Below are 55,250 nucleotides of genomic sequence, written 5' to 3'. Positions count from 1 at the left end.
CGGACTATGTGCTGCCGATGGAAGAGGCCGAGCCGGGCGGTCGCGAGGCGATCTATCCCTTGAGCGAAGGCATGACGTCACGCCGGATGGGGCAGCTAACCGCGCAGGCGGTCGAGCGCGCGCCGGATCTGCCCGAGTGGATCGAGCCGGGCCTGCTGGCGAAACATGGCTGGCCCGGCTGGCGCGAGGCGCTGGCGCGGGTCCATGCCGATCCCGCCGATACGGTGGCGCGGACGCGGCTCGCCTATGACGAGCTGTTCGCCAACCAGCTCGCGCTGATGCTGGTGCGGCAATCGTCGCGCGGGCGGCGGGGGCGGGCGCTGGCGGGCGATGGACGGCTGCGCGATATGCTGCGGCTGCCGTACCAGTTGACGGGCGCTCAGGCGCGGACGGTGCGCGAGATCGAGGGCGATCTCGAGCAGGCGCAACCGATGCTGCGGCTGTTGCAGGGCGATGTCGGCGCGGGCAAGACTTTGGTGGCGGCGCTGGCGATGCTGGTCGCAGTCGAGGCGGGGGCGCAGGCCGCGCTGCTCGCGCCGACCGAAATCCTCGCGCGGCAGCATTACGAGTCGCTGCGGAAACTGTTCGCGGGCCTGCCGGTCGAGATCGCGGTGCTGACCGGGCGCGACAAGGGGCGACCGCGCGAGGCGACCTTGATGGGGCTGGCCGACGGCTCGATCAACATCCTGATCGGAACGCACGCGATCTTTCAGGAGGCGGTGGCCTACAAGGATCTCGGGCTGGTGGTGGTCGATGAGCAGCACCGCTTCGGCGTCGCGCAGCGGATGATGCTGCAGGCCAAGGCGCAGACTGCGCCGCACCTGCTGGCGATGACCGCGACACCGATCCCGCGCACGCTGACGCTCGCCAATTACGGCGAGATGGATGTCAGCCGGCTCGACGAGATGCCGCCGGGCCGCCAGCCGATCGAGACGCGCGTGATCTCGCAGGACCGGCTGAGCGATGTGGTCGATGCGCTGGGGCGGCATCTGTCGGATGGGGGGCAGGCCTATTGGGTGTGCCCGCTGGTGGAGGAGAGCGCCAAGAGCGACCTTGCCGCCGCCGAGGATCGTGCGGCGACGCTGCAGGCGCGGTTCGGGGAGCGGATCGGGCTCGTTCACGGTCGCATGAAGGGGCCGGAGAAGGACGCGGTGATGGCCGCCTTCTCCTCGGGCGCGCTGAGCGTGCTGGTGGCGACGACCGTGATCGAGGTCGGCGTCGATGTGCCCAACGCGACGCTGATCGTGATCGAACATGCCGACCGTTTCGGGCTCGCGCAGCTCCACCAGTTGCGCGGGCGGGTGGGGCGAGGGACGGGGAAATCGAACTGCCTGCTGGTGCGTTCGGGGGCGCTCGGCGAGACGGCGCGGGCGCGGCTGGCGCTGATGCGCGAGACCAATGACGGCTTCCGCATCGCCGAGGAGGATCTCAAGCTGCGCGGCTCGGGCGAGTTGCTCGGCACGCGGCAATCGGGGGAGGAGGGCTTCCGGCTGGTCGATCCCGAAATGCTCGGGGAGCTGCTGCCGGTGGCGCATGACGATGCGCGGCTGCTGATCGATCGCGACGGCGGGCTCGACGGGCCGCGCGGGACGGCGGCGCGGCTCGCGCTCTATCTGTTCGAGCGCGACGCGGGGGTGGCGCTGCTGCGGTCGGGGTAAACCCACCAGATCCGTTCGCCCTGAGCGAAGTCGAAGCCTGTCCTGAGCGGCTGGCTTTGCCAGCCAGCCGAAGGGGGCGTATTTTGGGGCACGTGCTTCGACTTCGCTCAGCACGAACGGTGAGAGGGATCAGCCCCGGATCAGCGCGGCGAGCATTTCGTAATAGACCGGCAGCGCGATCACTTCGGTGAACTCGACGCCGATGCGGCCGCCGAGCGACCAGCGGACTTCGGCCTCGACATTGCCGGCGGCGGGCAGGGCGATGCGCAGGCGGTCGCCCTCGACCAGCTCGGCCTCGCAGCGCGCCATCAGGCCCTTGGCGGAGGTGTTGACGATCAGCACCGGAAAGGCGCGGCCCTGCGCGTCCGACGCGCGCGAGCGATAATGGACGGCGTCGCGCTCGACTTCGCGAAGATCGACCTTAAGGCGTTGAGCGTAGCGCATATTTTTCGTCCGTTATATTCTCGACCGTGTTCGAAAACTACGCCCGAGGCATGAACCACGACGAAACAGACATGCTTAACGCAGTCTTGCGCACTAGTAGATTGGTCTAACCGCCAGCAGATTCCGGGACCAGAATCCCGTGATGCTTCTTGCCCGCCGCGATCCGCACGCCTTCCGCGCCGACGGTGATGACGAGGCCTTCGTCGCTTACCTTGTCGGCACCCACGCGGGCGCCGCCGCCCTTGATGAGACGCTTCGCCTCACCTTTGGAGGCGACCAGGCCGAGGCCGACCAAAGCGTCGAGGATGTTGATCGACCCGGTGACGGCGAGCGTCGGCAGCGCGTCTCCAGCGGCACCTTCCTCGAAGGTTTTGCGCGCGGTCTCGGCGGCGTCGCGTGCGGAGTCCTCGCCCCGGCACAAAGCGGTCGCGGCGTTGGCGAGGGCGACCTTGGCGGCGTTGATCTCCGCGCCTTCCAGCGCCTCGAGCCGCGCGATCTCGTCGAGCGGCAGATCGGTGAACAGGCGCAGGAAGCGGCCGACGTCGCGGTCGTCGGTGTTGCGCCAGAACTGCCAGTAATCATACGCGGGCAGCGCATCCTCGTTGAGCCAGATCGCGCCCGACATGGTCTTGCCCATCTTGCCGCCGTCCGCCGTGGTGATCAGCGGGGTGGTGAGGCCGAACACGCTTTCGCCCGCGACGCGGCGGGTGAGCTCGATGCCGTTGACGATGTTGCCCCACTGGTCCGATCCGCCCATCTGCAGGCGGCAGTCGAAGCGGCGCGACAGCTCCAGGAAGTCGTAGCCCTGCAGGATCATGTAGTTGAATTCGAGGAACGACAGCGACTGTTCGCGATCGAGCCGGAGCTTCACGGAATCGAAGCTGAGCATGCGGTTGACCGAGAAATGCTGGCCGATCTCGCGCAGGAAGGGGATGTACTCCAGCTTGTCGAGCCACTCGGCATTGTCGACCATGATCGCGTCCGACGGCCCGTCGCCGAAGGTCAGGAAGCGTTCGAACACGCGCTTGATCGAGGCGATGTTGTCCGCGATCACTTCGTCCGTCAGCAGCTTGCGTGCCTCGTCCTTGAACGAGGGGTCGCCGATCTTGCCGGTGCCGCCGCCCATCAGGACGATCGGCTTGTGGCCGGTCTGCTGCATCCGGCGCAGCATCATGATCTGCACGAGGCTGCCGACGTGGAGCGACGGCGCGGTCGGATCGAAGCCGATATAGCCGGGCACGACCTGCTTCGCCGCAAGCGCATCGAGCGCGGCGGCATCGGTAAGCTGGTGGATATAGCCGCGCGAGGCGAGCAGCGTGAGCAGGTCGGACGTGTGTTCGGTCATGGTGGCGCGGCGCTTAGCATGGCGCGCCGGGGTGGCAAAGGTGACGAAACGCCTTCCTCAGCGCGGCAATTGCCCCAGCGGATCGACGGGCGTGCGGCCTTTGCGCAGTTCGAAATGCACCTCGGGCTGCGTCGCGAGGCCGGTTTCGCCGGACAGCGCGATGGTCTGGCCGCGCTTCACCGCCTGCCCGCGCTGGACGAGCAACTGGCTGGCGTGGCCGTAGACGCTGTTCCAATTGTCGCCGTGCTTGAGGATGACGACGCCGCCGAGGTTCGGCACTTCGCTGCCGACATAGGCGACGGTGCCGTCGGCGGCGGCGAGGATCGGCGTGTTCTTCGGCACGGCGATCTTGATGCCGTTGTATTTCTCGCCGCTGGCATTGCCGGGGCCGAAATGCGCGACGACGCGGCCCTGCACCGGCCATTCGAAGCCGCCGCGCAGCCGTGACGGTGCGGTGATCGCCGCCGTCGAGGGCAAAGCGCGGCGCGGCGTGGTGAAGGCGGGCGTGGTGCGCTGATTGGTCGCGAGCGCGGGTTCGCCGCCGGTCAGGATGTCGTCGATATCGAGGCGGAAAGCGGCGGCGCGCTCGGCGGCGGTGCGCGGCGTGGCGGGCGTCGAGGCGTCGCCGGGGATCAGCACGCGCATGCCGACGCGCAGGGTATAGGGCTCGACGAGGTCGTTCGCATCGACGATCCGGTGCCAGTCGATACCGTAGGCGCGGGCGATGGCGATGCCGGTCTGGCCGGCGCGGACGAGGTGATAGCGGCCGGCGGGAATGGTCAGGCGCTGGCCGGGGCGGATCGTGAAGGGCGGCGGCAGATCGTTGGCGCGCGCGATCGCTTCCGATCCCGCGCCGGTGCGCTCCGCGACCTGGCGCAGCATGTCGCCTGCACGAACGGTGTAGCTGGTCGCATCGACGCTCTGCGCATCGGGCGTGACGGGCTGCGCGCGCCAGGCGGGCGGCGGCGCGGGCAGCGCGGAGACGCCGTCGTCATAGCGCGGGCGCTCGTACTGGTCGTCGGCCGGATCGCGGTAATCGCGGCGGTCGTCGGCGCGATCCTGCTGCGGATACTCGTCGCGCCGATCGTACCGGGGATCGTAGCGCGGATCGTCGCGGCGGTCGGCCTGAGGACGATCATATTGGGGATTGTAATAGGGGTCCGGCCGGTCGGTCTGCGGGATACATCCCCCCAGCGCGCCCGCCACGAGGATCAGCAACACGCGATATACTCCGCAACTGGCCTGCCATGGTCTCATGGCAGCCCTGCTAGACGCGGTCAGGCAAATTTTTCGTTAAGCATAACCAGCGAGGCGTAATGCGTCAGGTCGAGATGGAGCGGCGTGACGGTGACATAGCCCTGCTCGATCGCCTCGAGGTCGGTCGCTTCCATCGGCGTATGCGGGATGCGGCCGAGGTTGAGCCAGTAATAATCGAAGCCGCGCGGATCCTTGCGCTTGTCGAGCTTCACGCGGCCGTAGTCGCGCAGGCCTTGTGCGACGACGCGGACGCCCTTCACATCATCGGGCGCGACCGGCGGGAAGTTGACGTTGACGAGCGTGCGGTGACCGAGCGGCGCGTCGAGCAGGGGGCGCAGAACCCGCTCTCCCCAGACTTCGGCGGCGGCGAAGCTGACGTCGGCACCCAGGCCGGTCGTTTCGTAGCGCTGGCTGAGCGCGATCGAGCGGATGCCGGCCTGCGCGCCCTCCATCGCGGCGGCAACGGTGCCCGAATAGCTGACGTCCTCGCCGAGATTTGCGCCGCGATTGACGCCGGAGAGGATGAGGTCGGGCTTGGCATCCTTCATGATCTCACCGAGCGCGAACATCACCGCGTCGGTTGGCGTGCCGGTGACGGCCCAGCGCTTCTCTCCGAAATTGCGCAGGCGGACGGGCTCGGTAAGGGTCAGCGAGCGGCCCTTGCCCGATTGTTCCTCGATCGGCGCGACGATGGTGATGTCGTCCGAGATGGTGCGCGCGATGCGTTCGAGTACGGCGAGGCCGGGGGCGTGGATGCCGTCGTCGTTGGAGAGGAGAATGCGCATTACCTGAACCCCGTTCGCCCTGAGCCTGTCGAAGCCTGTCCTGAGCGGCTGGCTTTGCCAGCCAGCCGAAGGGGGCTGCCCTTCTTGGCACGAAGAAAGGGCAGGGCTTCGACAAGCTCAGCCCGAACGGAATTTGGAAGGATGCGCATTTTCTAATCCTCCCTCGCGCAGCGGGGGAGGGGGACCGCCGCAGGCGGTGGAGGGGGCGTTTCCGCAAGCGCTGCGCTCGCGGCCCGGCCCCCTCCGTCATGCTGCGCACGCCACCTCCCCCGCTGCGCGAGGGAGGATAGAAAGGCGTTCATGCGCGCGGCTCCAGCCGGTTGAGGCCCTTGAGGTAGGGTTGCAGCACCTCGGGCACGGCGACCGATCCGTCCTCCTGCTGGTAATTCTCCAGCACCGCGACGAGCGTCCGCCCGACCGCGAGGCCGGAGCCGTTGAGCGTGTGGACGAACTTCGTGCCCTTCTCTTCCGCAGGGCGGTAGCGCGCGTTCATGCGGCGCGCCTGGAAATCGGTGCAGGTCGAGCAGCTCGAAATCTCGCGGTAGCGGTCCTGCCCCGGCAGCCACACTTCGAGATCGTAGGTGCGCGCGGCGGAGAAACCCATGTCGCCGGTGCAGAGCTTCATGCGGCGGAACGGCAGGCCGAGCGCGGTGAGGATGCCCTCGGCGCAGGCGGTCATGCGCTCGTGTTCGTCGTCGGACTTCTCGGGCGCGACGATCGAGACCATTTCGACCTTGTCGAACTGGTGCTGGCGGATCAGCCCGCGCGTGTCGCGCCCGGCCGCGCCGGCTTCCGAGCGGAAGCAGGGGGTGAGCGCGGTGAAGCGCAGCGGCAGCTCGCCTTCGTTCAGGATCTTGTTCGCGACGATGTTGGTCAGGCTCACCTCTGCGGTGGGGATCAGCCAGTGATCCTCGCCGACCTTGAACAGATCCTCGGCGAACTTGGGCATCTGGCCGGTGCCGAAGAGGGCGTCGTATTTGACGAGGACGGGCGGAGCGACTTCCTCATAGCCGTGCTCGCCGCTGAGCATGTCGAGCATGAACTGGCCGAGCGCGCGGGAGAGCTTCGCGGCGGCCCCGCGCAGCAGCGTGAAGCGCGAGCCGGAGAGCGCGACGCCCGCGTCGAAATCGAGGCCGAGCGCGGGGCCGATCGCGTCATGCTCCTTCACCGCGAAGGCGAAGCTGGGCGGCGTACCGTGCGTGGCGACCAGCACGTTCTCGTCCTCGTCCTTGCCCTGCGGCACGTCGGCGAGGGGGGCGTTGGGAAGCGCGGAGAGCTTGCGGTTGAGCTTGTCGGCGATCGCTTTCTCCTCGGCCTCGATCTCGGGCAGGCGCTCCTTGATGGCGGCGACCTCCTTCATCAGATCGCCCGGATCGTCGCGACGCGATTTCACCGCACCGATCTCCTTCGAGGCCTCGTTGCGGCGGGCCTGTGCGACCTGCGCCTCGGTCATCAGCGCGCGGCGCTTCTCGTCGAGCGCGATCAGCCCGCCCGCCACCGGCGCGAGGCCACGCCGGGCCAGCGCTGCGTCGAATGCTTTCGGGTCTTCGCGGATGAGACGGATATCGTGCATGGCCGGGCTATGGCGGCGAGGGCGGGCGGGCGCAACCCGCCGTACCGCCCGCGCGTTCACCCTCTCCACGATATTGGAGAGAGATCATGCACATCCCCCATGACGCAGCCGTGCTGGTGCTGGACGGGCGCAAGCTGCTGTTGCTGCGCAACGAGGGCGACGACGTCTATCCCAACCTGGTCGTGGAACACGCGCGCGAACATGCCGACGAGCCCGACCGCGAGATCAAGACCGGGCCGGCGGGGCGCTCACCTGGCGGGCCGGGGCCGGGCGGGTCGGCCGTCGGCGAGACCGATTTCCACCGCCAGAACGAGGAGCGCTTCGCCGCGGATGCCGGATTGCTGCTGAAGGAGAAGGCGCTGTCGAACGATTTTGAGTCGCTGATCGTCGTCGCGCCGCCGCGCACGCTCGGCGTGTTGCGGACGCACTACCATTCGGAGGTGAAAGCGCGGTTGAAGGGCGAGATCGACAAGGATCTGACCGATCATCCGATCCCGGACATCGAGAAGGCGATCAAGGCGGCCTGAAACGCGCGTCACCCGATCCCGTCACCCCAGCGAAAGCTGGGGTCTCGCGGTGATAGCGCGCGCGCTGGCCCCATGAGACCCCAGCGTTCGCTGGGGTGACGATGGGCGCTCAGGGGGGCGCTCAGGCCTCTGCTTCGACCGACTTCTTGGCGAAGCGCTTGCGGCCGACCAGCGCGGCTGCGGCGGCACCGAACAGCAGCACCATCGGCGGCGCGGGGACCGGCGCAGGTGGGCCGCCCGGACCACCCGGAGGACCACCGGGGCCGCCCGGATGGCCGGGATGACCAGGATGGCCGCTGGAGCTTGGGAAACCGTGGCTGCTCGACGCATAGCTGCTCGAGCCGCTCGACGCGCTCGACGTGGACGTGCTGCCCGAGGCCGAAGAGGTGACGTTGCCGCTCGACGACGAGGAGGTCGACGAGGATACGTTGCCGCTCGAGCTCGACGAGGTCGAGGACGCCGAGGAGACGTTGCCGCTCGACGAGGATGAGACGTTGCCGCTCGACGACGAGGACACGTTGCCGCTCGACCCGCCCGAGGCCGACGAGACGTTGCCGCTCGAACCGCCCGAGGAAGAGGTGCTGGAGACGTTCGCGCCGCCGGTCGAGGTGGAGGAGCCGCCGCTTGCCGACGACGTGGACGACCCGCCCGATCCGCCACTGGCCGACGAGGTCGATCCGCCGCTCGACGACGAGGTCGAGGAGATGACGATGCCGCCGCTGCCCGAGCTGCCGCCGCCGCCGAACGAGCCGCCGAAGAAGCCGCCGCCACCGCCGAAACCGCCGCCGAAGCCGCCACCGCCGCCGATCACGGCGAGACCGCCGCCACCGCCGCCGCCGCTATAGGGCTGCGCGTCGGGAAGCGGCATCGGGATCGGCGCGCCCTGGCTCGTCATTGTGACGACGGCGGGCGGGCAGGACGCGACCGTCTTGGTCACGACTCGGCGAACCTTGCCGCCGCTTGCCACCGCCGTGCGGCGGACGACTCGCTTGGTCGCTTTCTGAACATACGCCGGCTTGGGGTGCGACACCTCGGCGACGTGGACTGCTCCACCGCCGACGATCGCGCCGCCACACGTGCAGGCACACAATTTTGCCAAGGCCATCCGCACCGACATGATCTAACTCTTTCGTTGCCATCATCCCGAGGGAATCCGGGCCATGAATACTTCAGCGGTGAGCCGCTACTTGCCTAAAGAAGCCAACAAAAAGTTAAGTTCAATAGTCTTAACCAAACATTCGGACCTATTCTGTTGACGTGAAGCAACTTTGCCGAGCGGGATATGGTTAACGTATCGTCATGATACGGTTTCGCGCGTGTTCAGATTTCAGTGAAGTTGTTGTTAACCATATTTGCCGGCGGGCCCCTCCATCCGTGAGCGAGGGCGTCGCGTGGCGGGTTGCTTGTGGTGGGCGAAGCGCATGGCTATAGGCGCGCTCATAGAGGGGCTCGGCCCGGATGGATTTGGGCCCTGTAGCGCGTGGCCCGAGGGGCGTTCGGGCAGTGATTGGATGGCGACGGTCTTGATTAGGCTAGATGAACCCGCGAGTTTCGAACCGCCTGCGGCGGGTGGTGAAGGTGGAGACGGATATCGGCCCAGCGCCGAAGAACCCTTCATGAATCCACGCCAGCAGGCGTATTTCCGCGACAAGCTGCAGAACTGGAAGGACGCGATCCTGAAGGAGTCGGCAGGCACGCTGTCGCAGCTCCAGATCGATTCGCTGCGCGAGGCGGACCTGACCGACCGCGCATCGAGCGAGACCGACTGGTCGATCGAGCTGCGCACGCGCGACCGGCAACGCAAGCTGATCTCCAAGATCGACGCGGCGCTGCGGCGGATCGAGGAAGGCGAGTACGGCTATTGCGAAGTGACCGGCGAGCCGATCTCGCTCGGCCGCCTCGAAGCGCGCCCGATCGCGACGATGACGGTCGAGGCGCAGGAGCGCCACGAACGCCACGAGAAAATCTCGCGCGAGGACTGATTTAAGCCGCGCGGCTCCGCGTGTTTTAAAGAGTTCGACACGTTTTCGGTCTAGGTCCGATCCCGACACGCAAGCGTAGCGACGGAAGTGATGGACCAGATTTCGAACGGACCCAACGAAGGCACCGACGCCGAGGGCTATGGCCCCGAGCGGATGAAGCCGCGCGACAGCCTGTTCCTGATGTCGATCCTCAACGTCATCGGATCGACGCGCGAGACGGCGCTGCCGGTGCGCGTGCGCAACCTTGCGCCAGGCGGGCTGATGGCGGAATATCCGCGCGGTCTGGACGAAGGCACGGCGGTGGAATTCGATCTGCGCGGTGTGGGCTGGGTCAACGGCACGGTGGCCTGGTCGAGCGAGGGGCGGATCGGCGTGTCGTTCGAGCGGCCGATCGATCCGCTGGCGGCGCGCAAGCCGGTGGGCGGCGCCAAGTCGAAATAAGCCTGTATCGGGCTGGGCCCGGACGGCAGAACCGCCCGAGCCGCTCCGGCGATCAGACGATCGTCATTTCTTCCTTTACCCGGAGCTTTTGCTTCTTGAGCGCGGCCAACATCGCGCTATCAGGCAGGGGTCGTTGCGACTCGGCGCTGATCTTTCGTTCGAGGACTGCATGCTTGGCCTCAAGGGCCTCGAAATGCGCGGTCTGCATGAAAGCGTTCCTCCTTCGTTCGGTGGCAGGGGAACGAAGTACATCACGATCCGGGTTAATTGTCTGCCCCTGATTCGCCGCAATTCGACACGTTGAGGCAAATCGTGCGACGACCCGTTTTGGGGTCTCGCCCGAACCGCTCTATTTGCTAAGTCTGGGCCGGGAATCGGGGGACGGATGGACGGCACTGTCATCGGCAAGCGGCTCGAGACGCTCAGGATCGAACATCGCGACCTCGACACCGCGATCGGCGCGCTGATCGATGGCGGCTCGGCCGATCAGCTTCAGCTCGCCCGCTTCAAGAAACGCAAATTGCGGCTCCGCGACGAGATCGCAATGCTCGAGGATCAGATGATCCCCGATATAATCGCGTGATGTTTGAGGGAGATGCGGGCCCCCGGCCCGGAGTGGGCGTAGCGGATTGGGACGCTGCTCCGCGACAGCCCCTATACCGCAGCGGAACCGATTGTGTCACCACATCGTCATGAGGGGAATGACGACCGACTCGCGAATCCATGATCGCCTGATCGACGTGCTGTACGTCGATGCGATGGTGCTCGCGGACGAAGCGCGCAGCTATTTCGACGAGGGCGGGAAGAGCGACCGCGAGGGCCTCGATCCGCTCGCGCGCGTGTCGTTCAGTTGCGAATCGTTGAAGGTGACGACGCGACTGATGCACGTCATCGCCTGGCTGCTGACGCAGCGGGCCGTGGGCGTCGGCGAGATGGCGCCGCGCGACGCGCTCGATCCCTCACGCCGGCTCGGCCCCGCGCCGGTCAGCGAGCCGGCTGCGGTGGCGGCGCTGCCGGGGCGGGCGCAGGCGCTGATCGCGTCGAGCGCGGAACTGTACCGCCGTGTCGGCCTGCTCGACGAGGCGCAGGTCGGGGAGCTTGTCGTCGAAAGTCCGGTGCGATCGATGCAGGACCGGCTGGCGCTCGCCTTCTAGTCGATCCGCTTCAGGTCGCGCGCGAAACTCTTCGCTCTTTCCACATAGCCGTCGGCCGACACGCGGAGCTTGGCGATCTCGGCGTCGCTGAGCGCGCGGGCCACCCTGGCGGGGCTGCCGAGGATCAGGCTGCCGGGCGGGAAGCTCTTGCCCTCGGTGACCAGCGCGCCCGCGCCCACCAGAGAATCCGCGCCGATCTTCGCCCGATTGAGGATGGTCGCGCCCATACCGACCAGCACCCGGTCGGCGATCGTGCAGCCGTGGAGGATGGCGTGGTGGCCGATCGTGCAGTCCGCGCCGACGGTGCAGGGCACGCCGGGATCGGAGTGCAGCATCGCCCCCTCCTGCACATTGCTACGGTCGCCGACCCGGATCGCGGTGTTGTCGGCGCGGATGACCACGCCGAACCATATGCTGGCATCCTCACCGATGTGGACGTCGCCGATCACATCGGCGCTCGGCGCGACCCAGGCGGTCGCGGCGAGCGCGGGCTGCGCATCGGCGGTGGCGTAGAGGGGCATATACATCTCCCGTTCGCCCCGAGCTTGTCGAAAGGGCTGACCTTCTTCGCTTAGAGAGAAGTGCAGTGCTTCGACAAGCTCAGCACGAACGGAAGAAAATCACTCCTTCAGGCAGGCCACCACCGCGGTGATCGCCACGCTCGTATCCGCCACATCGCGGACCTTGATCGAATCGATCCCCGCCGCGCGCACCGGATCGTCATTGCCGCCGGGATAGATGGCGTCGCCCATGAACAGGATGTTCTCGAAAGCGATACCGGCATGTTCGCACAGGCGGCGCATGCCATACGCCTTGTCGATGCCCGCGCGGGTGATGTCGACCGAGGTCGCGCCGCCGATGTTGACCGAGTGATCGGGGATCATCGTCTTGAGGATGCCCTGCAGCTTGCGACGCTTTTCCTGCTTGGGATCCCAATGTTCCTTGGCCTCGAGCGGCGCCTGCTGACCGAGTGCCGAGAGGGTGATCTGGCTGCCGCGATCCTCAATACGCTCGCCCCAGGTCTGCTCGCCGCCGAAGCCGGCCTCGTCCCAGGCCTTGTTGAGCGCGGTCAGGATCTGGTCGCGCTCCTCGGGCGTGAAGGCGTCGTTGTAGATCGCGTTCCATTTGCCGTCCTGAAAGCGGAACAGCTTGGTGCCTGTCGTCGGCATGATGAACAGCCGTTCGAGCTTCGCGTCGGGCTGCATCCGGCCCACAACCTGCTTTTCGAACTGCGGCCAGTCGCCGCCGGAGATCACCGCGACGCTGGCGACGTCGAGCAGGCGCTTGAGCAGCAGGCTCATCTCGTCGCCGATCGCCTGTTTGCTCTCCGCGAGCGTACCGTCGAGATCGAACGCAATCATAGTCTTCATGAAATCTGCTCCCCGCTGGCGAGCCTGTCCTCGCCGATACGCTGCTCAAAGGAAAGGGGCCCAAAGAAAAGGGCGCTCCACACCGGGAACGCCCTTTTCCACCCCTGTTGCCCGGACGAAGCCGGGCAAAGGCGCTTACTTCTTCGCGTCGACCGCCTTCTGGACGTTGTCGGCCTTGGCCTCGCCCGCATCGCGGACGTTGTCGGCGAGGTCGTGCGCATTGTCGGCGGCATTCTCGAGCACGTCGGACGCGGTGGCGTTCGAGGTGTTGTCCGCTGCGGCGTCCAGATTGTCAGCGCCGGCGTCGATATTGTCGGCCATGGCGTCGGAATTGTTGATGACGGCCGAAGCTTCCGGGCCCTTGCCGCAGGCTGCGAGCGACATCAGGCCGGCGCCGACGAGAACCAGAGCGATCTTCTTCATGCGGGTACTCCCTAAGCATGTTCTTTACCGCAACCGGCAACATCTGCCGGCGCGAGCGAGGTTTAACCAGCGCGGAGGCGTAACGTCCAAAAATCGATCCGTATCCCTGCGCGGAAAAATCAGCGATTTCAGGGCCACGTTTCAAGGCTTGGCGGGAACCGGCCCGATCTCCTCGGGAGCATCCGCCACGGTGGCGAGCATCGCCGTCCAGGCCGCAACGTTCTGGCGAAGCTGCTCGGGGTCGATACGGTCGAGCGTGTCCTCGGGCGTGTGGTGCCAGTCGAAATAGCGCAGCGCCGACTGGTGGAGATCGATCCCCGCGACGCCGAGCGCGAGCGTCGGGCCGACGTCGGTGCCGCCGTGGACGTCCTCCCGCCCGCGCACCACGCCGATCGGCGCGAGCGCGACCGCGATCCGGTCGCCGACCGCCTTGGCGCTCTCCGGGAAGTTCGTGCTGACCTTCCAGACGTTGTCCGCGCCGGAATCCGATTCCGCCGCGAGCGCATGGCGTTCGTCGGCATGCGCCTTGGCATAGGCGATGCCGCCCCAGCCGCCGGTCTCCTCGTCGCCGAACCACACGACGCGGATCGTGCGGCGGTGCCGCCCCGCATCCATAAGCCGCTTCGCCGCCGCCGTGGTGATGGCGATGCCCGCGCCGTCGTCGATCGCGCCGGTGCCGAGATCCCAGCTGTCGAGATGCCCGCCGATGGTGATGATGCCCGCCTTGGGATCGGTGCCCGGCACCTCCGCCACGACATTGCCCGAGGTGCGCGTGCCGACGAATTTCGGCGTCAGCGTGAGGTGCAGCGTGACGGTTTTGCCGCGCTTCACGATCCGCTCGAGATTTTCGGCATCGGCGACGGAGAGTGCGGCGGCGGGGATGGGGGCCACGCCGGGTTCGAAATTGGTGCCGCCCGCGTGCGGCCCGCGCCCGCGATCGGTGCCGATTGAACGGATGACGATCGCAGCCGCTCCCTTCTTCGCCGCGAGGTTCGGCCCGAGGAACCGCGCGATGCCGTTGGAGCCATAGCCTGACCCATCCTGCGTCGCCTGCATCGCGTTGGAGACGAAGGCGATCTTGCCCTTCAGGCTGCCCTCGGGCGCGAGCATCAGGTCGTTGACCGTCTCGAAATACACGATCGGCGCGGTGAGGCCCTCGGCCGGGGTCGCGCCCGAATTTCCGAGCGCGGTGAGGCGCAATGGCTGGGGGAAGGGCGATACCACCTCGGCGGTCTCGACGCCGCGTTCCCAGATGTTGTTGAGGTCGTACGGCTCGATGCGGACGTTCTTGAAGCCGAGCTTTTTGAGTTTGGCCACCGCCCATTCGCGTGCGCGGCCTTCGGCCTCCGATCCGTCGGGGCGCGGGCCGATCTCGGTGGTGATGCCCTCGACGATGTCCCACGCCACATCGTCCTTCAGCGCTGCATCGCGCAGCGCCGCGACCTTGGGATCGGGCGCGACCGGCGCGGGCATGGCGCGCCGCGCATTGGCGGTGTTGCCGGTCTGCGCCTGTGCGGCGGTGGAGAAGGTGAGGGCGGTTGCTGCGAGCAGCGCGGGGAGGATTTTGCTCATGGCGCGCAGGCGTAATGATGCGTGGCAGGTTTGCCAATCGCCGACCCGCTCGCTACATGCGCGATCGCAAATTCCCCGCATTCAGACAGACCGGAGCACGACCCGACATGGCCGCTCAATACGCCTTTGTCACGAAGGACATGACCAAGACCTTCCCCGGCGCCCCCAAGCCGGTGCTGGCGAACATCAACCTGCAATTCTATCAGGGCGCGAAGATCGGCATCGTCGGGCCAAACGGCGCCGGCAAATCGACGCTGATGAAGATCATGGCGGGCGTCGACAAGGATTACACGGGTGAGGCGTGGGCCGGCGAGAACATCACCGTCGGCTATCTCGAGCAGGAGCCCGAGCTCGACCCGACCAAGACCGTGCTGGAGAACGTCAAGGACGGCGCGCGCGAGACCGCCGATCTGGTCGATCGCTTCAACGCGATCTCGGCGGAAATGGGCGATCCCAAGGACGACACCGATTTCGACAAGCTGATGGAAGAGATGGGCGAGCTTCAGGCCAAGATCGACGCGGTCGACGGCTGGAGCCTCGACAGCCAGCTCGAACTGGCGATGGAGGCGCTGCGCTGCCCGCCGTCGGATTCGCCCGTCACCAGCCTGTCGGGCGGTGAGAAGCGCCGCGTGGCGCTCACCCGCCTGCTGATCCAGAAGCCGTCGATCCTGCTGCTCGACGAACCGACCAACCACCTCGATGCCGAAAGCGTCGAATGGCTTGAGAACCACCTCAAGGAATATGCCGGTGCGGTGCTTATGATCACCCACGATCGCTATTTCCTCGACAATGTCGTCGGCTGGATCCTGGAGATCGATCGCGGCAAGTATTTCCCGTACGAGGGCAATTACTCGACCTACCTCGAGAAGAAATCCAAGCGCCTCGAACAGGAGGAGCGCGAGGAATCGAGCCGCCAGACCGCGATCAAGAACGAGCTCGAATGGATCCGGCAGGGTGCCAAGGCGCGCCAGACCAAGTCCAAGGCGCGCATCGCCAAGTTCGACCAGCTCGTCGAGCAGCAGTCGAACCGCAAGCCGACCGGCGCGCAGATCGTCATCCAGGTGCCGGAGCGGCTCGGCGGCAAGGTGATCGAGGTCGAGAACATCTCCAAGGCGTATGGCGACAAGCTGCTGTTCGAGGATCTGTCGTTCACGCTGCCGGCGGGCGGCATCGTCGGCGTGATCGGGCCGAACGGCGCGGGCAAGTCGACGCTCTTCAAGCTCATCATCGGCCAGGAAGAGCCCGACACCGGCACGGTCGAGAAGGGCTCGACCGTGCGGCTCGGCTATGTCGACCAGAGCCGCGATCACCTCGATCCGTCGAAGAACGTCTGGGAGGAAATCTCCGACGGGCTCGATTACATGAAGGTCAACGGCCACGACCAATCGACGCGCGCGTACGTGGGCGCGTTCAACTTCAAGGGCGCCGACCAGCAGAAGAACGTCGGCAAGCTCTCGGGCGGCGAGCGGAACCGCGTCAACATCGCCAAGATGCTGAAGCGCGGCGGCAACGTCCTGCTGCTCGACGAGCCGACCAACGATCTCGACGTCGAGACGCTGGGTGCGCTGGAGGAGGCGATCGAGAATTTCGCGGGCTGCGCGGTGGTGATCAGCCACGATCGCTTCTTCCTCGATCGCCTCGCGACGCACATCCTTGCCTTCGAGGGCAACAGCCATGTCGAGTGGTTCGAGGGTAACTTCGAAAGCTACGAGGAAGACAAGCGCCGCCGCCTGGGCGACGCTGCGGATCGGCCGACCGCGCTGGCGTACAAGAAGCTGACGCGTTGAGTCGCACCTGCAAGAATTTGGTGCGCTGATGGCAAAAGCCTCCACCGGCTTCGGCGATACGCTGTCGGGCTGGCTGGAGGCGGAAGGGATCGTGCCGGCCGAGGGGCCGGGCACGATCGCCGATGTCGCGCGTGTCCGCGCGATCCTGATCGTGGCCGCGCGCGAGGGGCGGGCGGTGAGCTACTCCGAACTGCTGAACGCGCTTGGCCACCGCTTCACGCGGCCGAAGATGCGCGCCGTCTGCAAGACGCTCGATGCGATCGACGAAGCGGCCGCCGCTGCTGGCGAGCCGGAACTGGCGGTGCTGGTCGTGCGCGAGAGCGATCGGCTGCCGGGGCAGGGCTGGTGGACGGCGGTGGCGAACAGCCGTGAGTACAAGGGCGAATGGACCGGCGCGGACGCGGCGGCGTTCGTCGCGAGTATTCAGCAGGTCGCGTTCGATTACTGGCGTCCCGCGTAACCGCCTTCAAAGGTCGGCGGTGGAGATATCCAGACCGGCAATGGTAATTGCGACCAGCACTTCGCCGAACCCGAGAACGCGTTTTTGCAGATAGGAGCCGTATTTCGGATCCCACATCTGGTGAACGCACCGTCCCGCCACATCCACAACCCAATATTCAGGCACGCCGGCCCTGGCGTAGACGAGCGCCTTGTCGACCAGGTCGAAGTCCAGCGTGTTCGCGGAGATTTCCGCCAGCAACGCAACCGATGCCACCGGAATCGCACCCGCACCGCGCGGTTCGGATGTCAGGATCAGGTCGGGCTGCGGCTCGCTGTGTGGTGGAATTTCGACCGATTGCTCCGTGGCGACATGGAGGGAATTGCCAGCGTTTTCCAGCGCACGCCGCAGGCGATAAGCGATCTCGTCCTTGACGAAACCGTGCGGCCGGTGCTGCGGACTCATCAGAAAAATGTCTCCATCGACGAGTTCGCTCCGGTCCTCCGAGCCGAGAAGATCGGCCTCTGCCAGCAGGCGATAGGCTTGGATACGGAGTTTGACCGGAACCGATCCATCGGACTTCGAATCCACGGGCACGCCAAAAATCTCGCCATCGAGCAACTCGGATTTGGAGAAAGCCGAAAGGCAGCCGCGCGTGCTCAATAGAAGAAAGGCGTCGACGGTCAGTCTGACCGGTTCGCGATACGCGATGGTGCCCTGCACGTTCATGTAAGGTTCGATAGCATATCCGATCGCAATGTTCACGCCCCAGCGCCGAACCGCTCGCCGCATTCGGATACTTTGTTACGAGACAATTCAGGGAAGCTGCGGTATTTGTTCGCGCATGGTTCCCGCATTCGCAAAATATGGTCTGCTTGCCGCCGGCCTCACCGGGCTCGTCGCGGCGTCGGGCATGTCGAGCGTGACGCAGGAGCAGCTCGGCTGGGGCCGGGCGACGCAGGCGCTGACGCGCAATACGCCGACGCCGCAGCAGACGGCTGCGCTCTCCGCCGCGATCGCCCAGTGGAAATCGCTGAAGGATACGCCGTCGGGCCTGCCGTTCGAAACCTATGCGGGCTTCCTCGTCGCGCATCCGGGCTGGCCGAACGAGACGGCGCTGCGCCGCGCGGCCGAGAAGGCGCTGGACGGAACGTCGCCCTATTCCGCTCCCACCGCCGTCGTCTTCTTCCGTCGCTATCCGCCGCTGACCGGCGTCGGTCGCGTGCGCTTCGCCGAGGCACTGGCAGCGACGGGCGCGACCGTCGAGGCGCAGGCCGCAGCGCGCATCGCCTGGACTGCGGGCGCGCTGTCGACGATCGACGAGGCGAAGATCATCACCGGCTTCTCGAGCAGTCTGACCCAGGCCGATCAGGACGCGCGGATGGACATGCTGCTGTGGCAGGGCGCGACCGGCTCGGCGCAGCGTCAGCTCGCCCTCACCAGCGCGGCGCGGCGGCCGGTGTTCGCCGCGAGGCTCGCATTTCGCACCAACGCCGCAGATGCCTCGGCGCAAGCCTCGGCGACGCAAGCGATGGGTGCGGGCGATCCGGGCTGGCTCGCCGACCGCGCGACGTGGCTGCGCGGCAATGGCGGCTTCGGCGCGCGCGAATTGCTCGCGCGCAGGCCCGCGCTGGCGATGCGGCCGGCCAATGTCGGCGCGTGGTTCGACGTGCTCGCCGCCAATGCCAAGGGTGCGGTGGCGGATGCGCAATATGCCACCGCCTATGACATCGTGCGGGGCATCGACGATGCCTATCCCGACGGCACCGAGATCGCCGCGCAGCCTTATGGCGAGCGTGACGATTACACCGACCTGACGTGGCTCGCAGGCCGCGCGGCGCTGAAGCAGCTCAACCGGCCGGCCGATGCAATCGCGATGTTCGTGCGCTATTCGCGCGGGTCGCGCTCGCCGTCGATCCAGGCGAAGGGTCTCTATTGGGCGGGGCGGTCTGCCGAGGCGGCGGGGCGGCGTGAAGAAGCCAACGGCTATTACATGCGCGCCGCCGGTTTCCCGGACCTGTTCTACGGTCAGCTTTCGGCCGAGCGGCTCGGCCGCCCGCTGGTCGCACCGGTCGAGCCGGTGATGCGCCCGGTCGATCCGGTGGTGCGCGACGCGTTCTACGCGCGCGAGACGGTGCGCGCGGCGCAATATCTCGGCCAGACCGGTAATTGGGAGGACCAGACCGCCTTCGTCCGCCAGATCGCGACCGACGCGAAGACCGACAGCGACCATGTGCTGGCGACCGAACTCTCGCGCACGCTCGGACGCCCCGATCTCGGTGTGATGGTCGGGCGGAGCGCGCTGCAGAATGGCCTCAGCGATTATTCGACGGTCGGCTTCCCGAGCGTCAAGGTGCCCGCCGGGGCGAACGATTACTGGACGATGGTCCACGCCATCGCGCGGCAGGAAAGCCAGTTCGACCGCGCCGCCGTCAGCCGTGTCGGTGCGCGCGGGCTGATGCAGCTCATGCCGGGAACGGCGCGCGAGACCTCGCTGAAGATCGGTATGCCCTACAATGCCGCTGCGCTGAACAGCGACACCGACTACAACATCATGCTCGGGTCGAGCTATTTCGCGCGCATCTACAACCTCTACGGCAGCTACCCGCTGGCGGTGGCGGCGTACAATGCCGGCCCCGGCAACGTGAACAAATGGCTGAAGGCGAACGGTGACCCGCGCTCCGGCTCGATCGAATGGGTCGACTGGATCGAAGCGATCCCGCTCACGGAGACGCGCGGATATGTGCAGCACGTGCTGGAAAATGCCGTGGTCTACGACCTGATGAACGCGCAACATTCGCGCTCGACGGGGGCGAACCGCATAAGCTGGTATCTCGGCAAGGGGCGGCCAGGCTAGGGCCACTCGCCATTCCGCTTATGTGGGCCTCCAAAGCGCGATTTTCTGCGCTTCGGTGTTCACGCACCTTACGTGCGCTGCGCTCCGATGCTCGAAAATCACCCTTTTCGGCGCCGCCTGAACGAAATGACGAGCGGCCCTGACTCACGCTTCCGTTCGCCCTGAGCTTGTCGAAGGGCTGCACTTCTCTCTACCGTCGCGACCTATGACCGACCGCCCCAACTACATCACCCTCGCCGGCTACACCGTGCTGCGGACCGAGTATGACGCGCTGCTCGGTGACGAGCGGCCCAAGCTGGTCGACGTCATCTCCTGGGCGGCGGGCAATGGCGACCGGTCGGAGAACGGCGACTATATCTACGGCCGCAAGCGGCTGCGCGAGATTGACCGGCGGCTCGGTTTCCTCGCACGGCGGATGAAGGCGGCGAAGGTGATCGACCCGGCCGCGCAAGAGGATCGCGCGCGCGTCTGGTTCGGCGCCACCGTCACCATCGCCGACGAGGAGGATAACGAGCGTGTCCTCACCTTGGTCGGCGACGACGAGACCGACGCGGGCGCGGGCCGGATCGGCTGGAGCGCGCCGCTCGCGCGTGCTTTGCGGGGCGCGACGGTCGGCGACCTGCGCCGCGTCGCGCTGCCTGCCGGCGACAAGGAATATGAGGTGATCGCGATCGCCTATCCGCCGACGCCGCCACGCTGAATCGCGCAGCCTTTGCGGCGAAAGGAGGCGCGGTCGCGCGCGCACCGTGCTAGGTTCCGCGCGGTAAGCCTCGCCGGCAGCGCGGGAAATCAGGGAAGCTCTCCAGAAAAATGCAGGTCGTCCAGCGTGTCTTCGTCACCGGTAAGGTGCAGAATATCGGTTTCCGCGATTGGGCGGTGCGCACGGCGCATGGTCTCGGCGTCACCGGCTGGGTCCGCAACCTGCGCGACGGCCGCGTCGAACTGCTGGTCGCCGGGGAGGACGAGGCGGCGCAGGCGCTGATCGAGGCGTGCCGCGTGGGTCCGCCGATGGCGCGCATCGACCATATCGAGGCCCGCGCCGACAGCGAGCGCGCGCCCAAGGGCTTCACCAAGCGGTTCACGGCCTGACTCGGGCAGTAGAAATTCGTTTCATGTCCGCGTAGGGGGACGGCCATGTTCACAGGCTCCATCCCCGCGCTCGTCACGCCCTTCACCGCAGACGGCAGCTTTGCGGAGAAACCGTTTCGCGATTTCGTCGAATGGCAGATCGCGGAAGGATCGTCGGCGCTGGTGCCCTGCGGCACGACGGGCGAGTCGGCGACAATGGACTTTGCCGAGCATTTCGAGGTCGTACGCATCTGCGTCGATCAGGCGCGCGGCCGCGTGCCCGTCATCGCCGGCGCGGGCAGCAACGACACGCGCATCGCCATCAAGAACGCGCAGGCGGCGAAGCAAGCCGGTGCCGACTGCGCGCTGATGGTTCCGCCCTATTACAACCGTCCGAGCCAGGAGGGCATCTTCCAGCATTTCGCGGCCGTCGCAGAGGCGTGCGACCTGCCGGTGATGCTCTACAACGTGCCCGGCCGCACGGTGACCGACATCCTGCCCGACACGATGGGGCGCCTCGTGAAGGCCTATCCCCAGATCTTCGTTGCGGTGAAGGACGCCACCGGCAGCCTCACGCGCGTGTCGCAGCAGCGCGCGGCATGCGGGCCGGACTGGTGCCAGCTTTCGGGCAATGACGAGACCGCGATCGCCTTCACCGCGACCGGCGGGGTGGGGTGCGTGTCCGTCACCGCCAACGTCGCGCCGCGCCTGTGCGCGGAGTTCCAGGCGGCGCTGGCGGAGGGAAATTATGCGAAGGCGCTGACCTATCAGGACACGCTGTTCGCGCTGCATACCGCGATGTTCGCCGATGCCTCGCCCGGCCCGGCGAAATACGCCGTGTCGAAGGTCATTCCCGGTTTCCCGACCGCGCTGCGCCTGCCGATGACGCCCGCCAACGAAGCGGCGCGCGCGGCGGTCGATGCGGCGATGGCGGCCGCCGGAATCTGACATGGGCTGGTGGCGTGGCGAGGACGACTCCGTCAACCGCTTCGCCGCTCGTTTCGAAGAAGATGGCGACCGAATCCTTTTCCGCCAAAATGTGAAAAGCGCTCCTGTACTTGTTAGCGCGCAAGATCGCGACGAAGCCGTAGCGTGGTATCGTTTGGCCAGCAGATATCTGATGCTCGGCGGAGTGGTCGTGATGATTGCGGCTGTTGTGGGACTCGCTTTTCTTACAGGGTTTGATCAGCCGGAGAGTCACGCCACACAGTTTTGGTTCCTCGTGATCATCTGGGCATGTCTGTTCGGAGCCGTATTCCTTTACATCTGGAACGAGCCAGCTCGGCGCTTCGCCGGCCGAACACCGGTCGGGAAAACCCCCACGCGCGCGGAAGCGCGCCGGGCCAGTTTTGCGCGCATGACGTGGTCACAGTTTGCGGTTATCCCGGTGCTAGCGTTGCTCATTGCGGTTCCTAAGCATGGCGAAATGACTGGCGGACCCTGGTTCATCGCGAGAATGGTGTTTGCTGCATTGTTGATCCTTACGGGTGCAATCCAAGCTTTCCGAAAATGGCGATCTGAGCGAGAATAGAGCGCCATGAACCTCGTCACCCGCCATCTCACGACCCTCACCGATTTTTCGGGGCGCGAGAATCGCGAGCCGTTCTGGCTGTGGGTGCTGGCGGTCTATGTCGGGCAGATGGTGGTCGGCATGGTCGTCATGCTGCCTATGCAGTTCATGTTGCAGATGCGGATGGCGCCGCAGTTCGAGGCGCTGCAGAAACAGCAGGAGGCCGGTCAGCAGCCCGATCCGCAACAGATGTTCGCGATGATGGCACCGCTGTTCACGTTCATCATGATCTTCAGTGTCGTGATCGGCCTCCTATTCCTCGCGCTGCTCGCGGCGGCGTTGGTGCGGCGGCTGCATGATAGTGGCCGCTCGGGATATTGGGCGCTGCCGCAACTGCTGCTGGCGATCGTCGGACAGGGGGCGATGGTCTGGTTCTTCACGAACTTCGCCAGTTTCTTTGCGCATCCCGAGGCTCTCAAGGATACGCTGCCCGTATTCATGGCGTGGTTCATGGTCGTCTGGCTGATCGGGTTCGCGTTGATGATCGTCCTGCTCGTGCTGCTGGTGCTACCCGGCACGGACGGCCCCAATCGCTACGGTGACGACCCGTTGGCCGAATATCGCGCGCGGGAGCACGAGCGCCGGGCCGCCGCCTATGCCGCTTACGGCGCGACGCCAAATCCGCAGGCGCCCCCGCGCCGCCCCGCCACGGTCGTCCGGCGGGAGCCCGAACCCTAAGTCCGGCCTTTCCTTCGCGGGGCACGCGCCCTACATGCCTTGGCCCTTATGGCGCGCCCCAAACCCCCCATCTTCGAAAAGACCAAGATCGTCGCCGAGAACCGGCGCGCGCGGTTCGATTATTTCATTGAGACCGTTTATGAAGCGGGCATCGCGCTGACGGGCACCGAGGTGAAGTCGTTGCGGTCGGGCACCGGCTCCATCGCCGAGAGCTATGCCGAGGTGAAGAACGGGCAGGTTTGGCTTATCAATTCGAATGTGCCGGAATTCAGCCACGGCAACCGCTTCAACCACGAGCCCAAGCGCGCGCGTAAACTCCTCCTTCACGAGCGCGAGATCAACAAGATGTTCGCGGCCGTGTCGCGCGAGGGCATGACGCTCGTGCCGCTGATGATCTATTTCAACTCGAAGGGCCGTGCGAAGGTGGAACTGGCGCTCGCCAAGGGCAAGAAAGACCCGGACAAGCGCGCCACCATCAAGGAGCGCGACTGGAAGCGCGAGCAGGGCCGCATCATGCGAGACAGAGGGTGAGGATCTGGGGCTGATGTTTTCGAGGTTCGTCGCCTGGGCCAAGCGCAACCTGCCGACGCGCGAGAGCATGGAGGCGAACCGCTGGTTGCGGCCCGTCGCGCACCGCGTGCTGGAGCCGTCGCTGTGGCGCTTCACCCGCCGCTCGGTGCCGCGCGGCGTCGCGCTCGGCATGGTGACGGGCATCCTCTGCCCGGTGGCGCAGGTGCCGCTGTCCGCCATCTTCGCGCTGCCGGTGCGCGCCAACATCCCCGTCGCGGCACTGACGACGTTCATCACCAATCCGTTCACGACGCCGCCACTGTGGGTCGCGGCGTACTGGATCGGCAGCCGGATCCTGCATTTCGGCGAGGGCATGGGTGTCGAGGCCGATGCCGCGCGCGGTTGGATGGAGTGGCTGTTCTCCGAAGCGGGGCCGTCGCTGGTCGTCGGGTTGACGCTGATCACTCTGGTGTTCGCCGTCGTTGGCTACGGCGCGAGTGCGCTCGGCTGGCGCTGGTGGATCGTGCGCAAGTGGCGCGCGCGGGCGGAGGCCAGGGCGGCCTAACTCGCCGGATCGTACATGAATTCGCGCAGTTCTGTGCGCAGCGGCAGCTTGCCGCAATCTTGCGCGCCCATTCGACCGCTTCCTCGCGCGTCGGCACTTCCAGCACGCAGAACCCACCCGTCAGATCACTGCCGGGATAGATCTCCGGCGACACCGATCCGTCTGCGGAGACCAGGACCGGCGCGACCGCCTCCGAAATCCCGCCGCCGAAGACGTAGACGCCCGCCGCCTTCGCTTCCTCGATCACCGCGCGCGAGTCGATGCCGGCCTGCGCGAAGTCCTCCGGCGCGAGCACCATCGCCTCGCTGGGAAAGGAGATGAGATATTTGGTCATGCCGCCATGATGTCTCGCGTCGCGGAAGGCCGCAAGTGTGGTTGGTGACGGTTGTCACCTCTGGACCTCCGCCGTTTCATGCGCCTACAACACCGCCATCCAGAAACGTCCCCAGGGTGCCTCTCATGATCAAAACCAACCGTATCGCGCTGCTCGTGTCGGCGTCGGTTCTCGCCGCCGGCGGCCTCGCCACCGCGCTCGTCGCCAAGGACAAGAAGCCTGCCGCGGCAGCGCCCGCGCCGGTCGCCGCCGCGGCCCCCGCCGCCAAGCCGCAATACGGCACGTTCGGCTTCGACGAGTCCGGCATGGACAAGAGCGTCGCGCCCGGCGACAGCTTCTACGATTACGGCAACGGCGCCTCGGCCAAGTCCACGCCGATCCCGGCCGACAAGTCGAACTACGGTTCGTTCAACATCCTCGCCGATCTCTCGGATGATCGCACCAAGGGCATCCTCGAAGAGGCCGCCAAGGATCCCGCTTCCAAGATCGGCACGACCTATTCGGCCTTTCTCGATCGCCCGGCGATCGACGCCAAGGGCCTCGCGCCGATTCAGCCGTGGCTCGGCAAGATCAAGGCGCTGAAGTCGTTCGCGGCCTATCCTGCGCTGCTCGCGGAGGCCGAGCGCGGGGGTGTCGGCGGCGTGATCCGCGCGGGTGTCGGCCAGGACGACAAGCAGCCCGAGGTCTATGCGCTGTTCGTCACCCAGTCCGGCCTCGGCATGCCCGACCGCGATTATTATCTCAGCACCGACGCCAAGCTCGCACAGACCAAGGTCGCCTATGAGGCGCATCTCGCCAAGGTGCTGACGCTGGCCGGCGAGCCGAACGCCGCCGCGCGCGCCAAGGCGCTGGTCGCGTTCGAGACCGAGATCGCCAAGGTGAGCTGGACGCAGATCGACAATCGCGACGCCACCAAGACCTATAACAAAAAGACCGCGGCGGAGCTTGCCAAATCCGCGCCGGGCTTCGATTTCGCGGCCTATTTCAAGGGCATCGGTGCGCCGGTCGATACGCTGATCGTCTCGCAGCCGACCGCTGTCGCCGCGATCGTCAAGCTCGCCGCCGCCGCGCCGATCGGCGTGCTCAAGGACCAGCTCCTCGTGCGCTCGCTCGATCGCTACGCCGGTGTTCTGCCCAAGGCGTTCGACGACGAGCAGTTCGCCTTCTACGGCAACACCCTGTCGGGCACGCCCGAGCAGCAGGCGCGGTGGAAGCGCGCGGTGCAGTTCACCACCGGCGCGATCGACGACGAGGTCAGCAAGATCTACGCCGCCAAATATTTCCCGCCCGAGACGAAGGCGGCCGCCGACACGCTGGTGAAGAACATCATCGCCGCGATGGATGCCCGCATCGACAAGCTCGACTGGATGTCGGCTGAAACCAAGGTGAAGGCGCATGCCAAGCTCGCCGCCTTTACGCCCAAGATCGGCTACCCGGATCGCTGGAAGGATTATTCCACGCTGACGATCACGGCGGGCGACGCCTTCGGCAACGCCTGGCGCGCGGCGCAGTGGGCGCATGCCGACAATGTCGGCCACCTCGGCAAGCCGCTGCAGCGCTGGGAATGGGGCATGACGCCGATGGAGGTGAACGCCTATGCCAATTTCGGCATGGTCGAGATCGTCTTCCCGGCCGCGATCCTGCAGCCGCCGTTCTTCGATCCCAACGCCGATCCGGCGGTCAATTACGGCGGTATCGGCGCGGTGATCGGCCATGAGCTGAGCCACCATTTCGACGACCAGGGCGCGAAATACGACATGCACGGCCAGCTCACCGACTGGTGGACGCCCGCCGACGTCAAGGCGTTCGGCGAGCGCACCGGCGCGCTCGTGAAGGAATATGACGCCTATGAGCCGCTGCCCGGCATGCACGTAAAGGGCGCGCTGACGCTCGGCGAGAACACTGCCGATCTCGCCGGCCTGACGGTGGCCTACGACGCCTACAAGACATCGCTCGGCGGCAAGGAAGCGCCGGTGATCGACGGCTTCACCGGCGACCAGCGCTTCTACCTCGGCTGGGCGCAGGTGTGGCGGCGCAGCTACCGCGAGGCGAACCTGCGCCAGCGGCTGCTGACCGATCCGCACAGTCCCTCGGAACAGCGCGCGGCGGTCGTCCGCAATCTCGATCCCTGGTATGCGGCGTTCAAGCCCAAGGCGGGCGAGAAGCTGTACCTGACGCCCGAACAGCGCGTGCGCATCTGGTAAGCGCTGCCCTGAAATCCTCCCCCGCAAGGGGGAGGTGGCATGAGAAGCATGACGGAGGGGAAGGGCGGCGATGTTCCCTTGAAGGTGTCGCTGGCCTCCCCCTCCGTCGCTGCGCGCCACCTCCCCCTGGCGGGGGAGGATTGGGTGGCTTGACGTTGGTGGAGCCTCGGCCAAAGAGAGGCGGGAATGGCTAGCCTTCCCACCTATAGCGAACCGCTCGCCAGCCCGGCCCGCGCGGCCGCCTGGATCTCCGCGATCAGCGGGCTGGCGGCGGCGCTGACGATCGTCTTCACGGTCGGCAACTGGGTGGTGGCGGGCGCTTTCCTCGCCACCGCGCTCGTCATCGCCGGTGCGCTGGTGATCTTCCGCGGGCTGTTCCCGGCCACGGCCGCCGAAGCCGGCGCGCCCGACTGGAGCCTTGCCTACGCGCTCGTCTCGGCCAGCTCCGATGCGGTCGCCGTGACAGACCGCGCCGGGCGCCTCGTCTGCGCGAACGATCGGTACGAGGCGATGTTCGGCGGCTTCCCGACGCCGCCCAGCCTGCCGCTCGACAAGGACGGGGTCGACCGGCTCGGCGGGGCAGGGCGCGCGGCCTGGCGCGACGGCACCGCCGTGATCGACCGGCTTGTCTCGCGCGGCAGCCGCCTCGAATGCGACATCGCCCGCGCCGGCGAGGACGGCGACATGCTGGTGTGGCGCTTTACGGGCGCGACCGGCAGCAACCTGATGGCCTCGGTCGAGCAGCTTGTCGCGGGCGAGACCGGCGACCAGTTCGGCCGCGCCGGCATCATGGTCGCGCTGATCGCGCCGGACGGCCGCGTCATCGCCGCCAACCGCGTGCTGCGGATGCGCGCGATGGGGCATGACGAGGCCGCCATCGTCGGCCGCGACTTCGCGCGCTTCCTGGTGACGGACGAGCGCGGCATGGTCCGCTTCGAGCGCGAAGGGCTGCTCAAGAACCCGCTGCGCGTGCTGCAGATCCCGTTCCTCGAAGGCGACGACGCGCCGATGCTCGTCGCGCTGATCGACGAGGAGGAAAGCGGCGGCCCCGCCATCGGCGCGAGTGCGGCGGCACACGTCCAGAGCCTCGTCGCGCTGATGCCGTTCGGCGTCGCGCTGGTCGGGGCCGACGGCCGCTTCCTGCAGATGAACGACGCCTTCGCGCGCGCCGCGCAGGTCGACGCCGCCGCCCCGCCGATCTACCCCGGCGACCTCGTCGTGCGCGAGGACAAGGGCGTGGTGGCCGACGCGGTGCGGCGCTTCGCGAGCGGCGCGACGCATTCGAGCGACCTCGCCATCCGCCTGCGCGATCACCCTGACGAGCCGGTCGCGCTCTCGATCGCGGGCGCGCGCGGGCTCGGCGATGCGGCGGTGCTGCTCAGCCTGAAGGACAATGGCGAGGAGACCCGCCTCAAGCGTGAAGTCGCGCAGGCGACCAAGATGCAGGCGGTCGGCCAGCTCGCGGGCGGCGTCGCGCACGATTTCAACAACATCCTCACCGCGATCATCGGCCACTGCGACCTGATGCTGATGCGCCATTCGCCCGGCGACAGTGACTACGACGACATCCAGCAGATCCGCGCCAATTCCAACCGTGCCGCCTCGCTGACGCGCCAGCTTCTCGCCTTCTCGCGGCAGCAGACGCTGCGTCCGCAGGTGCTGCAATTGCCGGACGTCATCTCGGAGGTGTCGCAGCTTCTCAAGCGCCTGCTGGGCGAGGCGATCACGCTCAACGTCAAGCACGGCCGCAACCTCGGGGCGGTGCGGGCCGATCCGGGGCAGCTCGAACAGGTTGTCGTCAACCTCGCCGTCAACGCGCGCGACGCGATGCTTTCGGCGCCTCCCAAGGGCGGCGCGGTGCTGTCGATCCAGACCTTCGGCGTCACGGCGTCGGACGTGCGGCGCATGGGTTCCGACATCCTGCCCGTCGGCGATTACGTCGCGCTGGAGATCAGCGACAACGGCACCGGCATCCCGCCAGATATCCTGCCCAAGATCTTCGAGCCGTTCTTCACCACCAAGGAAGTGGGCAAGGGCACCGGCCTCGGCCTCTCGACCGTCTACGGCATCGTCAAGCAATCGGGCGGTTACATCTTCGCCGATTCCAAGTCCGGCAAGGCGGGTACGGGGGCGGTCTTCTCGATCTACTTCCCCGTCCATACCGCGTCCGCTTCGGCACCCGCGCCGGTCGAGCCCGCCAAGCCGCCCGCGAAGTCGAGCGACCTGTGGGGCACCGGCACCGTCCTCATCGTCGAGGACGAGGACATGGTCCGCACCGTCGCCGAACGCGCGCTGGTGCGGCAGGGCTATACCGTGCTCACTGCCGAACACGGCGAGGCGGCGCTCGAATGTCTCGCCGCCAACGGCCGCCCGGATTTGCTCATCTCCGACGTGATGATGCCGGTGATGGACGGCCCGACGATGGTCCGCCACGCCCGCGCGCAATATCCCGATCTGCCGATCCTGTTCATGTCGGGCTATGCCGAGGAGACGCTGCGCAAGTCGATCGACATCGAGCAGGTATCGTTCATCGCCAAGCCCTTCTCGGTCCAGCAACTCGCCGAGGCGGTGCGTGCCGTGCTGCCCCCGCCGGAGACGCCGGTCTGACCGCTTCGCCCAGATTAAGGTCTTAGCACTTGGCGATCCGGCGGTTTCCTGCAAAGACAGGCGGGCGCATGGCCGGACCAACCAACATTCTGATCGTCGAGGACGAGCCGCTGATCGCGATGATGCTCGAGGATTTCCTCGACATCCTCGGCAAGTCATTGGCCGGCAGCGCCGACAATATCGCATCCGCGCTCGAGGTGATCGGCGGGGGAGCGGTCGATGCCGCGATCCTCGACGTCAATCTGCGCGGTGGCGAGACGAGCTGGCCGATCGCCGACGCGCTGGCGGAGCAGGGCATCCCCTTCGTCTTCGCGAGCGGCGGATCGAACGACAGCGTGGCGGAGCGTTTCAAGGGCCGCCCGACGCTGGCCAAGCCCTTCACGATGGACGCGGTGGCGGCGGCGCTCGACGCGCTAGCCTGATTTTTCGCTGAACTTAGCGCGGCTTCGCGGGTTCCTCTCCAGACGGGAACACCCGAACGGGAGCTATCATGCCGCACGACGCCACCAACGATCTGATCCGCCCGGCGAAGCACGATGCTGCCGCGCTGCGCGATCCCAGGACGATCTTCCCCGCGCCGCCGTTCGAGAAACAGTCGCAGCCCTGGCCCGGCCTCGCGCGCGATATGACGCCGAAGCCAGACCACGGCGAGGATAGCTATCGCGGCTCGGGTCGGCTGCTCGGGCGCAAGGCGCTCATCACCGGCGGCGATTCGGGCATGGGTCGCGCCGCCGCCATCGCCTTCGCGCGCGAGGGTGCCGATGTCGCGATCAACTATCTGCCCGACGAGGAGCCCGATGCGCGCGAGGTGGTCGCGCTGATCGAGGGCTCCGGCCGCACCGCCGTCGCCATCCCCGGTGATCTTCGCGACGAGGCGTTCTGCGGCCGCCTCGTCGAACAGGCGGTCGAGCAGCTCGGCGGTCTCGACATCCTCGTAAGCAATGCCGCGCGCCAGCAGACCGCGGAATCGATCCTCGACATCACCACCGAGAGTTTCGATGCGACGATGAAGACCAACATCTACGCGCCGTTCTGGCTCATCAAGGCGGCGATCCCGCATCTGCAGCCGGGCTCGGCGATCATCGCCACCACGTCCGAACAGGCGACCGTGCCGTCTCCCGAACTCTACGACTATGCGCAGACGAAGGCGGCGACGACCAGCTTCGTGCGGTCGCTCGCGCAGCAGCTCGCCGGGCGCGGCATCCGGGTCAACGGCGTAGCGCCAGGCCCGATCTGGACGCCGCTGCAGGTGAGCGGCGGAGCGACGATGGAGAAGCTCGAACAGTTCGGCGGCCAGACCCCGCTCGGCCGCCCCGGCCAGCCGGGCGAGCTTGCCGGCATCTACGTGCTGCTCGCCGAAAGCGGCGGCAGCTACGCGACCGGTCAGGTCTACGGCGCGATGGGTGGCAACGGCCTACCGTGAGGCGACATAGGCATCGATCGCGGCGAGATGCGCCGCGATCGATGCCGCATCCAGGAACGATCCGGTGAAGGAATTGCGCGCAAGCGTCACCAGATCGTCCCGCGATAGGCCGCGCGCCGCCGCGACCGCGCGATAATTCTCGCCCACATATCCGCCGAAATAGGCCGGATCGTCCGAATTGATCGTCGCGCGCAGGCCGCTGCGCAGCATCGCATCGATGGGATGATCGGCAAGGTCGTCCACCACGCACAGCTTCAGGTTCGACAGCGGGCACACCGTCAGCGTCATGCCGCTACTCGCCAGCCGCGCGGTGAGGGCGGGATCCTCCAGGCTGCGGTTGCCGTGATCGAGCCGGTCGATCCCGAGCACGTCGAGTGCCTGCACGACATATTCCGGGGGCCCTTCCTCGCCGGCATGCGCGACCAGCTTGAGCCCCTTCGCTCGCGCCGCCGCGAATACGCGCGCGAACTTCTCCGGCGGATGGCCGACTTCCGACGAATCGAGCCCCACGCCCGCGATCCGGTCCAGCCACGGCTCGGCTTCGCGCAGCGTCGCGAACGCCGCCTCCTCGTCGAGATGGCGCAGGAAGCACAGGATCAGCTTCGCGGTGATGCCGTGCTTCGCCTCCGCCGCGGCCATGCCGTCGAGCAGCCCCTCGGTCACCGTGGCGAACGCGACGCCGCGATCGGTATGCGTCTGCGGATCGAAGAAGATCTCGGCATGGACGACCCCGTCCGCCGCCGCCCGGTCGAAATACGCGACCGCCAAGTCGCGGAAATCCTCGCGCGTCAGCAGGACCGCCGCCCCGGCATAATAGATATCGAGGAAATCCTGCAGGTTGGAGAAAGCATAGGCAGCGCGCACCTCCTCGACCGAGGCATAGGGCAGGGCCACGCCGTTGCGCGCCGCCAGCGCGACCATCATCTCGGGCTCGAGGCTGCCTTCGATGTGCAGGTGCAGCTCGGCCTTGGGCAGGCCGGCAATGAAGGTGTCGAGATCGCTCATGCGTACATCATCGCGCCCGTTGTGCAGCGCGGCAACCACCGCGCAAAATAATTTCGTTCCGCTCTTGTTCCATGAGAACAAATGGCATACACGATCGCCAAGACGCATTGAACCCATGCGCGGAAACGTCTAGCGGCGGAGGCTCCAGTGGCAGCATCTTTGAAGGTCATCGACAGCAAAATGGCAGCGTCCAACGACAAGGCGGCGACCGAGCGCGCAAAGGCGCTCGAGGCCGCACTCGCGCAGATCGACCGTGCGTTCGGCAAGGGTTCGGCGATGAAGCTCGGCTCAAAGGAGACGATGCAGGTCGAATCGATCTCGACCGGCTCGCTCGGGCTCGACATCGCGCTCGGCGTCGGCGGCCTGCCGCGTGGCCGCGTGATCGAAATCTACGGCCCGGAAAGCTCGGGCAAGACCACGCTCGCGCTGCACGTGATTGCCGAGGCGCAGAAGACCGGCGGCACGGCGGCGTTCGTCGATGCCGAACACGCGCTCGATCCGGTCTATGCCAAGAAGCTCGGCGTCAACATCGACGAGCTGATCGTGTCGCAGCCGGATACCGGCGAGCAGGCGCTGGAGATCGTCGACACGCTCGTGCGCTCGAACGCGATCGACGTGCTGGTGGTCGATTCGGTCGCGGCCCTTGTGCCGCGTGCCGAAATCGAGGGCGAGATGGGCGACAGCCATGTTGGCCTGCAGGCCCGCCTGATGTCGCAGTCGCTGCGCAAGCTCACCGGCTCGATCAGCCGCTCGCGCTGCATGGTGATCTTCATCAACCAGCTGCGCATGAAGATCGGTGTGATGTACGGCAACCCGGAGACGACGACGGGCGGCAACGCGCTGAAATTCTACGCCTCGGTCCGCCTCGACATCCGCCGCACCGGCCAGATCAAGGACCGCGAGGAGATCATCGGCAACACGACGCGCGTGAAGGTCGTCAAGAACAAGGTCGCGCCGCCGTTCAAGCAGGTCGAATTTGATATCATGTACGGGCAGGGCGTCTCCAAGATCGGCGAGATTCTCGATCTCGGCGTCAAGGCCGGTCTCGTCGAGAAATCGGGCGCTTGGTTCAGCTATGACAGCGTCCGCATCGGCCAGGGCCGCGAGAACGCCAAGACCTTCCTCAAGGAAAATGTCGAGATGTGCGAACGTCTCGAAAAGGCGATCCGCAACCGCACCGACAAGGTTGCCGAGGAAATGATGGCCGGCCCCGACGAGGGTGACGATCTCGACGATATGTAAGGCTCCGGCGTCGCGCCGCAGGGCGCGATCAGTGTGACCTTAGTGTGACTCTTCACGCGGCGGCTCCCCCCAAAGTCCCCGTCGCAAAGCCTGGAAAGGCCCGCCCGTGTCGGTGGGCCTTTCGTGCTAGCACTGACCGCAACGAGCGGAGGCGAGTCGCATGGAACAGGCGGAATGGGCAGGCACGATCGGCGACGTCTGGGCCGAGGAATGGCGGCGCACCGACCGCAGCTTCGCTGGCCTTGCGACCGCGCTGAACGCCGCGATCCGCGCCAATGCACTGGCGGGCGCGCGGACCATCGCCGATATCGGCTGCGGCGCGGGGGTGACGAGCATCGCCACCGCACAGGCTTTTCCTGATGCGCAAGTCACCGGCCTCGACATCTCGCTCGGGCTGGTGGCCGTCGCGCGCGAACGGTCGCACGGTATTCCCAACCTGTCCTTCGTGGCCGGCGACGCACCCACGGCGATCCACGATCTTGCGCCGGTCGATCTCATCGTCTCGCGCCACGGCGTGATGTTCTTCGACGATCCCGTCGCCGCCTTCGCGGCGCTCCGCTCGGCCATGACGCCGGGCGGGCGCCTCGTCTTCAGTTGCTTCCGCTCGCCGCGCCTCAATGGCTGGGCGTCGTGGTTGAGCGACGGCGGCGCTCCGCCTCCTCCCGGCATCGGCGCGCCCGGCCCCTTTGCTTTTGCCGATGAGGGGGCCGTGACGCACATGCTGGCCGCGGCAGGCTGGGGCGATGCGGTGGCAGAGCCGGTCGATTACCGCTACCGCGCGGGTGAAGGCGAAGATCCGATCGAGGATGCGGTGAGCTTCTTCACCCGCATCGGCCCGACCGCCCGCGCGCTCCGCGATGCGTCGCCGGCCGAACGCGCAGTGCTGCTTGACCGCATGCGCGCGCTTATGGCGGAGCAACTAAAGCATGGTGCCGTGGATTTCGATGCAGCCGCGTGGATCTGGACCGCGCGCGCCTGAGGAGCGCTGCCCCGTGACCATCATCGTCCATCATCTCGAGAATTCCCGATCGCAGCGCGTGCTCTGGCTGCTCGAGGAACTCGGCCTGCCCTACGAGGTCAAGCGCTACGAACGCGACCGCAAGACGATGCTCGCGCCGCCCGAGCTCAAGCGCATCCACCCGCTCGGCAAGGCGCCGGTGATTGAGGATACGGAGGCGGACGGTGGCCGCGTCATCGCCGAGACGGGCGCGATCATCGACTATCTGGTCGAGAAGTCCGGCGGCCGCTTGGGACCGCCCGGCCACCGCGACGCCGTGCTGCGCTACCGCCACTTCCTCCATTACGCCGAAGGCTCGCTGATGCCGCCGCTGTTCGTGTTGCTCGTGCTCGGCCGCGTGCCGCTGTTCGGCAAGGCGGCGATGCGGCGCTTCATGCCGATGGTCGACGTCCATCTCGACTACGTGGAAAGCGAACTGGCGCAGCGCCCCTGGTTCGCGGGCGAAGCAATTTCGGGTGCGGACATCATGATGAGCTTTCCGCTCGAGGCCGCGTGCAGCCGCGCCGGGCTCGATGAGAGCCGCCCCGCGACGATCGCCTGGCTCGCGAAAATCCACGCCCGCCCAGCCTATCAGGCCGCGCTGAAGGTGGGCGGGCCTTATGCCTATGCCTGAGTGACGGGCGGCCCGCCCAGCCCCTGGCTCGGGGCGTGCGGTGGTTCAATGTCGACGGGTTCGCGCGGGTCGAAGCCGCCCTCCCATTTCGCGACGACGCTCGCCGCGACGGCGTTGCCGACGACGTTGGTCGCCGAGCGGCCCATGTCGAGGAACTGGTCAACGCCGATGATGAGCAGGATGCCCGCCTCCGGGATACCGAATTGCGACAAGGTCGCTGCGATGACGACGAGGCTCGCGCGCGGTACGCCGGCGATGCCCTTCGATGTCACCATCAGCGTCAACAGCATCGCGATCTGCGTGCCGAGTGCGAGGTGGATGCCGTAGGCCTTCGCGATGAACAGCGACGCGAAGGTCATGTACATCATCGAGCCGTCGAGGTTGAACGAATAACCGAGCGGCAGCACGAAGCTCGCGATCTTGGGCGGCACGCCGAAACGGTCGAGCGCCTCCAGCGTGCGCGGGAAGGCGGCCTCGGAGGAGGCGGTCGAAAAGGCGAGGATGACGGGATCGCGCACGTAGCGGAACAGCTCGAACGCGCGCCTGCCGATGAATACGACCGCCAGACCGCCAAGGAACAGCCAGAGCGTCGCCAGCCCGGCGTAGACGCTGCCCATGAAGTAGGCGAGCTTGAAGATCAGTCCCGGGCCGTGCTCGGTCAGCGCGGCGGCGATCGCGAAGAACACCGCGAAGGGGGCGAAGCGCATCACGTAATCGGTGATCTGCAGCATGACCGCGGCGAGGCCCTCGGCGCCCGCGACCAGCGGCTCGGCCTTCGCGCCGACGGCGGTGACGGCGACGCCGAAGAATACCGAGAAAACGACGATCTGCAGAATCTCGTTGGTCGCCATCGCCTCGACGATCGAGGCGGGGACGATGTGCGTCACGATCTTGGCAAGGTTGAAGCCGCTCTCGTCGAGCCCCGCGGTCGCGCTCGCGGCGGGCGGCACGAGGTGCGGCGAGAGGCCGAGCACGTCGCCGAGATCGGCGGTGATGTGGAACAGGACGAGGCCGAGCGTCAGCGACATCAGGCTGGCGGCGATGAACCAGCCGAGCGCCTTCAGCCCGACGCGGCCGAGCGCGCCGGTATCGCCCATGTGCGCGATGCCGACGACGAGGGTGGAGAAGACGAGCGGCGCGATGATCATCTTGATCAGCCGCAGGAAGACGGTGGTGACGATCGAGAAATAGCCCGCGATCGATTTCAGCCGTGCCGCCGATTCGGCGCTGCCGTCATCCACGCCGGCGTGGATCGACCAGCCGACGATGATGCCGAGGATCAGCCCGCCCAGAATGAACCACGTCAGTCGCTTGGCCAAAGTCCCACTCCCCGGATCGCCCGGGCCGCAGCGAAGGGCATTGCCGCCGCGCCGTCAAGCGCCGTAACGTGGCGGCCATGACCGAGCCACTCGCATCGCCCGCCCGCCGGACCCTCCTGCGCGGCGCGGCGGCGCTGCCCCTGCTGGCGTTGCCCGCAGTCGTGCGCGCGGCGGAGCCCGACCTGGCGGAACTGCGCAACATCACCGGCGGCGCGGTGCCGATCGGGCGGGAGGAGCGACTGAAGCGGATCGCACGGGCGCAGGCGCTGATGAAGGCGGCGGGCATCGGCGCGGTGCTGATCGAGCCGGGATCGTCGATGCTCTATTTCACCGGCGTGCGTTGGCATTTGAGCGAGCGGCTGACGGCGGCGATCCTGCCCGTCGAGGGCGAGCCGTGCGTCGTCACGCCGTTCTTCGAGGAGCCGTCGGTGCGCCAGACGCTCGGCGTGCCGGCCGAGGTGCGCGTGTGGCAGGAGGACGAGGATCCGATCGCGGTGGTCGCCGGGTTCCTCAAGGATCGCAAGCTGGCGGGCGGCACGATCGCGATCGAGGAGCGGGTGCGCTTCTTCGCGAGCGACGGGCTGGCGCGGGCGCTGCCGGACGCGAAGATCGCTCCGGCCAACGCGGTCGTGCGTGGCTGCCGGATGATCAAGACCGCGCCCGAGATCGCGCTGATGCAGATCGCGACCGACGTGACGATCGCGGCCTATCGCTGGGTCCATCCGCGCGTCGAGAAGGGCATGCGCTCCAAGCAGATCAGCGAATTGATGGATGCCGCGACGATCAGGCTGGGCGGGGAGCCGGAATTTTCCGGCGTGCTGGTGGGCGAGGCGGCAGCCTATCCGCACGGCAGCAACGCCCTGCAAATCGTTGCGGACGGCGAGATCGTGCTGATGGACTGCGGCTGCACGGTGCAAGGATACCAGAGCGACGTGTCGCGCACATTCGTGTTCGGCAGCGCGAGCGCCGAGCAGCGCCGCGTGTGGGACCACGTCCGCTCGGGCCAGGCGACGGCCTTTGCGGCAGCGAAGATCGGGACGCCCGCCGGCGCGGTCGACGATGCGGTGCGCGCGCTCTACGAAAAGCTGGGCTATGGCCCGCGCTACAAGCTGCCGGGCCTGTCACACCGCACCGGGCATGGTATCGGGCTCGACGGGCACGAGCCGGTCAATCTCGTTCACGGCGAGACGACATTGCTGGGGGCGGGCATGTGCTTTTCCGACGAGCCCGGCCTGTACCTGCCCGGCAAGTTCGGTGTGCGGCTGGAGGATTGTTTCCACATGACCGAGGCGGGCCCGAAATGGTTTTCGGTGCCGCCGCTGTCGATCGACAGGCCGTTCAGATGACGCTGCGAAGGTCACACCTGGTTGACACGATTGACGCCTGATCGGAAACTGTCCAGCCTTATCGTTTCCAAATTTGCACCGATCGGGTTGGGACGTTCACACCGACTTTGCGCTGATCGACGTGGTGCGCGTCGGTCCCGGTGAGGAGCCGCCAAGCCGAGCCGAGCCGACGATGAGAAAGAACGGCCCAGACTGTCGCATACCGGCGCGGTGTAGGACAGCGGCTTTCATCCGACGCCACCGGGCGATAGTCTTGAGACATGGGCGCAGACCAGACCGAATTGCCTTTCCACACCGTCATCGAGCGCGCGGTGACCGGAGTTTCGTATAGTCTCCAATCACAGGTGGACCGCTGATGGTGTTCGATCTGCGCGGTGCCTTGCTCAAGAAGCAGGAATTCGAGACGGCGCGGCTCGCCGACTTCCAGTTCCGCCAGCGCGTGCGGACGATGCGGCTGTTGGCGGCGGCGCTGGCGATCGAGGAGGATGGGCTGGTCCGCGACGTCGTGCGGGAGCAGGACGCCGCGATCCTCGTCAGTCTCGCCGAGCGATTGACGATGCCGCTGGCCGATGTGTCCGCCGCCTTCGCGCAGTGCCAGAGCGAGGCGCGGGGGCAGTTGATCGCGGAACTGGGCGATCCCACGCCCTATCGACTGGCGTAACGATCGCGGATTTCCGCGGCTTTGCCGTGCGATCGTCATTGACCGCGATTCCCCGACCTGTATCATTTTGGGATGGGGGGCGTTGCATCAGGTGCGGTATATCTCGCGTCCGCGCTGACCGGCGGCGGCGATCCCGCGACCGTAACGCCGGCTCCTCCGGTTGAACCCGTGCTGGTCGCGCAGGACATCGCGCATCCGCAAACGCCCCCGGTTTCCCGACCCTATGTGATCATCGATGTTCCGCAGAGCGCGCGCGCGCGGCCGTTGCTCGGCGATATCGTCGCGAATGTGATTGCCACGACGGTCATGCCGGGGCCGGCGGCGGGCGTCGCCGGGCGGCTCGCCGACGACGTGCTGGCGGAGCATGACGCGCGCATCGCGGTGTTGAAGCAGCGGCTGGAGGCGGCGCGGGCGCAGCCCGGCAGCGGCGCGTCGATCGGCGAGCTCGCCAGCCGCCTGCACCGGGCGGAGGCGGCGCGCAAGCTGGCGGCGGCGCGGGCCGCGGTGGACGGCCTGTGCGGCGATCGATGCGCGAGCGGGGGCGACGTGGCGACGCGCAAGGAAAAGATCGCGAAACCCGCCGTCGCCTTCCGGCAATATCCCCGCGTGCGTTTTCGCAAGTCGGCGGCGGCGAAGGGCGTGGTGGCGGTGCGGGCGCCGGTGAAGATCGGGAAGGCGCGCTTCGTGGTGTCGCCGCAGGCGGCGGTGGGAACGGGTTTCCAGGTAGGCGGGCGTGCTGTGGCAGTCGCGCGCGGCGATGCGTCGCGGCGGATTGCACACGCCAAGCGGAGGCAGATCGCGGCGGCGCGCAGCCTGCGGCGACCCGGCCGGGTCGCGTTCGACGCCCCGACGGCAGACGGACTAGCGCGCGCGCGGCATCTGTTCGCGGCGGCGCGGCGGACGCTGGGCGCGGACACGCACCCGTCGCGCGCGCTTGCCGGACTGCTGCATTTCGAAGGCAGCGCGGACTGGACGCTGGCGACGGTTCGCCGCGCCTGACGCGGCCGCTCAGATCATCGCGGGCGTGATCGTGCGGCGCTTGCGGCCGTAGGCGAGGATGGTCGCGGAGGCCGGCTTGCCCGCGAGGGTTGCCTCGATCTCGGTCTTGAGCGCCAGCGTCACCGGATCGCGCGGGCGGCGTTTCAGCGCCGCATCGGCCTGCGCCAGCGCATCCTTCGGCTTGCCCTGCGCGAGCAATGCGGCGGCGAGGCTGCGGCGGACGGGATACCACCAGCTCGGCGGATCGGTCCAATCGGCGAACAGCGGCGATTCCTCGATCCTGGCGGCGGCGGCGTAGAATTTCGCGGCGCGGTCCGGGCGTTTTTCGAGCATCGCGGCGCGGCCCATCAGCACGAACCGGGCGATGCGGGTGAGACCGAGCGCCTGCGGGGCGCTGTCGTCCTTCTTGGCGTCGATCGCGATCCGCGTGGGGATCGCATCGGCCTCTGCCCGGACGCCGACCGCATCGCCCTTGCGGGCCAGCGCCTCGCCGCGCGCATAATGGCGATAGGCGCGCAGGAACGGGCGGTCCGCGGGTACGTCGGGCAGCGCCAGCACCGTGTCGGGATCGGCGAAGCGACCTTGCGCGAAATAGCCGGTGCCCGCCGCCATATCGTAATAGCCGGGGCCCTTGGGCATGTGCGCGACGGCGGCGATGATCGGTGCGGAGAGTGCCAGCGCGCTCTTGGCGTCACCGGAGATGAGCGCGCCGCCAATGCCGAACTGCACGTTGTGGGCGTGATAGGTGAGCTGGTAGATACCGTCGGGCTCGGGCAATTTCGCCGCCTTCGCGTCGGCGGCGTCGATCGCGGCAGCGCGAACATTGGCGTCGGCGGCATCCTGATAGCGGCCGAGCCAATAGTAGGTGTGCGAGGGCATGTGGACGAGGTGGCTCGCGGCGGGGGCCAGCGTGGCGAGCTTGTTCGCGTACAATTCGGCGCGCCCCGGGAAGCCGCTCATCTCGGTGGCGTGGATGTAGAAATGGATGGCGGGGGTGAAATCGGGGTCGCGCTTCAGGACGCCTTCGAGCAGCGCGACCGCGCGGTGGAGGCGGTCCTGCCGCGCCTGCTTCGGTCCCTTCTGCGGCGTCGGGATCATCCAGGCGTCGGCGGCGAGCGTCGCGATCTCGCTGTCGTCGGGATAGGCGCGGGCGATGTCGTCCATCGCCTTGGCGAAGGCGAGATCGCCGGGGCCGCTGCCGCCGCCCCTGGTGTAGCGCAGCGCGAGCGCGGCGATGAGTTGGCGTTCCTTCTCGGGCCCGCTCGCGGCGAGCTTTGCAGCCTCCGCGACGATCTTCGAGGCTTTCGCCTGTTCGTCCGCGCCCACCGGATAGTTGATCGTCGGGCCGAGCGACCACGCCTCGCCCCAGGCGCACATCGCGCAGGCGGGGTCGAGCCGGCGCGCCGCCTGGAAGGCGGCGGTGCCGGCCTTGTGTGCGAAGGCGTGGCTGAGTTGCAGGCCGTTGTCGAAGAACGCCTGCGCGGCGGGCGTGTTCGTCGCGATCGCGAGGCTGCCGGTGCCGTAGCCGGGCAGCACCGTGGTCGAGGGCGCGACGAGATCGCCGCCGCAGATCTTGTGGAGCGAAGGTGCCGCCTCGGTCTGGTCGAGCGCGGGCGCAGCGGCGGGCGCGAGCAGCAGCATGAGCGGCGCGAGCAGCAAGGTACGCATGACAAGTCCCCCGGATCGACAGGCGTGGATGCTACACGGCCCGCCGCGCCAGCGCCACGCTTGAGAAGCGCCAGCACCTCGCCTAAGTCGGCTGCATGATCTCGACCAACGACATTCGCCGCAGCTTCCTCGACTATTTCGAGCGTGAGGGGCATGCCCGCATCCAGTCCGCCCCGCTGGTGCCGCAGAACGACCCGACGCTGATGTTCGTCAATGCGGGCATGGTGCCGTTCAAGAACGTCTTCACGGGCCTCGAGACGCGGCCGTATGTGACCGCCGCATCCTCGCAGAAATGCGTGCGGGCGGGCGGCAAGCATAACGATCTCGACAATGTCGGCTATACGGCGCGGCATCATACGTTCTTCGAAATGCTCGGCAATTTCTCGTTCGGCGATTATTTCAAGGAGCGTGCGATCACGCTCGCCTGGAATCTGCTGACCAAGGAATGGGGCATTCCGGCGGAGAAGCTGACCGTCACCGTCTATCATACCGACGACGAGGCGTTCGACCTGTGGAAACGGATCGCGGGGTTGCCCGAGGAGCGCATCATCCGCATCGCCACCAACGACAATTTCTGGTCGATGGGCGATACGGGTCCGTGCGGGCCGTGCAGCGAGATCTTTTACGATCACGGCGACCATATCTGGGGTGGCCCTCCCGGCAGCCCGGAGGAGGATGGCGACCGCTTCGTCGAGATCTGGAACCTGGTGTTCATGCAGTATGAGCAGGTCGACAATGAGACGCGGCTCGACCTGCCGCGGCCGTCGATCGATACCGGCATGGGGATCGAGCGCGTCGCCGCCGTGCTGCAGGGCGTGACGGACAATTACGATACCGACACCTTCAAGGCGCTGATCGCCGCCTCCGCCGCACTCGTGCCGACGCCGCCCGAGGGCGAGGCGCGGGCGAGCCACCGCGTGATCGCCGATCACCTGCGCTCGTCGGGCTTCCTCGTCGCGGACGGGGTGCTGCCGGCCAACGAAGGGCGCGGATACGTGCTGCGGCGGATCATGCGGCGGGCGATGCGGCATGCGCATCTGCTCGGCGCGAAGGATCCGCTGATGCACCGGCTGGTGCCCGCGCTGGTGGCGGAGATGGGTGCGGCCTATCCCGAATTGCTGCGCGCGCAGCCGCTGATCGAGGCGACCTTGCTGCAGGAGGAGACGCAGTTCCGGCGGACGCTCGTCAACGGGCTGCGGCTGCTCGACGAGGCGACGGCGGGCATGGCGAAGGGCGACACGCTGTCGGGCGAGACGGCGTTCAAGCTCTACGACACCTACGGCTTTCCGTATGATCTGACCGAGGATGCGCTGCGCGCGCAGGGGCTGGAGGTGGACCGCGCGGGCTTCGACACGGCGATGGCGGAGCAGAAGCGCGCCGCTCGCGCCGCCTGGAAGGGCAGCGGCCAGCGCGCGTCGGACGACCTGTGGTTCGATCTCGCCGAGGAGTTCGGCGGGACAGAGTTCATCGGCTATTCGTCCGACGTCGGCGAGGCGCAGGTGATCGCGATCGTCAAGGACGGCGTGCGGGTCGAGCGCGCCGAGGCGGGCGAGACGGTCGACGTGCTCGTCAACCAGACGCCCTTCTACGGCGAGAGCGGCGGCCAGATGGGCGACGCGGGGACGATCACCGGCGATGGCGTGGCGATCACGGTCGAGGATACGGCCAAGCCGCTCGGTCGCCTGTTCGCGCATCGTTCGCGGATCGACAGCGGGGCAATCGCGGTCGGCGACACCGTGAAGCTCGCGATCGATACCGGGCGGCGCGACCGCATCCGCGCCAATCACAGCGCGACGCATCTGCTGCACGCGGCGCTGCGGCGGCGGCTGGGCGGGCATGTGACGCAGAAGGGGAGCCTCGTCGCCGAGGACCGGCTGCGCTTCGATTTCTCGCACAACAGCGCGCTGAGCCCGGCCGAGATTGCCGATGTCGAGGTCGACGTGAACCGCCACATTCGCGCCAACGACAGCGTGACGACGCGGCTGATGACGCCCGACGACGCGATCGCGGCGGGCGCGATGGCGCTGTTCGGCGAGAAATACGGCGACGAGGTGCGCGTGCTGTCGATGGGACAGGGCAGCCACGAAGATGGGGATGCGCGCTATTCCGTGGAACTGTGCGGCGGCACGCACGTCAACGCGCTCGGCGATATCGCCTTGTTCGAGATCGTCTCCGAAAGCGCGGTGTCGAGCGGCGTGCGGCGCATCGAGGCGCTGACCGGCGAGGCGGCGCGCGCGTACCTCTCCGCGCGCGACGAGAAGCTGAAGGAAGCGGCGGCGGCGCTGAAGGCCTCGCCCGACGAGGTGCCGGGCCGCGTGCTGGCGCTGGTCGAGGAGCGGCGCAAGCTGGAGCGCGAACTGGCCGAGGCGAAGAAGGCGCTCGCGCTGGGCGGCGGCGCGGGGGCGGCGCCGGCGGGCCCCGAGCAGATCGGTGGGGTGAATTTCGTCGGTCAGGTGATCGACGGGCTCGACCCCAAGAGCCTGCGCGGCGCGGTCGATGACGTGAAGGGGCGGATCGGATCGGGCATCGCGATGATCGTCGCGGTAAACGACGGCCGCGCCTCGGTCGCGGTCGGCATCAGCGCCGATCTGGCGGGCTCGCAAAATGCGGTCGATCTGCTGCGCGCCGCGGTCGCGGTGCTGGGCGGGCAGGGCGGCGGCGGGCGGCCCGACATGGCGCAGGGCGGCGGCCCGGACGGCGGCAAGGCGGCCGACGCGGTGGCGGCGGTGCGCGAGCTGTTGGCGAAAGAATCAGCGGCGGCGGCTTGACGGCCGCTTTCTGAACAAAGTTTTCCGCTAGGCAACAATCGTTCCCGGTTCGTCGCGAAAAAAATTCAACTCGTCGTGTTGAAACCTTTCGTCGCACCGTTCATTGGGACCGATAAGAGATTTGACCGAATCGGAACAAACGCCCGTGACCAAGATCGTACCCGTGTTCCTCGCCCTGATCCCGCTGGCCTTCGTCGTCAGTGCATGCGTGTCGACGATCCACTGAATAGCGCGAGAGCGTGAGTTGAGAGGGCCGCCCCGGTGAGGGGCGGCTTTTTTTGTTTGGCACGCGATCGGCCCCGTAGGGCCGCGGAAAGTCACACTAAGGTCACACTGATCCGGGGTGTCGCGGTCCGTGAGGCATCGGATTTTACGGCGAGAACAGGCGGGGCTGCGACTGACGGTTCAAAGAGCGCGTCGATCATATGCGGATCGACAGCGTGTAGGACAGCGGGAATGTCCGGGATGGGGTGGGAAGCGGACGGTGGCAGCATTTTTCTTCCGCTGGCCCAATACGATACTCTCACGTGGACATTGCCAACTATCGAGCCCCTAAGGCCCTCAGTTTGACGGCGAGCGGCGCGTCAGCGCCGAACTGTCTGACAACCAGCGAAAGGATTGTCTGGCCATGCCAAGCGGCGTTAGGGTCCAAGCCTAATTTTACGAGCGTGGGGAGCAGGTTGATCAGGTTGGGAGAAGCGTCGATTTGCTTCTCTGCCCCTCTCATCGGTGTGAGAAGAAACCAGATTGGCGGCCTCCCGTCCTTATTAGGAAGTCGTAGATCTGCACCCGCGGCAACGAGCCGCTTCACAATTTCCAGAGACCGGGTACGAATTTCATCATCGGGACTTCCCCCGATTCCGATCGTGCCGACGGCAACCCAGATCGGTCGTTTAGGGTTGATCGGAACATCCGCAGACGGCAGGTTTACCTCTGCGCCATACTTCAACAGCAGCTCAACAGCTTCGAGGGAGCCATTGTAGTAACCTCGCGAAGCCAGACCGAGTGGGGTTTCGCCATACTGTCGTTTTGCATTCGGGTTTGCACCATGCTGAAGCGCCAGTTTCACAAGACTGTTTGGGATCTGGTCTTCGCCCGAGGCGGATACCGACCGAAACAATACTTCATCTGCGAAGCCCGGAATCTTTTCTCGTAAGAGTGGTTCGACCGCGCTCGGGCGTGGCAGCCCGCGACGGAAGAAGGCCGAGACCGTGATTGGCTGATAGCCCTCGCGCACTATTGACTGAACAATCGTGCCGTTGCCGGAATCGACCGCTGCGGCGAGATAGGGCTGTGGCCATTTCGTAAACCAATTTGGGCGCTGTCCATCGGCGAACTGCTTAAACAGCTCTGCTCTCCCCGTTGCCGCCGCCCAGAATACTGCACTTCGTGTCTGTGGCGTCTCACCGGCCCACGGTTGTGCGCCGTGGCGCAGAAGCTCGACGATGGCAGGCGAATTGTCGCGCGCAACTGCCCACGCCAGCGGCGTCATCCCTGTGCCGTCTACAGCATCGATCGCCCCGGCTGGCAGTGACGCGAGAAAACGGCTGACATCACTGGCGTTGCCCCGACGCGCTGCTTCGTGAAGCGAGAGAGGGGGCGTCGTGGCCGGGCGCGCCGCCTGCGCGACGAGTGGAATCCCCCTGTTCCATTTCGGATCACCCTTGGATGCGACGCGACATATGTCCCTGTCCGGGTAAGAAGCGCTTTCAACTATCGCGATATTGTAGTCGCGGATGTACTGGCGCTTAGCTGAAACATCTGGGGTAATATAATCGCCATGGAGAAAGCTAGCGAGCGCCCCATTAGGGCGACCGTCTGGCGTAAAACACGTGACGCCAATCGGCCCCGTCGAATATTGCCCTGCGACGATGAGCCGAAAATCACCCGCGTCGATCGCCTTCGCGGCGTCAGCCTTAGGGTCAGACGACTGGGATGATTGCTCTACGAAATTTTGCATGTCGCTCGCTCTTTGGACGGGAGAGAGTTGATGGCTCGATGCCGGAATCGCGAGCAAACCTCCACCCAGACCTGCCAGTAGGACAATCCGCATGAGCATTCGTCTCGCCTCCGCGTCACGGCGTGTAGGTTATAGTGTGAAGGTCGATTGTTAAATCGTGAAGGCGTCCGGCCGCGGCTGAGTGTAATGCGATCAGATTTTGCGGATCATTGAAGTCTTCAACTCGGATAGTCCGCCGTCTAGATCCCGGCTCGAATAGCCGCTCGTAGGGCGATGGCGGTTGTCAGTGAGCCCACGCCGAACGCCCGCTATGGGTCGATAGCCGTTATTCGCATTGCCGCCGGCCGTGCGTGGCGCTGCGCTCCCGCGCACCGGCGCGCAGCTTGCGCGCCTGCGCCACGCACGAAAAGGCCGCCCGGATCGCTCCGGGCGGCCTCTCGTGTTCCGTCACGAACCGAAGGGCTCAGCCCTCGGCCTGCTCCTCGGCGGGCGCGTCTGCCGCAACCTCGGCCGTCGCGCCGGGTTCGGCGTTCGGGTCATAGGCTTCGACGAAGCCGGCCTCGTCCTTCTCGAACATGGCTTCCATGACGTTGACGCCGTTCGCCTGCATCTCGGCCTCTTCGGGCGAGCGGGCGACGTTGACCTTGATCGTCACCGACACTTCGGGGTGCAGCGCGGCCTTAACCTCGTACACGCCGATCGCCTTGATCGGCTTGTTGAGCACGATCGCCGCCTTCGGCACCTTGTGGCCCTCGGTCTCCAGCGCGTCGATCAGATCGCGGACCGCGACCGAGCCGTAGAGCTGGCCGGTGTTCGACGCCTGACGGATCAGCGTGACCTGGGTGCCGTCGATGGTCTTGGCGTCCGTCTCGGCGACAGCGCGCTTCTGCGCGTTCTCGGCGACGATGCGCTCGCGGTTCTTTTCGAACACCTTGCGGTTGGCTTCGTTGGAGCGAAGCGCCTTCTTGTTCGGCAGCAGGAAGTTGCGGGCGAACCCGTCCTTCACCTTCACCACGTCGCCGATGTTGCCGAGCTTCTCGACACGTTCCAGCAGGATAACGTCCATGTCTGTCGCTCCTTACTTAACGATGTAGGGCAGCAGGCCCAGATGACGGGCGCGCTTGATCGCCTGGGCGAGCTCGCGCTGCTTCTTCGCGCTCACCGAGGTGATGCGCGACGGGACGATCTTGCCACGCTCGGACACGAAGCCCTGCAGCAGACGGACGTCCTTGTAATCGATCCGGGGCGCGTCCTTCGCGGAGAAGGGGCAGCTCTTGCGGCGGCGGAAAAACGGGCGTGCCATTGTCTATATCTCCCTTATTCGCCGTCGAAGTTGCGGCGGGGACGATCCTCGCGGTCGCCACGATCGGGGCGGTCGCCACGGCCGCCTTCGCGGTCGCCGCGACGCTCGCGATCACGATCGCTCTTGCGCATCATCACGGTCGGGCCGGCTTCCAGCTCGTCGACCTTGACGGTCATGTAGCGGATGACGTCTTCGTTGATCTGCGTCTGGCGCTCGAGCTCGGCGACGACGTCGCCGGGGGCGTCGATTTCGAGCATCACGTAATGCGCCTTGCGGTTCTTCGCGATCTTGTAGGCGAGGCTGCGCAGGCCCCAGCTCTCGGTCTTGACGACCTTGCCCTTGTTGTCGGTGATGATCTTGGTGGCTTGTTCAGCCAGTGCGTCCACCTGCGCCTGTGCCAGATCCTGGCGCGCAAGGAACACGTGCTCGTAAAGAGCCATGTCTTTGTCCTTCGTCTTGGCCGATCGCTGACGCCGCCCAATGCGGTCGCCCCTCCGGCTATCGTCGTAATGCAACCGGGGCGGGAAAAGCAGATGCTTCCCGCCCCGGAGGTCCGGCTCAATAGTGGATTTCAAGCCGAAAGCAAGTTTCTTCTATCAGTTGAAGGCACCCGCCAGGACCGAGGCGATCAGGCCGCCGGTGACGGCGACGAGGACCGCGTCATTGCCCGAACGCACCCAGTGATAGCCGCGCGGCGGGGCATAGAGGTGGCGGCCGCGATACGCGCGCCAGTCGTTGATCTCGCGGTAGTTCTGCGCATAGCGGCGATCGAAGCGCTGGCCCTTGTTCCAGCGGCGGAAATCATTGCGGTGATCGTTGCGCACGACGGTGCGGCGGTTGACCACGACGTTGCCGTTGGGCCGTTCGCGCACGACGGTGCTGTGGCGGACGTCGCGGCGATCGCGGTGGTCCTGCGCGCTGGCGGGAACGGCGGCGATGGGGCCGGCGAGGATCGAGGTCGCCAGCGCTGCGAGGATGAACTTCTTCATGGGGTAACTCCTGTTTACAACGGCGCCTGTCTCCCGGCGTCGAGAGCAATTTAGGAAGGGTTTGTCGCAGGGCCGTGCCAGCAGGAACGGTATTTGGTCGCAAAGTGTCCCGGCTTGCGTTGCTTCGTTCATGTTTCTAGTCCGCGACGCCTGATTTGGAGAGGGTTTCCATAATGCGCGCATTCATTTTCCCCGGGCAGGGCAGCCAGGCGGTCGGCATGGGCAAGGCGCTGGCCAACGCGAGCGTCGTCGCGCGTGAGGTGTTCCAGGAGGTCGACGAGGCGCTGGGCCAGCATCTCTTCCGGCTGATGACCGAAGGCCCCGCCGACGAGCTGATGCTGACCGAAAATTCGCAGGCCGCGATCATGGCGAACGCCATCGCGACGTTGCGCGTGCTGGAGAAGGAAGGCGGCGTGCGGCTGGCCGACAAGGCCGATTATGTCGCGGGCCATTCGCTGGGCGAATATACGGCTTTGTGTGCGGCGGGCGCGCTCGATCTGCCGACGACGGCGCTGCTGCTGAAGCACCGCGGCCTCGCGATGCAGGCGGCGGTGCCGGTCGGCGAGGGCGCGATGGCGGCCTTGCTGGGCGCGGATCTGGAAAAGGCGCGGGCGATTGCCGAGGCGGCGGCGCAGGGCGAGGTCTGCACCGTCGCCAATGACAATGATCCGTCGCAGGTCGTGATCTCGGGCCACAAGGGCGCGATCGACCGCGCGATCGAGCTGGCGAAGGAGATGGGGGCCAAGCGCGCGATGCTGCTGCCGGTCTCCGCACCCTTCCACTGCCCGCTGATGCAGCCCGCCGCCGACGCGATGGAAAAGGCGCTGGGCGAGGCGCGGATCGATGCGCCGCTGGTGCCGGTGTTCGCCAACGTCACCGCATCGCCGGTCGGCGACGCCGACACCATCCGACGCCTGCTGGTCGAGCAGGTGACGGGCATGGTGCGCTGGCGCGAATCGGTGCTGGCGATGGCGGATACGGGTGTGGCGCAGTTCGTCGAGTTCGGCGCGAAGGTGCTGAGCGGCATGGTGAAACGCACCGCCGATGTCGAAGCGACGAGCGTGGTGACGATGGACGACATCGAAGCGCTGGCGAAGGGGCTTTAGGAAGATCGGTTCGCGCAGAGGACGCAGAGGACGCGGAGGAAGTTTTTGAGAGACATCGATCAGGTTTCTGGAGACGTGATCGATCTCGCGATCCGTGTGCATCGAGCACTTGGGCCGGGACTTCTCGAAAGCGTCTATGAGACTGTCTTGGCCAGCAAGCTGGCCGAGATTGGATATCCTGTCGCACGCCAACATCCAATCGAGATCGATTTTGAGGGCACGCGGTTCGACGCCGCATTCCGTGCCGACTTGTTCGTCGATCATCGGTTGATCGTGGAAATCAAGTCGATCGAGCGCCTCGCGCCGATTCATGCCAAGCAGGTGCTGACCTATTTGCGTCTCACTGGACAGCCCGTAGGGCTGCTGATCAATTTCGGCGGCGAAACGCTCAAGGAAGGTGTCCGCCGTCTCGTCAACAACTACGTTCCCTCAGCGTCCTCTGCGCCCTCTGCGCGAAATCAAAAAATCGGAGAATAAGATGTTCGACCTGACAGGCATGACCGCGCTCGTGACCGGCGCTTCGGGTGGGATCGGTTCGGCGATTGCCGAGGCGCTGGCGGGGCAGGGGGCGCGACTCGCGGTTTCGGGATCGAACGTCGCCAAGCTGGAGGCGTACCGCGATACGCTCGGCGGCGATCACGTCGCCTTGCCGTGCGACCTTTCCGATGCGGCGTCGGTCGATGCGCTGGTGCCGGCGGCGGTGGCGGCGCTGGGGAAGATCGACATCCTCGTCAACAATGCCGGCGTCACGCGCGACAACCTCATCCTGCGCATGAAGGACGACGAGTGGGATCAGGTGATCCGCGTCAACCTGGAGGCCGCGTTCCGGCTGATGCGCGCGGCGGCCAAGCCGATGATGAAGGCGCGCTTCGGCCGGATCATCTCGATCACCTCCGTGGTCGGCACGACGGGCAATCCGGGGCAGGCGAACTATGCCGCATCCAAGGCGGGCATCGTCGGCATGTCGAAGGCGCTGGGGCAGGAACTGGCGAGCCGGAACATCACCGTCAATTGCGTCGCGCCCGGCTTCATCCGCTCGGCGATGACGGAGGTGCTGCCCGATGCGCAGAAGGACGCGCTCAACGCCAGGATCCCGATGGGGGCGATGGGCGAGGGCGGCGATATCGGCGCGGCCGTCGCCTACCTCGCCAGCCGCGAGGCGGGCTACGTCACCGGCCAGACGCTGCACGTCAACGGCGGCATGGCGATGATCTAGGGCGACGATCTAGAACGGCTCGACCTTAACGCCCCCTTGCAAGGGCCCGCACCGCGTTCTACGTGCGTTCGGGAAACACGAACCCCCCAGCCATAGAGGGACACTAAGCATGAGCGAGACCGCAGACCGCGTGAAGAAGATCGTTGTCGAGCATCTCGGCGTCGAAGCTGAGAAGGTCACCGAGGATGCGAGCTTCATCGATGATCTGGGCGCGGACAGCCTCGACATCGTCGAGCTGGTGATGGCGTTCGAGGAAGAGTTCGAGGTCGAGATTCCCGACGACGCCGCCGAGAAGATCACGACCGTCAAGGACGCGATCACCTTCATCGACGAGCACAAGGGCTGATCGCCCGGGCGCGGCCCGGCTGCGCCCAAGATTGATCAAGGATCGGCTCCCCGTCCCAGGGTTTCGCACAGGGACGGGGAGCCGTTTCGTTTTGAAGTCAGAGAGAAAAGAACGGAGATGGCCATGCGCCGTGTTGTCGTAACCGGATTGGGTCTCGTCACGCCGGTGGGCGCGGATGTGGAGACCGCCTGGAGCAACATCAAAGCGGCCCGGTCGGGCGCTGGCACGATCACGCGCTTCGACGCGACAGATTTCCAGATGAATTACGCCTGCGAGGTGAAGCCCGCCGATCATGCGTGGGGCTTCGACCCCGGCAAGCGCGTCGATCACAAGGTGCAGCGGCAGGTCGATCCCTTCATCATCTACGGCATCGATGCCGCCGGACAGGCGATCGAGGATGCCGGCCTCACCGACATGACCGAGGAGGAGCGTTACCGCGCCGGTTGTTCGATCGGCGCGGGCATCGGCGGCCTGCCGGGCATCGAGAGCGAATCGCTGGTGCTGGCGGAGAAGGGGCCGAAGCGCGTCTCGCCGCACTTCGTGCATGGCCGCCTCATCAACCTGATCTCGGGCCAGGTTTCGATCAAATACGGGCTGATGGGGCCGAATCACGCCGTCGTCACCGCCTGTTCGACCGGCGCGCATTCGATCGGCGACGCCGCGCGGATGATCGCGATGGACGATGCCGACGTGATGCTGGCGGGCGGCGCGGAAGGCGCGATCTGCCCGATCGGCATCGCCGGTTTCGCGCAGGCGCGCGCGCTGTCGACGGGTTTCCGCGAGGCGCCGGAGCGCGGCAGCCGCCCGTATGACAAGGACCGCGACGGCTTCGTGATGGGCGAGGGCGCGGGCGTCGTCGTGCTGGAGGAATATGAGCGCGCCAAGAAGCGCGGCGCGAAGATCTATGCCGAGGTGATCGGCTACGGCCTGTCGGGCGATGCCTATCACGTGACGGCACCGCACCCGGAAGGGTCGGGCGCGTTCCGGTCGATGGAAATGGCGGTCCGCAAGTCCGGCCTCGCGCTTTCCGACATCGATTACATCAACGCGCACGGCACCTCGACGCCGCTCGGCGACGAGCTCGAGCTGAATGCGGTGCGGCGGCTGTTCGGCAGCAACATCGACACGCTGTCGATGAGCTCGACCAAGTCGGCGATCGGGCATCTGCTCGGCGGCGCGGGCGCGGTCGAGAGCATCTTCTGCATCCTCGCGCTGCGCGACCAGATCGCGCCGCCGACGCTCAACCTCGACAATCCGAGCGAGAATTGCGTCGGCGTCGACCTCGTCCCGCACAAGGCCAAGGAGCGGAAGATCCGCGCCGTGCTGAACAATTCGTTCGGCTTCGGCGGCACCAACGCGAGCCTCGTGATGAAGGCGGTCTAGGAAATGCTGTTCCCCGGCGCAGGCCGGGGTCCAGTTGGGAGACGGAAGAGAATGCGCGCTGCGCTCCGTTACCGCGACCTTCGTAGCTGGACCCCAGCCTTCGCTGGGGATCAGTGATGCGCAAGCTGGGCTGCCTCACGCTGCTGATCGTCCTGACGGCGGTGATCGGCTTTTTCGGCGTGCTGCATGTCTGGAGCGGGCGCGGGCCGTTGCCGCGCAACATCACGCTGACGGTAGCGGCGGGCAGCAGCCTCTCCACCGCGTCCGAACAGCTCGAGAAGCAGGGCGCGATCGCCTCGGCGAGCCGCTTCCGCATCCTTGCCAAGGTGCTGGGCGAGGGCACGCCGATCAAGGCGGGCGAATATCGCATCCCCGCGCATCTCAGCCAGGCCGATATCCTCAAGCTGCTGCAGGGCGGGCGCACGCTGCAACGCTTCGTGACGGTGCCGGAGGGCTGGCCCTCGGTGCTGGTGCATGATGCACTCGCGAAGGCGACCGAACTGACGGGCGACGCCCCGACGCCGGTCGAGGGCACGGTGCTGCCCGACAGCTACAGCTACGAACGCGGCGACACGCGCGCGAGCATGGTGAAGCGCATGCAGGACGCCATGACGCGCTACCTCGCCGCTGCCTGGACAAAGCGCGCGCCCGGCATCGTCGTCAAGACGCCGCGCGAGGCGCTGATCCTCGCCTCGATCGTCGAGAAGGAAACCGGCAAGCCGAGCGAACGGCGGCTGGTCGCGGCGGTCTATTCGAACCGGCTGAAGCGCGGCATGATGCTGCAGGCCGATCCCACGATCATCTATCCGATCACCAAGGGGCGGCCGCTCGGGCGGCGCATCCTGCTGTCGGAGGTGCATGCGGTGAACGCCTACAACACCTATGCGATGACGGGGCTGCCGGCGGGGCCGATCTGCAATCCGGGCCGGGCGAGCATCGACGCGGTGCTGAACCCGGAAGCGTCGAACGCACTGTATTTCGTGGCGGACGGGTCAGGCGGCCATGTGTTCGCCGATACGCTCGACCAGCATAACGCCAATGTCGCGAAGTGGCGCGAGTACCGGCGGGTCCACGGGATTTAGGCACCCCCGTCACCCCGGCCTTGAGCCGGGGCCCATCCATCCGCAAGCGAGCGGCAAGATGCTTGAGCGATGCGCTTGCTGCACCATGGGCCCCGGCTCAAGGCCGGGGTGACGAAGAAGGTTATTTCAACCCCACCGCCGCGCGTGCCTTGGCCTCCACATCTGCCATCGTGCCGCCCGTCACCCAGCTTCCGCCGACGCACAGCACCGGCTTGAACGCCAGCCACTCGGGCGCGGTCGTTTCCGAGATGCCGCCGGTCGGGCAGAAGCTGCACTGGTAGAAGGGCGCGGCGAGCGCCTTCAGCGCGGGCAGCCCGCCCGCCGCCATCGCCGGGAAGAACTTGAAGTGCGTGAGCCCGAGGTCGAGGCCGAGCATGATGTCGCCGGCATTGGCGGTGCCGGGAAGGTACGGCACGCCGCTCTCGATGATCGGGCGCGCGAGCCGTTCGGTCAGGCCCGGCGAAACGATGAACTCCGCGCCCGCGTCCATTGCCTGTTCGAACTGGCCGGTGTTGACGACCGTGCCCGCGCCGACGATCGCGCCGGGCACCTGCTTCATCTCGCGCATCGCCTCGAGCGCGGCGGGCGTGCGCAACGTCACCTCCAGCACGCGCAGGCCGCCCGCCACCAGCGCCTCCGCGAGCGGGCGGGCGGTGGCGACGTCGTCGATTACCAGCACGGGGATGACGGGCGCGGTGAGCATGATGTCGCGGATGTCGGTCATGAATTATGCTCCTGCGCGAAGGCGGCGGCGGCACCGAAGAGGCCGGGTTGGGGATGGGTGATGAGCTTGACCGGGATCGCTTCCATCATCGTGCGGAAGCGGCCCTTGGCGGCGAAGCGTTCGGCGAAGCCCGAGCGGACGATGTGATCCTTGATGCGCAGGCCGAGCCCGCCGGCGATGACGACGGCCTTGCCGCCCTGCACGATCGCCCGGTCCCCGGCGGTGGCGCCGAGGCTGAGGCAGAAGCGGTCGAGCGCCGCCAGCGCGAGACTGTCCGTACCATCCAGCGCGAGCGACCAGATGGTCTTGTCGTCGAGGCGCTGGATCGGCCGCCCCTCGATCTCCGCCAGCGTTTCGTAGATCGCGACGATGCCGGGGCCGGAGACGACCCGCTCGCTGGACACCCGGCCATGCGCCGTGCGCAGGCGCTTGAGCAGCGCGTCCTCGAAACTGTCGAGCGGCGGGAAATCGGGGTGGCCGCCTTCGGTCTCCAGTACGTGATAGCCGCGTCTTTCCCGTAGCACCTGCGCCACGCCGAGGCCGGTGCCGGGGCCGACGATGGTGATGATGCCACGATCGGGCAGCGGCACGTCGGGGCCGGTGATATGCACGAACATATCGTCCGGCACCTGCGCAACGGCATGGCCGACCGCGCCGAAGTCATTGACGAGGACGAAGTCGTCGACCTCCAGCCGTTCCTTGATGAGCGGACGGCGGATGATCCACGGATTGTTGGTGAGCTTGATGAGATCGCTGTCGACCGGCGACGCGACGGCAATGCCGGTAGCGCGTGGCATCGCCCGGCCGAGCGTCGCCGCGAACGCCTGCCAAGCCGTCTGGAACGAAGCATATTCCGCCGTCTTGTACGTGACCGGATCGCCGAGCGTGACGACGCGCCCGCCCTCCACCTCGGCGATGGCGAAGCGGGCGTGGGTGCCGCCGATATCGACCGCGACGACCTGCACCTACTGCATCCCCGCCAGCACCGCCGACGCGCCTTTTTCCGCCTCGGACGATAGGCTGCGGAACATGCCGAACAGCTCGCGGCCCATGCCGGTGGCGGCGGGCGGGGCCTCGGCGGGAAGGCGGGCGTCCCACTCTACCGGATCGACCAGCGCGACCAGCTCGCCGGTTTCCGCCGACAGCCGCACCACGTCGCCATCGCGCAGGAAGGCGAGCGGGCCGCCGCCGAGCGCTTCCGGCGAGATGTGGATCGCGGCAGGCACCTTGCCGCTCGCGCCCGACATGCGGCCGTCGGTGACGAGCGCGACGCGGAAGCCCTTGTTCTGGAGGACGCCGAGCGGCGGTGTCAGCTTGTGCAGCTCGGGCATGCCGTTGGCGCGCGGGCCCTGGAAGCGGACGACGACGACGACGTCGCGGTCGAGCTCGCCGGCCTTGAAGGCGGCGAGCACTTCGGACTGATCCTGGAACACCCGCGCCGGGGCCTCGATCGTCCAGCGGTCGCGGTCCACGGCGGAAACCTTGATGCAGGCGCGGCCGAGGTTGCCCGCAAGGATGCGGAAGCCGCCCTCGGGCGCGAACGCCTCGGCAGGCGGGCGCAGGATCGTGTCATCGCCGCTTGGGCCGGGATCGACCCAGGCGAGCGCATCGCCGTCGAGCGTCGGCTTCATGCCGTAATCGGTGAGGTCGCCGCCGCCGACCGTCAGCAGGTCGCGGTGGAGCAGCCCGGCGTCGAGCAGTTCGCGGATCACGAAGGCCATGCCGCCTGCATCCTCGAAGCCGTTCACATCGGCCGAACCGTTGGGATAGACGCGCGCGATGAGCGGGATCACGCCCGAGAGCCGGTCGAAATCTTCCCAGTCGATGACGATCCCCGCCGCCGCCGCGATGGCCGGCAGGTGCAGCAGGTGATTGGTCGATCCGCCGGTCGCGAGCAGGCCGATGGCGGCGTTGACGATCGCCTTCTCG

The 55,250-nt window shown here is 66.8% G+C and carries 57 protein-coding genes (2 of these 57 only partly in view); 33 read left to right on the top strand and 24 right to left on the bottom strand.

Features of this window, described 5'->3' with window-relative positions:
* Positions 1–1,658 carry the 3' portion of an ATP-dependent DNA helicase RecG gene (recG, locus tag Q5H94_RS18815; RefSeq protein ID WP_304562791.1) on the top strand. 400 nt of this gene lie to the left of the window's left edge, so the window shows 1,658 of its 2,058 coding nt (coding positions 401–2,058); its start codon lies off the left edge, out of view; its stop codon occupies positions 1,656–1,658.
* A 129-nt stretch (positions 1,659–1,787) separates the two neighbouring features.
* On the opposite strand, the gene Q5H94_RS18810 is transcribed toward recG, so the two are convergent.
* The 5 genes from Q5H94_RS18810 to serS form a co-directional block, all read right to left on the bottom strand.
* The gene (locus tag Q5H94_RS18810; protein ID WP_304562790.1) at positions 1,788–2,102 is read right to left on the bottom strand and encodes a PilZ domain-containing protein; all 315 of its coding nucleotides are present in this window, start codon (positions 2,100–2,102) and stop codon (positions 1,788–1,790) included.
* 106 nt (positions 2,103–2,208) lie between these two features.
* Positions 2,209–3,447, bottom strand: a complete 1,239-nt coding sequence (tyrS, locus tag Q5H94_RS18805) for a tyrosine--tRNA ligase (protein ID WP_304562789.1) — start codon at positions 3,445–3,447, stop codon at positions 2,209–2,211.
* A gap of 57 nt (positions 3,448–3,504) precedes the next feature.
* The gene (locus Q5H94_RS18800) at positions 3,505–4,668 is read right to left on the bottom strand and encodes a M23 family metallopeptidase (RefSeq protein WP_304562788.1); all 1,164 of its coding nucleotides are present in this window, start codon (positions 4,666–4,668) and stop codon (positions 3,505–3,507) included.
* Positions 4,669–4,724: 56 nt separating this feature from the next.
* Positions 4,725–5,489 carry a 5'/3'-nucleotidase SurE gene (gene surE, locus Q5H94_RS18795; protein ID WP_304562787.1) on the bottom strand — a complete coding sequence of 255 codons (765 nt, stop codon included), beginning with the start codon at positions 5,487–5,489 and terminating at the stop codon, positions 4,725–4,727.
* Positions 5,490–5,787: 298 nt separating this feature from the next.
* Positions 5,788–7,062: a serine--tRNA ligase gene (gene serS, locus Q5H94_RS18790; RefSeq protein WP_304562786.1), complete on the bottom strand. Its 1,275-nt coding sequence runs from the start codon at positions 7,060–7,062 to the stop codon at positions 5,788–5,790.
* 86 nt (positions 7,063–7,148) lie between these two features.
* On the opposite strand from serS, the gene Q5H94_RS18785 reads away from it, so the two are divergent.
* Entirely contained in the window at positions 7,149–7,589 is a 441-nt protein-coding gene (locus Q5H94_RS18785) for a host attachment family protein (RefSeq protein ID WP_304562785.1), read from the top strand.
* Positions 7,590–7,710: 121 nt separating this feature from the next.
* On the opposite strand, the gene Q5H94_RS18780 is transcribed toward Q5H94_RS18785, so the two are convergent.
* Positions 7,711–8,706 (bottom strand): hypothetical protein, encoded by a 996-nt coding sequence (locus Q5H94_RS18780; RefSeq protein WP_304562784.1) that lies wholly within the window; start codon positions 8,704–8,706, stop codon positions 7,711–7,713.
* Positions 8,707–9,100: 394 nt separating this feature from the next.
* Here Q5H94_RS18780 and dksA point away from each other — a divergent pair, with 394 nt between their 5' ends.
* Positions 9,101–9,571, top strand: coding sequence for an RNA polymerase-binding protein DksA (gene dksA / locus Q5H94_RS18775; protein WP_304562783.1), 471 nt, complete (start codon positions 9,101–9,103; stop codon positions 9,569–9,571).
* Positions 9,572–9,661: 90 nt separating this feature from the next.
* Positions 9,662–10,012: a PilZ domain-containing protein gene (locus Q5H94_RS18770; RefSeq protein ID WP_304562782.1), complete on the top strand. Its 351-nt coding sequence runs from the start codon at positions 9,662–9,664 to the stop codon at positions 10,010–10,012.
* A 52-nt stretch (positions 10,013–10,064) separates the two neighbouring features.
* On the opposite strand, the gene Q5H94_RS18765 is transcribed toward Q5H94_RS18770, so the two are convergent.
* Entirely contained in the window at positions 10,065–10,220 is a 156-nt protein-coding gene (locus tag Q5H94_RS18765) for a YdcH family protein (protein ID WP_304562781.1), read from the bottom strand.
* A gap of 177 nt (positions 10,221–10,397) precedes the next feature.
* Between Q5H94_RS18765 and Q5H94_RS18760 the strand changes: the two genes are divergently transcribed.
* Both Q5H94_RS18760 and Q5H94_RS18755 read left to right on the top strand, forming a co-directional pair.
* A complete protein-coding gene (locus tag Q5H94_RS18760) occupies positions 10,398–10,595 on the top strand; it encodes a YdcH family protein (protein WP_304562780.1) in 198 nt (65 codons plus the stop codon).
* Positions 10,596–10,713: 118 nt separating this feature from the next.
* Positions 10,714–11,166, top strand: a complete 453-nt coding sequence (locus tag Q5H94_RS18755; RefSeq protein WP_431312194.1) for a DUF1465 family protein — start codon at positions 10,714–10,716, stop codon at positions 11,164–11,166.
* Here Q5H94_RS18755 and Q5H94_RS18750 read toward each other — a convergent pair.
* From Q5H94_RS18750 to Q5H94_RS18735, 4 genes are all read right to left on the bottom strand, one after another.
* Positions 11,163–11,687, bottom strand: a complete 525-nt coding sequence (locus tag Q5H94_RS18750) for a gamma carbonic anhydrase family protein (protein WP_304562778.1) — start codon at positions 11,685–11,687, stop codon at positions 11,163–11,165. The two genes, Q5H94_RS18755 and Q5H94_RS18750, sit on opposite strands and share 4 nt — an antisense overlap.
* A 99-nt stretch (positions 11,688–11,786) precedes the next feature.
* Positions 11,787–12,536 (bottom strand): HAD-IIB family hydrolase, encoded by a 750-nt coding sequence (locus Q5H94_RS18745; protein WP_304562777.1) that lies wholly within the window; start codon positions 12,534–12,536, stop codon positions 11,787–11,789.
* Positions 12,537–12,671: 135 nt separating this feature from the next.
* Positions 12,672–12,959, bottom strand: a complete 288-nt coding sequence (locus Q5H94_RS18740) for a hypothetical protein (protein WP_304562776.1) — start codon at positions 12,957–12,959, stop codon at positions 12,672–12,674.
* A gap of 141 nt (positions 12,960–13,100) precedes the next feature.
* Positions 13,101–14,531 carry a M20/M25/M40 family metallo-hydrolase gene (locus Q5H94_RS18735; RefSeq protein ID WP_304562775.1) on the bottom strand — a complete coding sequence of 477 codons (1,431 nt, stop codon included), beginning with the start codon at positions 14,529–14,531 and terminating at the stop codon, positions 13,101–13,103.
* Between the two features lie 107 nt (positions 14,532–14,638).
* Between Q5H94_RS18735 and ettA the strand changes: the two genes are divergently transcribed.
* Entirely contained in the window at positions 14,639–16,318 is a 1,680-nt protein-coding gene (gene ettA, locus Q5H94_RS18730) for an energy-dependent translational throttle protein EttA (protein ID WP_304562774.1), read from the top strand.
* Positions 16,319–16,346: 28 nt separating this feature from the next.
* Positions 16,347–16,778, top strand: a complete 432-nt coding sequence (locus tag Q5H94_RS18725; RefSeq protein WP_304562773.1) for a ribose-phosphate pyrophosphokinase — start codon at positions 16,347–16,349, stop codon at positions 16,776–16,778.
* Between the two features lie 6 nt (positions 16,779–16,784).
* On the opposite strand, the gene Q5H94_RS18720 is transcribed toward Q5H94_RS18725, so the two are convergent.
* On the bottom strand, positions 16,785–17,522 hold the full coding sequence (locus Q5H94_RS18720; protein ID WP_304562772.1) for a Uma2 family endonuclease: 738 nt from the start codon (positions 17,520–17,522) through the stop codon (positions 16,785–16,787).
* Positions 17,523–17,601: 79 nt separating this feature from the next.
* Between Q5H94_RS18720 and Q5H94_RS18715 the strand changes: the two genes are divergently transcribed.
* The 8 genes from Q5H94_RS18715 to Q5H94_RS18680 all read left to right on the top strand — a co-directional run bounded on the left by Q5H94_RS18715 (position 17,602) and on the right by Q5H94_RS18680 (position 24,005).
* The gene (locus tag Q5H94_RS18715; protein WP_304562771.1) at positions 17,602–19,614 is read left to right on the top strand and encodes a lytic transglycosylase domain-containing protein; all 2,013 of its coding nucleotides are present in this window, start codon (positions 17,602–17,604) and stop codon (positions 19,612–19,614) included.
* A 205-nt stretch (positions 19,615–19,819) separates the two neighbouring features.
* Complete coding sequence (locus Q5H94_RS18710) at positions 19,820–20,314, top strand: GreA/GreB family elongation factor (RefSeq protein ID WP_304562770.1); 495 nt, start codon at positions 19,820–19,822, stop codon at positions 20,312–20,314.
* Positions 20,315–20,424: 110 nt separating this feature from the next.
* Positions 20,425–20,703 (top strand): acylphosphatase, encoded by a 279-nt coding sequence (locus tag Q5H94_RS18705; protein WP_304562769.1) that lies wholly within the window; start codon positions 20,425–20,427, stop codon positions 20,701–20,703.
* A 45-nt stretch (positions 20,704–20,748) separates the two neighbouring features.
* Positions 20,749–21,630, top strand: a complete 882-nt coding sequence (gene dapA / locus Q5H94_RS18700) for a 4-hydroxy-tetrahydrodipicolinate synthase (RefSeq protein ID WP_304562768.1) — start codon at positions 20,749–20,751, stop codon at positions 21,628–21,630.
* 1 nt (position 21,631) lies between these two features.
* Entirely contained in the window at positions 21,632–22,213 is a 582-nt protein-coding gene (locus tag Q5H94_RS18695; RefSeq protein ID WP_304562767.1) for a hypothetical protein, read from the top strand.
* Between the two features lie 6 nt (positions 22,214–22,219).
* Positions 22,220–22,930: a DUF805 domain-containing protein gene (locus Q5H94_RS18690; RefSeq protein WP_304562766.1), complete on the top strand. Its 711-nt coding sequence runs from the start codon at positions 22,220–22,222 to the stop codon at positions 22,928–22,930.
* Between the two features lie 48 nt (positions 22,931–22,978).
* Complete coding sequence (smpB, locus tag Q5H94_RS18685; RefSeq protein WP_304562765.1) at positions 22,979–23,461, top strand: SsrA-binding protein SmpB; 483 nt, start codon at positions 22,979–22,981, stop codon at positions 23,459–23,461.
* Positions 23,462–23,474: 13 nt separating this feature from the next.
* Positions 23,475–24,005, top strand: coding sequence for a DUF2062 domain-containing protein (locus tag Q5H94_RS18680; RefSeq protein WP_304562764.1), 531 nt, complete (start codon positions 23,475–23,477; stop codon positions 24,003–24,005).
* Here Q5H94_RS18680 and Q5H94_RS18675 read toward each other — a convergent pair.
* Complete coding sequence (locus Q5H94_RS18675; RefSeq protein WP_304562763.1) at positions 23,902–24,339, bottom strand: YciI family protein; 438 nt, start codon at positions 24,337–24,339, stop codon at positions 23,902–23,904. The genes Q5H94_RS18680 and Q5H94_RS18675 overlap by 104 nt on opposite strands.
* Positions 24,340–24,464: 125 nt before the next feature.
* On the opposite strand from Q5H94_RS18675, the gene Q5H94_RS18670 reads away from it, so the two are divergent.
* The 4 genes from Q5H94_RS18670 (at position 24,465) to Q5H94_RS18655 (ending at position 30,573) form a co-directional block, all read left to right on the top strand.
* Positions 24,465–26,543, top strand: a complete 2,079-nt coding sequence (locus Q5H94_RS18670) for a M13 family metallopeptidase (RefSeq protein WP_304562762.1) — start codon at positions 24,465–24,467, stop codon at positions 26,541–26,543.
* 186 nt (positions 26,544–26,729) lie between these two features.
* Positions 26,730–29,150, top strand: a complete 2,421-nt coding sequence (locus Q5H94_RS18665; protein WP_304562761.1) for a hybrid sensor histidine kinase/response regulator — start codon at positions 26,730–26,732, stop codon at positions 29,148–29,150.
* 68 nt (positions 29,151–29,218) lie between these two features.
* Positions 29,219–29,572, top strand: a complete 354-nt coding sequence (locus tag Q5H94_RS18660) for a response regulator (RefSeq protein WP_304562760.1) — start codon at positions 29,219–29,221, stop codon at positions 29,570–29,572.
* Between the two features lie 68 nt (positions 29,573–29,640).
* A complete protein-coding gene (locus Q5H94_RS18655; protein ID WP_304562759.1) occupies positions 29,641–30,573 on the top strand; it encodes an SDR family oxidoreductase in 933 nt (310 codons plus the stop codon).
* On the opposite strand, the gene Q5H94_RS18650 is transcribed toward Q5H94_RS18655, so the two are convergent.
* Positions 30,565–31,578: an adenosine deaminase gene (locus Q5H94_RS18650; protein WP_304562758.1), complete on the bottom strand. Its 1,014-nt coding sequence runs from the start codon at positions 31,576–31,578 to the stop codon at positions 30,565–30,567. The genes Q5H94_RS18655 and Q5H94_RS18650 overlap by 9 nt on opposite strands.
* Positions 31,579–31,725: 147 nt before the next feature.
* On the opposite strand from Q5H94_RS18650, the gene recA reads away from it, so the two are divergent.
* The 3 genes from recA to Q5H94_RS18635 all read left to right on the top strand — a co-directional run bounded on the left by recA (position 31,726) and on the right by Q5H94_RS18635 (position 34,451).
* Positions 31,726–32,820 (top strand): recombinase RecA, encoded by a 1,095-nt coding sequence (gene recA / locus Q5H94_RS18645; protein ID WP_431312193.1) that lies wholly within the window; start codon positions 31,726–31,728, stop codon positions 32,818–32,820.
* A 160-nt stretch (positions 32,821–32,980) separates the two neighbouring features.
* Positions 32,981–33,799: a class I SAM-dependent methyltransferase gene (locus Q5H94_RS18640; RefSeq protein WP_304562757.1), complete on the top strand. Its 819-nt coding sequence runs from the start codon at positions 32,981–32,983 to the stop codon at positions 33,797–33,799.
* A gap of 13 nt (positions 33,800–33,812) precedes the next feature.
* Positions 33,813–34,451 (top strand): glutathione S-transferase family protein, encoded by a 639-nt coding sequence (locus Q5H94_RS18635; protein WP_304562756.1) that lies wholly within the window; start codon positions 33,813–33,815, stop codon positions 34,449–34,451.
* Here Q5H94_RS18635 and Q5H94_RS18630 read toward each other — a convergent pair.
* A complete protein-coding gene (locus Q5H94_RS18630) occupies positions 34,442–35,770 on the bottom strand; it encodes a dicarboxylate/amino acid:cation symporter (RefSeq protein ID WP_304562755.1) in 1,329 nt (442 codons plus the stop codon). The two genes, Q5H94_RS18635 and Q5H94_RS18630, sit on opposite strands and share 10 nt — an antisense overlap.
* Positions 35,771–35,847: 77 nt before the next feature.
* On the opposite strand from Q5H94_RS18630, the gene Q5H94_RS18625 reads away from it, so the two are divergent.
* The 3 genes from Q5H94_RS18625 to Q5H94_RS18615 all read left to right on the top strand — a co-directional run bounded on the left by Q5H94_RS18625 (position 35,848) and on the right by Q5H94_RS18615 (position 38,776).
* Positions 35,848–37,116: a M24 family metallopeptidase gene (locus Q5H94_RS18625; RefSeq protein ID WP_304562754.1), complete on the top strand. Its 1,269-nt coding sequence runs from the start codon at positions 35,848–35,850 to the stop codon at positions 37,114–37,116.
* A 355-nt stretch (positions 37,117–37,471) separates the two neighbouring features.
* Entirely contained in the window at positions 37,472–37,777 is a 306-nt protein-coding gene (locus tag Q5H94_RS18620; RefSeq protein ID WP_304562753.1) for a hypothetical protein, read from the top strand.
* Between the two features lie 72 nt (positions 37,778–37,849).
* The gene (locus Q5H94_RS18615) at positions 37,850–38,776 is read left to right on the top strand and encodes a hypothetical protein (RefSeq protein ID WP_304562752.1); all 927 of its coding nucleotides are present in this window, start codon (positions 37,850–37,852) and stop codon (positions 38,774–38,776) included.
* A gap of 9 nt (positions 38,777–38,785) precedes the next feature.
* On the opposite strand, the gene Q5H94_RS18610 is transcribed toward Q5H94_RS18615, so the two are convergent.
* The gene (locus Q5H94_RS18610; RefSeq protein WP_304562751.1) at positions 38,786–40,444 is read right to left on the bottom strand and encodes a hypothetical protein; all 1,659 of its coding nucleotides are present in this window, start codon (positions 40,442–40,444) and stop codon (positions 38,786–38,788) included.
* A gap of 95 nt (positions 40,445–40,539) precedes the next feature.
* Here Q5H94_RS18610 and alaS point away from each other — a divergent pair, with 95 nt between their 5' ends.
* A complete protein-coding gene (alaS, locus tag Q5H94_RS18605; RefSeq protein WP_304562750.1) occupies positions 40,540–43,212 on the top strand; it encodes an alanine--tRNA ligase in 2,673 nt (890 codons plus the stop codon).
* A 541-nt stretch (positions 43,213–43,753) separates the two neighbouring features.
* Here the strand turns inward: alaS and Q5H94_RS18600 are convergent.
* The 5 genes from Q5H94_RS18600 to Q5H94_RS18580 form a co-directional block, all read right to left on the bottom strand.
* Positions 43,754–45,271, bottom strand: coding sequence for an ankyrin repeat domain-containing protein (locus tag Q5H94_RS18600; protein WP_304562749.1), 1,518 nt, complete (start codon positions 45,269–45,271; stop codon positions 43,754–43,756).
* Positions 45,272–45,635: 364 nt separating this feature from the next.
* Complete coding sequence (gene rplI, locus Q5H94_RS18595; protein ID WP_304562748.1) at positions 45,636–46,238, bottom strand: 50S ribosomal protein L9; 603 nt, start codon at positions 46,236–46,238, stop codon at positions 45,636–45,638.
* 12 nt (positions 46,239–46,250) lie between these two features.
* Complete coding sequence (gene rpsR, locus Q5H94_RS18590) at positions 46,251–46,475, bottom strand: 30S ribosomal protein S18 (protein ID WP_010543816.1); 225 nt, start codon at positions 46,473–46,475, stop codon at positions 46,251–46,253.
* Positions 46,476–46,489: 14 nt separating this feature from the next.
* Complete coding sequence (rpsF, locus tag Q5H94_RS18585; RefSeq protein ID WP_304562747.1) at positions 46,490–46,915, bottom strand: 30S ribosomal protein S6; 426 nt, start codon at positions 46,913–46,915, stop codon at positions 46,490–46,492.
* 156 nt (positions 46,916–47,071) lie between these two features.
* Entirely contained in the window at positions 47,072–47,464 is a 393-nt protein-coding gene (locus Q5H94_RS18580; protein WP_304562746.1) for an RcnB family protein, read from the bottom strand.
* A 173-nt stretch (positions 47,465–47,637) separates the two neighbouring features.
* Here Q5H94_RS18580 and fabD point away from each other — a divergent pair, with 173 nt between their 5' ends.
* From fabD to mltG, 6 genes are all read left to right on the top strand, one after another.
* Positions 47,638–48,570, top strand: a complete 933-nt coding sequence (fabD, locus tag Q5H94_RS18575; protein WP_304562745.1) for an ACP S-malonyltransferase — start codon at positions 47,638–47,640, stop codon at positions 48,568–48,570.
* Positions 48,571–48,615: 45 nt separating this feature from the next.
* Entirely contained in the window at positions 48,616–49,047 is a 432-nt protein-coding gene (locus tag Q5H94_RS18570; protein ID WP_304562744.1) for a GxxExxY protein, read from the top strand.
* Position 49,048: 1 nt separating this feature from the next.
* Positions 49,049–49,786 carry a 3-oxoacyl-[acyl-carrier-protein] reductase gene (fabG, locus tag Q5H94_RS18565; protein ID WP_304562743.1) on the top strand — a complete coding sequence of 246 codons (738 nt, stop codon included), beginning with the start codon at positions 49,049–49,051 and terminating at the stop codon, positions 49,784–49,786.
* 109 nt (positions 49,787–49,895) lie between these two features.
* Positions 49,896–50,132, top strand: a complete 237-nt coding sequence (locus Q5H94_RS18560; protein ID WP_304562742.1) for an acyl carrier protein — start codon at positions 49,896–49,898, stop codon at positions 50,130–50,132.
* A 123-nt stretch (positions 50,133–50,255) separates the two neighbouring features.
* Positions 50,256–51,515, top strand: coding sequence for a beta-ketoacyl-ACP synthase II (gene fabF, locus Q5H94_RS18555; protein WP_304562741.1), 1,260 nt, complete (start codon positions 50,256–50,258; stop codon positions 51,513–51,515).
* A 116-nt stretch (positions 51,516–51,631) separates the two neighbouring features.
* Positions 51,632–52,597 carry an endolytic transglycosylase MltG gene (mltG, locus tag Q5H94_RS18550; RefSeq protein WP_304562740.1) on the top strand — a complete coding sequence of 322 codons (966 nt, stop codon included), beginning with the start codon at positions 51,632–51,634 and terminating at the stop codon, positions 52,595–52,597.
* Between the two features lie 121 nt (positions 52,598–52,718).
* On the opposite strand, the gene eda is transcribed toward mltG, so the two are convergent.
* The 3 genes in view from eda to edd are tightly spaced (each overlapping or abutting the next) and all read right to left on the bottom strand, a layout consistent with a single transcriptional unit that may run on beyond the window.
* A complete protein-coding gene (gene eda, locus Q5H94_RS18545) occupies positions 52,719–53,321 on the bottom strand; it encodes a bifunctional 4-hydroxy-2-oxoglutarate aldolase/2-dehydro-3-deoxy-phosphogluconate aldolase (protein WP_304562739.1) in 603 nt (200 codons plus the stop codon).
* Positions 53,318–54,286: a glucokinase gene (locus tag Q5H94_RS18540; RefSeq protein WP_304562738.1), complete on the bottom strand. Its 969-nt coding sequence runs from the start codon at positions 54,284–54,286 to the stop codon at positions 53,318–53,320. The genes eda and Q5H94_RS18540 overlap by 4 nt, the downstream gene beginning before the upstream one ends.
* Positions 54,287–55,250: the 3' portion of a phosphogluconate dehydratase gene (gene edd, locus Q5H94_RS18535; RefSeq protein WP_304562737.1), read on the bottom strand. It continues 851 nt past the right edge of the window; 964 of the gene's 1,815 nt are visible here — the last part of the coding sequence; the start codon falls outside the window, past its right edge; its stop codon occupies positions 54,287–54,289.

The organism is Sphingomonas immobilis, assembly GCF_030580995.1.
In the GTDB taxonomy this organism is placed as follows: Bacteria; Pseudomonadota; Alphaproteobacteria; order Sphingomonadales; family Sphingomonadaceae; genus Sphingomonas; species Sphingomonas immobilis.
The sequence above is the reverse complement of the archived record's forward strand: the minus strand, read 5'-3'. Positions and strand labels throughout refer to the sequence as shown.

Excerpts from the sequence above, each read along its gene's own strand:
- Q5H94_RS18750 (WP_304562778.1), bottom strand. The coding sequence starts at position 11,687 with ATGCCCCTCTACGCCACCGCCGATGCGCAGCCCGCGCTCGCCGCGACC.
- rpsR (WP_010543816.1), bottom strand. The coding sequence starts at position 46,475 with ATGGCACGCCCGTTTTTCCGCCGCCGCAAGAGCTGCCCCTTCTCCGCG.
- Q5H94_RS18690 (WP_304562766.1), top strand. The coding sequence starts at position 22,220 with ATGAACCTCGTCACCCGCCATCTCACGACCCTCACCGATTTTTCGGGG.
- tyrS (WP_304562789.1), bottom strand. The coding sequence starts at position 3,447 with ATGACCGAACACACGTCCGACCTGCTCACGCTGCTCGCCTCGCGCGGC.
- serS (WP_304562786.1), bottom strand. The coding sequence starts at position 7,062 with ATGCACGATATCCGTCTCATCCGCGAAGACCCGAAAGCATTCGACGCA.
- Q5H94_RS18780 (WP_304562784.1), bottom strand. The coding sequence starts at position 8,706 with ATGTCGGTGCGGATGGCCTTGGCAAAATTGTGTGCCTGCACGTGTGGC.
- Q5H94_RS18625 (WP_304562754.1), top strand. The coding sequence starts at position 35,848 with ATGACCGAGCCACTCGCATCGCCCGCCCGCCGGACCCTCCTGCGCGGC.
- rplI (WP_304562748.1), bottom strand. The coding sequence starts at position 46,238 with ATGGACGTTATCCTGCTGGAACGTGTCGAGAAGCTCGGCAACATCGGC.
- eda (WP_304562739.1), bottom strand. The coding sequence starts at position 53,321 with ATGACCGACATCCGCGACATCATGCTCACCGCGCCCGTCATCCCCGTG.
- Q5H94_RS18725 (WP_304562773.1), top strand. The coding sequence starts at position 16,347 with ATGGCAAAAGCCTCCACCGGCTTCGGCGATACGCTGTCGGGCTGGCTG.
- Q5H94_RS18680 (WP_304562764.1), top strand. The coding sequence starts at position 23,475 with ATGTTTTCGAGGTTCGTCGCCTGGGCCAAGCGCAACCTGCCGACGCGC.
- Q5H94_RS18620 (WP_304562753.1), top strand. The coding sequence starts at position 37,472 with ATGGTGTTCGATCTGCGCGGTGCCTTGCTCAAGAAGCAGGAATTCGAG.
- Q5H94_RS18765 (WP_304562781.1), bottom strand. The coding sequence starts at position 10,220 with ATGCAGACCGCGCATTTCGAGGCCCTTGAGGCCAAGCATGCAGTCCTC.
- Q5H94_RS18695 (WP_304562767.1), top strand. The coding sequence starts at position 21,632 with ATGGGCTGGTGGCGTGGCGAGGACGACTCCGTCAACCGCTTCGCCGCT.
- rpsF (WP_304562747.1), bottom strand. The coding sequence starts at position 46,915 with ATGGCTCTTTACGAGCACGTGTTCCTTGCGCGCCAGGATCTGGCACAG.
- Q5H94_RS18740 (WP_304562776.1), bottom strand. The coding sequence starts at position 12,959 with ATGAAGAAGATCGCTCTGGTTCTCGTCGGCGCCGGCCTGATGTCGCTC.
- Q5H94_RS18640 (WP_304562757.1), top strand. The coding sequence starts at position 32,981 with ATGGAACAGGCGGAATGGGCAGGCACGATCGGCGACGTCTGGGCCGAG.
- Q5H94_RS18600 (WP_304562749.1), bottom strand. The coding sequence starts at position 45,271 with ATGCTCATGCGGATTGTCCTACTGGCAGGTCTGGGTGGAGGTTTGCTC.
- Q5H94_RS18675 (WP_304562763.1), bottom strand. The coding sequence starts at position 24,339 with ATGACCAAATATCTCATCTCCTTTCCCAGCGAGGCGATGGTGCTCGCG.
- alaS (WP_304562750.1), top strand. The coding sequence starts at position 40,540 with ATGATCTCGACCAACGACATTCGCCGCAGCTTCCTCGACTATTTCGAG.
- Q5H94_RS18615 (WP_304562752.1), top strand. The coding sequence starts at position 37,850 with ATGGGGGGCGTTGCATCAGGTGCGGTATATCTCGCGTCCGCGCTGACC.
- smpB (WP_304562765.1), top strand. The coding sequence starts at position 22,979 with ATGGCGCGCCCCAAACCCCCCATCTTCGAAAAGACCAAGATCGTCGCC.
- fabD (WP_304562745.1), top strand. The coding sequence starts at position 47,638 with ATGCGCGCATTCATTTTCCCCGGGCAGGGCAGCCAGGCGGTCGGCATG.
- fabF (WP_304562741.1), top strand. The coding sequence starts at position 50,256 with ATGCGCCGTGTTGTCGTAACCGGATTGGGTCTCGTCACGCCGGTGGGC.
- Q5H94_RS18760 (WP_304562780.1), top strand. The coding sequence starts at position 10,398 with ATGGACGGCACTGTCATCGGCAAGCGGCTCGAGACGCTCAGGATCGAA.
- Q5H94_RS18735 (WP_304562775.1), bottom strand. The coding sequence starts at position 14,531 with ATGAGCAAAATCCTCCCCGCGCTGCTCGCAGCAACCGCCCTCACCTTC.
- Q5H94_RS18665 (WP_304562761.1), top strand. The coding sequence starts at position 26,730 with ATGGCTAGCCTTCCCACCTATAGCGAACCGCTCGCCAGCCCGGCCCGC.
- Q5H94_RS18610 (WP_304562751.1), bottom strand. The coding sequence starts at position 40,444 with ATGCGTACCTTGCTGCTCGCGCCGCTCATGCTGCTGCTCGCGCCCGCC.
- mltG (WP_304562740.1), top strand. The coding sequence starts at position 51,632 with ATGCGCAAGCTGGGCTGCCTCACGCTGCTGATCGTCCTGACGGCGGTG.
- Q5H94_RS18670 (WP_304562762.1), top strand. The coding sequence starts at position 24,465 with ATGATCAAAACCAACCGTATCGCGCTGCTCGTGTCGGCGTCGGTTCTC.
- Q5H94_RS18705 (WP_304562769.1), top strand. The coding sequence starts at position 20,425 with ATGCAGGTCGTCCAGCGTGTCTTCGTCACCGGTAAGGTGCAGAATATC.
- Q5H94_RS18580 (WP_304562746.1), bottom strand. The coding sequence starts at position 47,464 with ATGAAGAAGTTCATCCTCGCAGCGCTGGCGACCTCGATCCTCGCCGGC.
- Q5H94_RS18745 (WP_304562777.1), bottom strand. The coding sequence starts at position 12,536 with ATGAAGACTATGATTGCGTTCGATCTCGACGGTACGCTCGCGGAGAGC.
- Q5H94_RS18785 (WP_304562785.1), top strand. The coding sequence starts at position 7,149 with ATGCACATCCCCCATGACGCAGCCGTGCTGGTGCTGGACGGGCGCAAG.
- Q5H94_RS18560 (WP_304562742.1), top strand. The coding sequence starts at position 49,896 with ATGAGCGAGACCGCAGACCGCGTGAAGAAGATCGTTGTCGAGCATCTC.
- dksA (WP_304562783.1), top strand. The coding sequence starts at position 9,101 with ATGGCGACGGTCTTGATTAGGCTAGATGAACCCGCGAGTTTCGAACCG.
- Q5H94_RS18770 (WP_304562782.1), top strand. The coding sequence starts at position 9,662 with ATGGACCAGATTTCGAACGGACCCAACGAAGGCACCGACGCCGAGGGC.
- dapA (WP_304562768.1), top strand. The coding sequence starts at position 20,749 with ATGTTCACAGGCTCCATCCCCGCGCTCGTCACGCCCTTCACCGCAGAC.
- Q5H94_RS18660 (WP_304562760.1), top strand. The coding sequence starts at position 29,219 with ATGGCCGGACCAACCAACATTCTGATCGTCGAGGACGAGCCGCTGATC.
- Q5H94_RS18650 (WP_304562758.1), bottom strand. The coding sequence starts at position 31,578 with ATGAGCGATCTCGACACCTTCATTGCCGGCCTGCCCAAGGCCGAGCTG.
- fabG (WP_304562743.1), top strand. The coding sequence starts at position 49,049 with ATGTTCGACCTGACAGGCATGACCGCGCTCGTGACCGGCGCTTCGGGT.
- ettA (WP_304562774.1), top strand. The coding sequence starts at position 14,639 with ATGGCCGCTCAATACGCCTTTGTCACGAAGGACATGACCAAGACCTTC.
- Q5H94_RS18715 (WP_304562771.1), top strand. The coding sequence starts at position 17,602 with ATGGTTCCCGCATTCGCAAAATATGGTCTGCTTGCCGCCGGCCTCACC.
- Q5H94_RS18810 (WP_304562790.1), bottom strand. The coding sequence starts at position 2,102 with ATGCGCTACGCTCAACGCCTTAAGGTCGATCTTCGCGAAGTCGAGCGC.
- Q5H94_RS18710 (WP_304562770.1), top strand. The coding sequence starts at position 19,820 with ATGACCGACCGCCCCAACTACATCACCCTCGCCGGCTACACCGTGCTG.
- surE (WP_304562787.1), bottom strand. The coding sequence starts at position 5,489 with ATGCGCATTCTCCTCTCCAACGACGACGGCATCCACGCCCCCGGCCTC.
- Q5H94_RS18755 (WP_431312194.1), top strand. The coding sequence starts at position 10,714 with ATGACGACCGACTCGCGAATCCATGATCGCCTGATCGACGTGCTGTAC.
- Q5H94_RS18655 (WP_304562759.1), top strand. The coding sequence starts at position 29,641 with ATGCCGCACGACGCCACCAACGATCTGATCCGCCCGGCGAAGCACGAT.